Here is a 57,671-nt window from a genome sequence, read left to right as displayed (position 1 = left end):
CGCTACAGCGAAACAGACCTTTCCGATAACCCAGATTTTGTCTCTTTGGCTGCCGTATTTGGCATCCCAGGACAAACAATCACCCATGCAAACCAAGTAGATGACGCCGTTGACGCATTCGTTAATGCTACAGGGCCTTATATTTTACATGCATGCATAGACGACAAAGAAAACGTATGGCCGCTGGTTCCACCGGGTGCTGCCAATGATGAAATGATGATGGAGAGCCACTCATGAAACACCATTTAACCGTTGCAGTAAAACAACAAAGTATCGCGGTGGAGCGCTTCTTGCGAGTGGCTCGGCATCGAGGGTTTCGCCTCACCAATCTAGAGTTGCAGGGCCAAGATGACTTATTCCACGTCAAAATGACGGTAGATAGTGACAAACCTATCTATTTATTAACCTCACAACTGAGTAAGCTAGTAGAAGTGCAAGCAGTTGACTTGCATACACTACAACAACAGGCAATTTAAAAGAATTAAGGTAGTTAACAATGACACAAACATCAGAACTTATTTGGCACAACGGAGAAATGGTTCCTTATCATCAGGCAACCACGCATGTGCTTAGCCATGCCTTGCATTATGGCAGCTCAGTTTTTGAGGGGATCCGCGCTTATGATACGCCAAAGGGTCCCGCGGTGTTTCGTTTAACCGATCATATCCAGCGCTTATTTGATTCGGCGAAAATCTATCGTATGGAGATCCCTTATACACCTGAAGAAGTCATTGCAGCGTGTAAAGAAACCATCCGTGTGAATGAGTTTAGTAATGCCTACTTACGACCGTTTGCCTTTTTAGGTCATGTTGGTTTGGGCCTTAACCCCAAGTCTCACCGCGCAGAGATGACGGTGGCGGCAATGGAGTGGGGGGCTTATCTGGGTGAAGAAGGACTGGCACAGGGGGTTGATGTCTGTGTTTCTTCTTGGAGCCGTTTGGCACCAAATACCATGCCGACGGCTGCAAAAGCCGGGGGTAACTATTTATCTTCACAACTCATCTCCGGAGAGGCAAAGCGCAATGGTTACGTTGAGGGGATTGCCCTGGACGTTAATGGCTATCTCAGTGAAGGCGCCGGTGAAAACCTGTTTGTGGTGAAAAAAGGGGTGCTTTATACCCCACCGACGACCGCATGTATTTTACCTGGTTTAACTCGCGATACCATCATTCACTTAGCACGCCAACGCGGTTATGAAGTCCGCGAGGAGCCCATTGCTCGTGAAGCGCTCTACTTGGCTGATGAGTTCTTTATGGTAGGTACTGCGGCTGAGGTGGTACCAGTGAGAAGCGTCGATCAAATTGCGGTAGGCAATGGCGGTCGTGGCCCTATCACCGCAGAGCTACAGCAAGCCTATTTTGCCTTAGTGAAGGGTGAAGCGGAAGATGAAAACGGCTGGCTTGAGTACGTAAACGATTAATTAACTTAATATTTTTTGGGAATGAGGAACTCGGTTTACCGAGCAAAGGTGAAACATGGCTAAATTACGCAGCAAAACAACCACAGAGGGTAGACAACGAGCCGGTGCTCGTGCACTTTGGCGTGCCACAGGCATGACCGATGGCGATTTTCATAAACCGATTATTGCCGTGGTCAACTCTTTCACACAATTTGTGCCTGGCCATGTTCACCTTAATCAGTTGAGCTCACTGCTGGCTGATGCCATTACCGAAGCGGGTGGTGTGCCCCGTGAATTTAATACCATTGCCATTGATGATGGTATTGCTATGGGTCATGGCGGCATGCTGTATTCACTGCCATCACGGGATTTAATTGCGGATTCAGTGGAATACATGGTCAATGCTCACTGCGCTGATGCCATGGTGTGCATCTCTAACTGTGACAAGATCACCCCAGGCATGTTGCTGGCTGCATTACGACTGAATATTCCGGTTATCTTCGCCTCAGGCGGTCCCATGGAGGCAGGTAAAACTCGCCTGGCCGATATCGACCTGAAACTCGATCTCGTCGATGCCATGGTAAAAGGCGCCGATCCGAGCGTCAGTGATGAAGACTCGGAACAGGTTGAGCGCTCCGCCTGTCCAACCTGTGGTTCGTGTTCTGGCATGTTTACGGCAAATTCCATGAACTGCTTACTCGAAGCGCTGGGGTTGGCATTGCCCGGCAATGGTACGACCCTAGCTACTCACAAAGATCGTGAGCAGCTTTATCTTGGCGCGGCGAAACGTATTGTGGCTTTGTGTGATGAATATTATGGCAAAGACAATGAACAAGTGTTGCCTCGCAACATCGCCAATCAGGCGGCGTTTACCAATGCTATGACACTCGATATTGCCATGGGTGGGTCTTCCAATACGATTTTGCATTTGTTGGCAGCCGCTCAAGAAGGTGAGGTTGATTTTGATTTAAATGACATCGATCAGCTTTCGCGCAAGACGCCGTTTCTTTGTAAGGTAGCCCCAGCAACGCCACAATATCATATTGAAGATGTCCACCGCGCAGGAGGGATCATGGCTATCCTCAAAGAGTTAGCGCAAGGTGGTAAGCTGGATCTCAGTGTTGGGCACGTTGCAGGTGGTAGCTTAGGTGAGGTCATTGCTCGTTGGGATGCCAGCGACAGTAATAATGAACGTGCGCAAACGTTTTATCGAGCCGGTCCTGCCGGGATCCGAACTACGCAAGGCATGAGTCAAGATTATCGTTGGCAAGAGCTCGACCTTGACCGTGAAGGGGGCTGTATTCGTTCTATTGAGCATGCCTTTCGTCAAGATGGCGGCTTAGCCGTATTGAAAGGAAATTTGGCACCGGATGGCTGTGTTGTGAAAAGCGCGGGGGTAGAAGATGAAATGCTCCGCTTCACCGGTCCTGCGGTGGTTTTTGAATCACAAGATGATGCCGTAGAAGGCATTTTAGGTGGCAAAGTGAAAAAGGGCGACGTTGTTATCATTCGCTACGAAGGGCCCAAAGGTGGTCCAGGCATGCAAGAAATGCTTTACCCAACCAGCTACTTAAAATCGATGGGATTAGACAAAGACTGTGCCTTGTTAACCGATGGTCGCTTTTCCGGTGGTACTTCAGGGCTATCGATTGGCCATGCTTCCCCAGAGGCCGCTAGCGGCGGTGCTCTAGCCTTGGTTGAAGATGGCGACATTGTGGCTATCGACATTTATCAGCGCAGCATTGACGTTAAATTAGATGACACGGAACTTGCCCTGCGCCGTGCCAAACAAGATGCTCGAGGCAAAGAGGCTTACAAGCCGGTTAACCGAGAGCGCTATGTCAGCCCGGCATTAAAAGCCTACGCCTTATTGGCCACCAGTGCGGATAAGGGAGCAGTTCGAGACCTGCAAAAATTAGAGGAGCTGAGTTAGCGATGGTTGCTCAAGAGTTAGATTATTTTCGTGCCATCATCCAAGCCAATGTCGACCCTTTGGTGCAGGTGACGCAGGTCAATCAGCTGGAACAAATGTCGGCACGACTGGGCAACGATATCTGGCTAAAAAGAGAAGATCAACAACCGGTATACTCATTTAAGTTACGGGGGGCCTTTAACAAGCTGCGTCAGCTGCCAAAAGGGGCGCGTGTATATACCGCGTCGGCAGGGAACCACGCTCAAGGTGTGGCATTAAGCGCCACGCACTTAGGGCAGCATGCCACCATAGTGATGCCACTCACTACCCCCGAGATCAAAGTTAATGCCGTGCGTAAGCTCGGAGCTGAGGTGATCTTACATGGTCACCACTTTGACGCCGCCAAACAGTATGCCTTGGCGTTGTGTGATGAGCATGACGGGGTGTTTGTACCCCCGTTCGATGATAAGGATGTGATTATTGGCCAAGGCACAGTAGCGCGAGAGTTGATGCAGCAACTTGAAAAGCTCGATGTGGTGTTTATCCCCGTGGGCGGCGGTGGCTTATTGGCGGGCATGGCGGTGTATTTGAAGTCATTGCGCCCGGATATTCGCGTTATCGGTGTCGAAGCCGAAGACAGCGCCTGCTTAAAAGCGGCGATGGCTGCCGGCGAGCCGGTGGAGCTGTCGCAAGTAGGTAGCTTTGCAGATGGTGTGGCAGTCAAGTTAATTGGTTCTGAAACCTTTCGTTTAGCACAAAAGTTTTGTGATGAGGTGGTCACTGTGTCGGCCGACGAGATTTGTGCCGCGGTACAGGATATTTTTGTCGAGACTCGGGCTACCGCAGAGCCCTCGGGAGCATTATCGACCGCAGGTCTGAAAAAGTGGCTAGCACAAAGCAACGAAAAAGGGCTTAGCGTGGCCGCGATTTTATCGGGCGCCAATTTAAACTTTGATCGCTTGCGTTACATTGCCGAGCGAACGGCGCTGGGTGCCAAGCATGAGGCGTTGTTTGGCGTCACTATCCCGGAACAAAAAGGCAGCTTTAAACGCTTTTGTCAGTCACTGGGTGGACGCGCGATCACCGAGTTCAATTACCGTTATGCTGACAGTGCAGAGGCGCAGATCTTTGTGGGAGTGGGGCTCAGAAATGGTCAGCAAGAGCTCGATGAGCTCAGTGCGGCATTGGCAGAGGGCGGTTACCAATTTGATGATTTGTCTGATAATGAATTAGCCAAGTTGCATGTGCGTTACATGGTCGGAGGCAAACCGCCGCAAGTGATGGCTGAGCGACTGTTGCGATTTGAGTTTCCCGAATACCCTGGTGCCTTGGCACGCTTTTTAGAAATGTTAGGCAGTAATTGGAATATTACCTTGTTTCATTATCGAAATCATGGTGCTGCGCAGGGCAATGTTTTGGCGGCGTTTGAGGTGGCGGCTCATGACTATGAGCGTTTTGATCAGCATTTGGCAAAATTAGGCTACCATTTTCAAGAAGAAACCCAGAATCCTTGCTTTGCGCGCTTTCTCCATGGTGAGGCGCTGAAACAGCAAAAAGCTGGATAATGAAAAAGCTATCGGATAGTCTAGGGTGGCTTTGCTTATAAGGACATCCTCTATGCTGAATTTAAAAATTAAACCGCAACAGACATGGCCAGAAAAGAGTTTAGTGTTACTGCAGCGGTTATTGTTATTAGCCGGCTTCATCTTGGCATTTCAGCACTTTTCGTCGCACGACCTAGCGCTGAAAACCATCATCCTTTTAGTTTGTGCAGTGATAACAATGACGCTATTGGTTGAGGGAGGTGGCCTATATGGTAGCCAGACTGTTGAGCAGGCAATCAAACGAGAGGGCGATGAGTTAGTGCTGCAATATCCAGGTAAAACTGGCAAGCGCATTGCCATAGACAAAATTGGCCAAATCAGTGTCGCTGATGACTACATTAGTATTATTGAGGTCAATAATGGCAATGGCTATGATATTCATTGCCGCAATAGTGCTGCACAGAGCCAACAGTATTTGTTGCAGCAGTTAGGGCCGCAGTGGCAACAACAGATCACCGTACTGTGACCAGGCTTGCACACCTTAGCGACTTAATGTGGTATGGCAGAGCGTGCTATTTCAGCTATAGTTAGCCAATATTTGCATAAATACATAAGGATATGATGTCTCGCCTTTTTATAACCGCCGCGTTACTCCTGCTGTCATTCAGTATCAAAGCCACTGAGCGGGTGGTGTTGCAACTCAAGTGGACCCATCAGTTTCAATTTGCCGGTTATTATTTAGCCAAGGAAAAGGGCTTTTATGCCGACGAAGGTATTGAGGTTGAGATTGTTGCCGCGGATCCCAACAACCCCGACGTCGATTTTAAAGTGTTGTATGGCCAAGCTCAGTTTGGTGTCTTTCATTCTGGGCTATTAAAACAGCGCCTGGCAGGCGAGCCGTATGTTGCTCTGGCCGCTATTTTACAGTCTTCACCTTATTGCTGGATGGTTCGAGCCGACAGCGATATCTACGCGCCGAGTGATTTAAAAGGGAAGAAACTCAGCCATCTCGGTCATTCCGAAAATGGCGAGTTGATGATGATGTTGCGTCGAGCGGGAATTAATCCTGATGCTATTCAGCTTTATGCCAGTGCCGATCCACTGCAAGATTTTATCAATGGCAAGTACGATGCGATGCAAGTATATAGTACCAACGAGCCTTATCAGGCGCAGCAGTTAGGCATTAAAACCCGTGAAATTTGCCCTATGCAACATGGCCTTAACGTTTATGCTGATGTGCTGTTTACTACTGAACGCATGGTGGCGCAAAAACCCGACTTGGTGAAGCGCTTTCGTCGCGCAAGCCTTAAAGGCTGGCGTTATGCCCTTAACCACCTTGAAGAGGCGGTATTAATAACGCAACAACATTATGCTCAGCATAAAAGTGTCGCTCAGCTGGCTTATGAAGCGGAAAAACTTCGCAACTACATTAAAGTGGGTAATATCCCCATAGGTCGGATGTCGGCAGCTAAGTGGCAGTGGATTGCTCAGCTTTATCATCTAGACCTTGCTTTATTTCAACAACATAAAGCAGAATTTATTTACACTGATGAAAATGAAGCCACGCTCGAATTGTCTTGGGTGTTAATCATTGCCGCGATTTTGACGGTGATTTGTATACCAATGTATGTACATTTGATATTTTCTCGCAAATATCGGCAAAAATTACGTTAAACTAGGCCATTATTTTCTCCATCTGTGGCCACTGTGAACTATAAAGCGCGCTTTAAACACCTCGATGAACTGCTTTTTTCTACTCGTCAGTATTGGCAAGTGGTCGCTTTCGAGCATCACACCATTCCTTGGCCGGAGCTGGCTGCCGCTCTGTTAGCACTGGATGATGAGCAAGTAACGGCGCTTGATAACGACAGTAAGGCGCTCAACGCTTTCTTTATGCCGAGTATTACCGCACTTAGCCAGCTGCCGCCGCTGCTACAGTTACCTATGCATGATAAGCCCCGTGATACCCTCCCTTTTTGGCTCAGCAATGGCATTAAAGGGCGTAAGTTAGCGCAGTTACAAGACTTTGTCGCCGCCATCGGTGAAACCAATAGTGCGGTACTAGAATGGTGTGCGGGAAAAGGGCACTTAGGTCGAATGCTGGCGTATCATGGCGCACCTGAGGTGAACAGTATTGAACTGCAAGCTGACTTGTGTCGTCAGGGAGAGCAAAGCGCTAAGCGCCAAGGACTAAACTTACACTTTCATTGTGCTGATGTGCTCAGTGATGACATTGGCCATCATTTTGCTGACAATCGTCATGGTGTGGCACTGCATGCTTGTGGGCAATTACACCGTGTTTTTATGCAGCAAGCGGTTGCCAATGACATGCCCAAGCTGTCGTTATCGCCTTGTTGTTATCACCTTTTCACGCCTCCAGGTTATCAAGCCATGAGTGTTGAGGCGCAGCAAAGTCAGCTAAGCTTATCACACCACGACATGAAGCTGGCGCTACAAGAAACGGTTACGGCCCCAGGGCGGGTGGCTCAGGTGCGTAAAAAAGAGGTCAGCTGGCGGCTGGGCTTTGATGCCCTGCGCAGAGACATTACCGGTGAGCAGGGTTACGTGAGTGTGCCTTCAGTGAATAAGGCCATTTTCTCACAAAGCTTTGCCGACTTTTGTCACTGGGCGGCAGAGCAAAAGCAAATCAGTCTCCCTACAGGGATCGACTTTGCACGTTATGAAAGCCTCGGCCAAGCGCGTAAACAGGTAACCGATAGAATCGAGCTGGTTAGGCACTTATTCCGCCGCGCCATCGAGATGTGGTTAGTACTAGACCGAGTGCTTTACCTTGAAGCGGCGGGTTACCAAGTGCAATTAACCACCTTTTGCCAGAAGTCACTGACGCCAAGAAATATTTTAATCCAAGCGGAGCTGCCATAATGTGTCAATCGAAAGCGTTACAACATTTACTGGAAAGTAATCAAAAGTGGGCCGCTCGCACCCATGCCAACGATCCAGGCTTCTTTGATAAGTTATCGCAGCAACAACAACCGGAATACCTCTGGATTGGTTGTTCTGATTCAAGGGTTCCCGCTAACGAAATTGTTGATTTAATGCCGGGTGAACTATTTGTACATCGTAACGTTGCAAACGTAGTCGTGCACACCGATCATAATTGTTTATCGGTCATGCAATACGCCGTGGAAGTGCTTAAAGTGAAGCACATAATGGTGGTGGGTCATTATGGCTGTGGTGGTGTGCAGGCGGTATTAGACAATGCCAAATATGGCCTTATTGACAACTGGCTGCGTCATGTAACCGATGTCAAAGAAAAACATCGTGCGCTAGTGGAGCGCACCGCAGCTGCACAACAGGGGAATGTGCTATGCGAGTTAAACGTGATTGAGCAAGTTAGAAATGTCTGCTTTAGCAATATCGTGCAAGGTGCGTGGCAGCGTGGCCAGGCCTTAAGCATTCATGGTTGGGTGTATGGCCTAACAGATGGTCTACTTAACGAAGTCGTCGGCTCGGTAGCGGGAAGTGAGGCATTGGCACTGAACTATGAGCAGGCGTTATTGGATATTAGTCAAAAATACACCTGATAGCGGCCTAGGCGTGCACGCACGCCCATTCGGCTGTTACTCTTTTGAGTCGCTGGCGTTATCCGCTAATTGCGCCTCGAGCTGTGCCACTTTTTGCTCTAATTCAGTAAGCTTTTCGCGGGTGCGAATAAGCACTTTACTTTGAATATCAAATTCTTCGCGGCTAACAAAATCCATTTCCGCGAGCTTCGCTTGGATAGCCTGCTTGGTTCTTGCCTCAAAGGTATCCGCAAGGTTCTTCACCCCTTGTGGCATATTGCTGGAAATTTGTTTGGCAATTTCTTCAATTTTGGCTGGATTAATCATCTTATTACCTTAACTTACATGAGTCGGTGATTACCTTCATCTTACCTTATGCACGGCAACCGTCAAAGGTTCGCTTCATAGTTTTGTACTGATACGGTAAACTAGGCTGCTTAGTTTAAAGCGACACCCTCAGCCCATGTTTTAGGGCGCCTATTACCACTGTGAACAACCGGATAGAAAGATGAAGCTCAACCCCAAACAAAATGAAGCCGTAAAATACATCAGCGGTCCATGCTTAGTCCTTGCCGGGGCCGGCTCAGGTAAAACTCGGGTGATCACCAACAAAATTGCTCACTTAGTGCAAAACTGCCAATACCAAGCGCGCAACATTGCCGCGGTGACGTTCACTAACAAAGCGGCAAAAGAAATGCGTGAGCGTGTAGCGCAAACCTTAGGTAAGCAAGAGGCCAAGGGCTTATGGGTGTCGACTTTTCATACACTGGGGTTAGAGATCATTAAAAAAGAGGTGAAAACCCTGGGTTTCAAGCCTGGCTTTTCGCTATTTGATGATCAAGACACAGGCCAGCTGTTAAGTGAGCTCACAGAAAAAGAGCTGGATAAAGATAAAGACTTACTCAACCTGTTAAAAATGCAGATTGGCAGCTGGAAGAATGAGTTAATATTGCCTGAAAGGGCAATCCGAGAAGCGAAAGAGCCGCAAAAAGCGCTTTTTGCTCAGCTATATGCGCGCTACCAAAATCAGCTGCGTGCTTACAATGCTCTCGACTTTGATGACTTGATCATGATCCCCACGTTGTTGTTGAATCAATCGCCTGAAGTACGTGAAAAGTGGCAAAATCGCTTCCGATATTTGCTCGTGGATGAGTATCAAGACACCAACACCAGTCAGTACCAATTGGTTAAACTGTTAGTAGGGGAGCGGGCGCGCTTTACGGTGGTGGGAGACGACGATCAGTCTATCTATTCTTGGCGCGGTGCCAAACCACAAAATTTGGTGTTATTGAGTAAAGACTTTCCCGGACTTCGGCTGATCAAGCTAGAGCAAAATTACCGTAGTGCAGGGCGTATTCTTAAAGCGGCCAATATCCTCATTGCCAATAACCCCCATGAGTTTGACAAGCAGCTGTTTAGTGAGCTGGGCTATGGCGATCCTATTCGCGTTATCGGCACTCGTGATGAAGAGCATGAGGCAGAGCGAGTGGTGGCGGAGATTATTTCGCACAAGTTTATGAAGCGCACCAGTTATCGTGATTATGCCTTGCTGTATCGTGGCAACCACCAAGCTCGAGTATTTGAAAAAGCGCTGATGACCAACCGTATCCCATATAAAATTAGTGGCGGGATGTCGTTTTTTGCTCGCAGCGAGATCAAAGACATCATGGCTTATTTACGTTTTTTGGTTAACCAAGATGATGACAACGCCTTTTTGCGCATCGTCAATACACCACGACGTGAGATTGGTCCTGTGACGCTAGAAAAACTGGGAAGTTTTGCCAACGAGCGCCATATTAGTTTGTTCGCTGCCTGTTTTGAAACTGAGCTTACGCAACGTCTAAGTGGACGAGGCTTGAATGCACTGATGGGCTTTGCCCGCTGGGTGGTGGAGTTATCTGACAGGGCAACACGAGGCGATACCCTCGAAGCAGTGAAAGACATGATCCGTGAAATTAACTATGAAGCGTATTTATACGAGTCCTCGCCAAGCGCAAAAGCCGCTGAAATGCGAATGAAAAATGTCTCTGAGCTGTACCGTTGGATCAGCGATATGCTCACTGGCGATGCCGATAATCCAGCCATGACATTACCTGAAGTGGTCAGTAAGCTGACCTTGCGCGATATGCTAGAGCGTAATGAAGAGGAAGATGATTCCGATGCGGTGCAGCTATTAACTTTACATGCCTCAAAAGGGCTCGAGTATCCTCATGTGTTTATGGTGGGCATGGAAGAAGGTTTATTACCCCACCAAAGCAGCATTGATGAGGACAACGTTGAGGAAGAGCGGCGTTTGGCTTATGTTGGTATTACTCGGGCGCAGCAGAGTTTAACACTGACTTATACCAAAAGTCGGCGTCAGTTTGGTGAGCAAATCACTCCAGAGTTAAGTCGCTTTGTGCAGGAGTTACCACAAGATGATTTACAAATAGAAGGGAAAAAGAAGGTGGCGACACAGCAAGAACGAATGGCAAAAGGGCAGTCCAATGTTGCCAATCTTCGCGCCATGTTAAGACGGCAGTGATCCGCTATCTAAACTCGGTATATAGCTGCTCAGTCCGTTTTGATAATTGTGTCCCAGCATCTGTTGTTTGCCAAAGAATAAGCTCAGGCCGTGCTTTTCGAGTAAACTTCTGAAGTTCAAGATGGCAGGGCCTCGGGCAATGACCTTAATGCCTTTTACTTTGGTCACCGCTAAGATCCCTTGCAACTGCACCTCATAGCTGCTCTGTTGCAATACGCGTTTACTAAATGTGGAGCTTAACAGCACAAAGTCGAAGTCTACCTGACTAATTAAGGTTAAATCACAGCGGTCTTTACCAAAGTTATTTAAACCAATGGAAATGCCCTCAGCGGCTAATAGTTTCAGGTTTTGAATTTGCTGACTGGAGGCAAAACGCAGCTCATTTTCTTCAAATAACAGGCACAATGAAGATTCTTGTTGCTTAAGCTGTTGCTGTAAGGCACTAAAGTGACTGCTTTCGAGTAACATGGTTGAGCAGCCGAAGAGCATTTCACCTTGCTGCTGCGCCCCAAGTTGTTGTGCCAGTTTAAGTAGGTGCAACTCCACCTCTAAATGTTGTGCTTTTTCAGCAGCGAACTTTTTCAAAATATCAAAGTTGGTGCTCCCCAGCACAGGGTGCTCTCCAAACGCTTCTAAGAACGAAATGGCGGCTACTTTATCTTCCCAGGCTACGATTTGTGTTGCTCTAAAATGAGTTGGCAGTTTATCTAAGTGATGGTGCTCTTGCTGTTTATGGCTACTATTGCCTGCGGTTAGAAGAGGATGGTAAAACTCATAGCGTCCTCGGCCAGCATTCTTGGCATAATACATGGCGGCATCGGCATCGCGAATGATTTCATCGGTATTGCGATAAGACTTACTGCTGTAGGTAATGCCAATACTGGCGCCGCTTTGCATACAGACCCCTTTTAAGCAAAACGGCTGTTGCATGACTTTGATAATTCGTTTGGCGACGTCTTCTGCTTGCTGGCGGTCGGTGAGGTGGTCAAGCAGGACCACAAACTCATCTCCTGCGAGTCGTGCCAATAAGTCGTGTTCACGAATGCATTCTTCAAACGACTGAGCAACCCAAACTAAAAACTGATCGCCCGCTTGGTGACCCAGTTCATCATTAATGTCTTTGAATTTATCGAGATCAATAAACAGCACCGCAAAGTTATTCTCTGGGTAGCGGTGATGCTTTTTCAGTGTTTTTTCCAACTGCGTAAGGAACAAGCTGCGGTTAGGCAAACCGGTTAAACTGTCGTGGTGGGCGTCATGATACAGTTGTTGTTCGATCTTTTTGCGCTCTTCAATTTGCATTTGTAAATGCAAGTTGGTTTGTTGTAGCTCTTTGGTTTTTTCTGCGACTCGATGCTCTAATTGTTGGTGACTGGTTTTCAGCGCCTGATTAGCTAAGTGGGTTTGTAGTACTTGAGCAATTTGATTCGAGACAAAGGAGATCAGTTCAACATCTTCATAATCGAATTCGTATTTATGGTGGTAAGCCTGACAAGCGATCAGACCCATAACCCCAGTCGCTGTTTTAAGTGGGGCACCGAGCCAGCTGGTGGCGGCTAAACGACGGTCGTAACTCTTAGGGCGCTTTACGGTACCGTTAGCCACTAACTCCTTCGCGCGGTCGCTATCAATGAGCTGGCTCTGCTCTGTACGCAGCACCAACTCGCTGTAACCATTGGCAAAAGGGCGGGGATGATAACTGGTTTGTTCATCGACGCTGTAAGGAAAAGTCAGCCAGTTGTTTTCTTTGTCATAGAGGGCAATATAGAGATTGTCAGCGAAGGTGATGGAACGAATAATGTCATGAACTTGCTGATAAACGTCATCAATATCGGAAAACTGGGTGGCAAGTTCTGAAATTTTAAATAGAATTTGCTGGCGTTCTAGTGCTCGCTTCCGTGATTCTATTTCTTTATTCAGTGCCTCATTACTTTGCATTAAGGCGCGAGTGCGAATTTTTACCTCGGACTCTAATAGCTCACGTTTTTTAACTCGCTCAATGGCCGTAGCCAGATACAACGACATGACCTCAAGCAACTCGACTTGATGCTCGCTATATGACTGCGACTCTTGATAACTTTGCGATACCATCACACCAATAATAGTGCCATCGCGGTAAATTGGTACACCTACCCAGTGCTCGGCTTGGCTACCCATAATGGTAAAGTCACCGGCGGCAGCCTGGTCGAGCATTTGCTGTTTGGTTAGGTAAACGGTTTTCCCAGTTTTAAATACGTAGCCAGTGACACCCTGATTAAAGTGATGCGATTCATGCAGTGGCACAGAGATGCCGTCTTTTTCATCGACAAAATAGGATAATTCTAATGCTTGGGTATAACGATTTTGCAGCACCACATAAAAGCTTTCACTGGGCAGGTATTGTGACAGAATATTGTGAATGGCGGGATACAACAGGGTTAACTCAGCAACAGTACTGGCCTGTTCCGATAACTGAATTAAAGCGTATTGCAGTTGAGACTTTCTCTTATACTTTTTAAGTAAAGACTCTAATCTAGCATTTCGTCGAGCTAGACCCTGCTCCTGTTGTCGTGGCTCTGGCAATGATGAAACCGGTATTTTTTTGTTTAATTATTATACTTTATAGTTTCACTTTTAGCTGGGGTGGTCAAGTGCTAATTAGTGAATAAGTGCGGCTAAGACAGCCGCACCGAAAGAGAAAAGTCTTGCTTTTGGGTAAAGTGACTTACTGCTCGAGCATAAAGTCGATGGCTGCAGCTATTTCTTCGTCTGAGCAATCTGTACAGGTACCGCGTGGAGGCATGGCATTGAAACCATTAATGGCATGATCGAGTAATACATCTTTGCCTTTTTCTAAGCGCGCAGCCCAGTCATCCGCTGATTTTGGTGCACCAAGTGCTCCTGTGCCATGACAAGCGAAACACGCGGCTTGATAAACCTGTTCACCTGAACGTGGGCCTGTTGGTGCTGCATCGGCTTCGCTTTCAGCACCAGCCAAGTACACTGAGCCAATAGGTTGAAGGCGCTCTTTGATCGCTTCTTCAGTTAATGAATTGTCGTATGGTTGCGCAACTGCGGCTGTTGATAGCAATAAAAGTGCTGCTGAAAGTTTTTTCATTTACCTTGCTCACTTCGTTTGAACGTGTTCATTCACGATATTAGATGACGGAATTATCGGGATTATAACGCCACCTGTTCATTTATAAAACGGAAACTTAATTATAAATGCGCAAAACTTTAATTTTATTGCGATAGGGCAAGTTTTGTTGCCCTATTTCAGTGGTCACCCTAAGCAAACTCAAGGCTAAGCGAAAACGTAACCCTAAGCTCACTAATTATTACGGTTATCACCTTCATTGAGTTTACATTAAGACATGGCGACTAATTTATTTACCGCTTTTTCGATACCTGTTGCCGCTTCTAATACCGAGTTGGCCAGCATATAAGCTGGGGTGCTGATGACTTTTTCATTGTCATCAACGACGATATCACTTACCTCACATTGTTGATGTTTGGCACCTAAGGTGTCTATGGCGGCTGCCGTTTCAACATCGTTGCCAATCGACGCTAGCGTACCTGGTGGATGAATATGGCCAATAAGCGCTGGCGCAATACACAGATAAGCAATGGGCTTTTGTTGGCGACTGAATTCAGTGCAGGCTACCTTGACGCTTTCGAGCACAGTGGATTTCGCCCCTTTTATAGCAAAGTCGCAGAGGTTTTTCGCCACACCAAAGCCGCCAGGTAAAATTAGGGCATCGAAATCATCGGCATTAAGTGTTTCCAAGTCTTTGACTTCACCGCGAGCAATACGAGCCGACTCCACCAAGACATTACGGCGCTCATCCATTTCTTCACCGGTAAGGTGATTGATAACGTGAAACTGCTCAATATTAGGGGCGAAGCATTGATACTGTGCATCCGCTTTTTCTAAATAGAGCATAGTAAGTACTGCTTCATTTACTTCGGCACCATCAAAAACACCACAGCCACTTAAAATTACGGCAACTTTTTTCATTGGTCTCTCCTTTAATAGCGCATCATTGCGCTCTTATGCATAAAAACGATCACCATAGGATGAAAAAATTATAAAGGATCATCTATGATCTTTGATCAATTATGGTAGTATACTCCTCCGCTTGAAAAAATCAGGCTACTTTTTACTCACCTAGTTCGTACAGAGTAACGCAAAAAATTCTTTATCCACAAACCGGTAAAGATAATAACAATAAAAACGGGTTTAAAAGCGCAAGCAAATCAACCACCTACGCAGCACTCTAACTTTTTAATCATAAGTTCAGAGCGATTTCTCGTGTTTGTCTACAAAGTTATCCACAGGCCGTTATTAAAAATATCAACGGATAGTTATCCTTAGCAACTCGTTTTATTAGCCACCTTGTGGCATCCTTATATCCTACTCTATTAAAAGATGAATTTAGGATCCAATATATATGTCTCAGATCCCTGAAAACCCCTTGATCTTGGTTGACGGCTCTTCTTATTTATTCCGTGCATACCATGCTCCACCACACTTAACAAACTCAAAAGGTGAAGCAACAGGGGCTATCTATGGTGTGATCAACATGCTGAAAAGCTTGTTAAAGCAATATCAGCCAAGCCATATGGTAGTGGTATTCGATGCCAAAGGGCCAACGTTTAGAAATGAGATGTACAGTGAGTACAAAGCACACCGGCCGCCCATGCCAGATGATCTTAGAAGCCAAATAGAGCCTATCCATGAGATCATCAAAGCCATGGGTTTGCCCTTGGTGAGCATCAGTGGCGTTGAAGCTGATGATGTGATCGGAACCTTTTCTCGGATCGCTGCGGAGCAAAACCGCCATGTGTTGATCAGCACCGGTGATAAAGACATGGCCCAGTTGGTTAATGAGCATGTGACGCTGATTAATACTATGACCAACACCATTTTAGATCCTCAAGGGGTCGTGGATAAATTTGGCATTGGCCCTGAATTGATCATTGACTACCTTGCACTGATGGGTGACAAGGTGGACAACATCCCAGGCGTCCCTGGAGTTGGAGAGAAAACGGCTCTGGCCATGCTGCAAGGGTTAGGATCGATTGATTCTTTGTATGAAAACCTGGATAAGATCGCCGATCTTGGCTTTCGCGGTTCGAAAACAATGGCGAAAAAGCTGGCAGAGCACGAGTCACAGTTACGCTTATCTTACGAATTAGCCACCATTAAACTCGATTGTGAGGTGGAACAAGATCTTGAGCAATTTCAAATTGCAGAGATGGATAAAGACCGCTTAATTAAGCTTTATGGTGAGTGTGAGTTTAAACGCTGGTTAGCTGAATTATTAGACGGTCAACCACAGCAGGATATTGTTGATGTTGAAGCGGAAGGCTCGGCCCCAGCTGCTGCAAAGGTGGAGGCCAATTATGAAACCATTCTCACTACTGAGCAGCTGGATGCATGGATAACAAAGCTACAACAGGCTGAGCTCATTGCTTTTGACACCGAAACCACCAGTGTAAACTATATGGAAGCCGAACTGGTGGGTATGAGCTTTGCGGTTGCCCCTGGTGAAGCAGCTTATCTACCCATTGCCCACGACTACGTGGGTGCCCCAGAGCAGCTCTCTCGAGAGCTTGTATTTGAGCGCATGGCGCCGCTGTTGGCGGATCCCAAGCTGGCGAAGGTGGGACAAAACCTAAAATACGATCAAAGTGTCTTAGCCAAAGCAGGGCTAGAGTTAAAGGGGATTGCCTTTGATACCATGCTGGAGTCCTATGTCTTTAATAGTGTTGGCACCCGCCATGACATGGACTCGTTGGCATTAAAGTACCTCGGTCATAAAGCCATTAGTTTTGAAGAGGTAGCAGGTAAAGGTAAAAACCAGCTGACCTTCAATCAAATTGAATTAGAAAAAGCAGCACCTTATGCGGCGGAAGACGCCGATATTACCTTGCGCCTACACCAGCACCTTTGGCCTCTGATCGAAAAAGAGCCGAGTTTGAAGCAAGTATTTACCGACATTGAACTGCCACTCTTGAGTGTTTTATCGCGCATAGAACGCACTGGTGTGCACATTGATGGTGATATGCTAGGCAAGCAAAGTGTTGAATTAGAAAAGCGTTTACAAGAGCTAGAGCAAGAAGCGTTTGCCATTGCCGGCGAAGAGTTTAATCTGGGTTCGCCAAAACAGTTACAAGCTATTTTATTTGACAAGCTGGAGCTGCCGGTGATTAAGAAAACGCCAAAGGGCGCACCGTCAACTGCAGAAGAAGTATTGCAAGAGCTGGCTCATGATTACCCATTGCCGAAACTCATTATTGAACACCGCGGGTTGGCAAAACTGAAGTCGACCTACACCGATAAATTACCCAAATTGGTGAATCCTGATACGGGGCGGGTTCATACCTCTTATCATCAAGCGGTTACCGCCACAGGCAGATTAAGTTCAAGCGATCCAAACCTGCAGAACATTCCCATTCGTAATGAAGCGGGTCGTCGTATTCGACAAGCATTTGTGGCGGATAGCAACAAGCAAATTGTCGCTGCCGACTACAGCCAAATTGAGCTTAGGATCATGGCGCATTTATCTCAAGATAAAGGCTTACTGAGCGCCTTTGCTGAAGGGAAGGACGTCCATAGTGCCACGGCTTCTGAAGTGTTCTCTGTGGCACTTGAAGAAGTGACCTCAGATATGCGTCGTAAAGCCAAAGCCGTCAATTTTGGCTTGATTTACGGTATGAGTGCATTTGGTTTAGCAAGACAGCTAGACATTCCGCGTCACGAGGCGCAGCACTATATGGATAAGTACTTTGAGCGCTTCCCTGGGGTACTGGAATACATGGAACGCACTCGTGAAGAAGCGGCAGAAAAAGGTTACGTCGAAACCTTATTTGGTCGCCGCTTATATTTACCGGATATTAAAGCCCGTAATGGCGCACGCAGAAAGGCGGCTGAACGTGCCGCCATTAATGCGCCGATGCAGGGCACCGCAGCAGATATTATTAAAAAGGCGATGATCACGGTCGATGAGTGGTTGCAAAGCTGTGATAGCAACGATATTCAGCTCCTTATGCAAGTACACGATGAACTGGTGTTTGAAGTGGCAAGCGATAAAGTGGATGAATACAGTGCTAAAATCTGTCAGTTAATGAGTGCAGCGGCAAGCCTTGATGTTCCTTTATTGGTCGAAGCTGACAGTGGTGAAAATTGGGAACAAGCACATTAACGTTGACTTGCCCATTTGCTTAACTCCATAGCAATAAGAAGCACCGCTACTGCGGTGCTTTTTTGTTGCCAAAATGCGCTTATTACATTGCATACGCAGTGATTTGGATTGCGATTAGAAAGACAGGTAATGACATCGAAGCACTCGCTACCACCACCTATTTACTTAAAACCACATAACTAATGCGAGTATTCACTTGCGCTATAGCATCTTTAAATTGTAGCCTCTGTTAATCTTGGGTAACAAATAAAAAAAATACGTTGAAAGTTTATCAAATTGGCTTGTGTTTTGCTTTAAGGTATTTATTTCTTTTAATCCATTTGATAGAGTCCGCTCCGTCCTCATCCTGTAGGACATCCTGTTGATGATGTATCTCTCGCAAGAGGATACAGTGTATTGATAGCTTCTCCCCAGATTGCTATAACGGCTCGTAGTTTTTACGAGCCGTGTTTTTCTTTTCTTACTGCAAACTTTTCCTTTTTTCATAGCGTAACAACATCAGGCTAATTTAAGGTTTATTTAATTTATACTAGGCCTTACACTGAATAGCATAAATGCAATTAACTCTCATTTTAAAGGAAGTCGTCATGCTTAAACCTTTTCTGGTAGCAAGTGCGCTGTTTTGTAGTCAAGCCTTCGCTGCTTGGCAATTAGACTCACAATTGAGCGATGTTAGCTTTGTTTCGGTGAAGCAATCTAGCGTTGCCGAAGTTCACCACTTTACTCAGCTTGATGGCACTATCTCTGAGCAGGGGCAACTGCAATTGCAGATTGACCTTAGCAGTGTGGAATCAATGATCCCAATTCGTAACGAGCGCATGCGTAAAATGCTATTTAATGTTACGCAATACCCCAGTGCTACCGTGACTGCCGACGTCTCGGCGCAACTGGCAAAGTTACCAACCGGGACCACAAAAGTGTCTGATGTGAGCGCGAACTTATCATTGCATGGTCAAATTGAGCAGCTAAGCCTGGATTTATTGGTCACCAAAAGTGCCGATGGTTTAGTGGTGACACCGGTGAAAGCGGTGATTATCAATGCCCCTGCGTTTGGTTTAGGAAAAGGCATTGAGGCGCTCAGAGAAATAGCTGGGCTTAAGTCGATCGCAACCAGTGTGCCTGTTAGTTTCAACTTGGTTTTTAATGGACAAGATTAATACTCTGATTGACAAGTACGTGGCAACTCACGCGCCGACACAACAATGGTCGGCGCCGTCATGTGGCTGGTCAGAGATAAAAATTGCCCGCGATGGTCGCTGGTATCATCAAGGTGCAGAAATAAAGCGGCAATCTTTAGTCGCTTTGTTTGCCAGCGTGCTAATCTATGAATCTGGTCGCTATTGGTTGAAAACGCCCGCAGAAACCTGCGAAGTGGAGGTTGAATCTCACCCGTTTGTGATCCAACAATGGCATTACTGTGACGAGGCTGAGGCGTTGGGGTTGGCACCCTGTATTTTGGCTGAAGATAACCTCAACCGGCTGTGGCCGATTTGCGATGCTTTTCCGTTAAAGGTGCAATCTCAAGGGCAAAGCCAAATACCCTACCTTGAATTGAACTACGGCCTCAGTGCTGTGATTGCAAGGAACGTGTATTATCAATGGGCAGAGCTGTTACAGCAAGATGACCAGGGCTTTTATCTAGACTCTGCCAAAGCGCGTTTCTATTTGGGCTAAACGCGCTTTTGTGGGCTTTATTAATTGCTGTCGCCTTGTTCTTCTGGGTTAAAGGGGCCTAAGAACCACTCATCTAGCTTCCACGCGAGTTGATTCAGACCGATCCCCTTTAATGATGAAAAAGGGTGAACGGTGATGTCGCCATCAATTTCACTGAGTGCACGGCGCACTTGTAACACTTCCGCTTTTCGTTTGCCCTGCTTTAATTTATCGGCCTTAGTAAGTAGCGCCAATACGGGAATATTACTACTGGTAGCCCAGTGAATTAAATCCATATCAAGATCTTTTAGCGGGTGGCGAATATCCATTAACACCACGATGCCTTTTAAGCATTGCCTTCTTTGCAAGTATTCACCGAGCGCCTTTTGCCACTTTTTCTTCATCTCCAATGGCACCTTGGCATAACCATAACCTGGAAGGTCGATTAAGCGCTGATCTTCTCCCAAGGAAAAGGTATTGATTAATTGGGTGCGGCCTGGTGTTTTACTGGTTCGGGCCAGCTTTTGATCCGTGAGGGCATTGAGGGCACTGGACTTTCCGGCATTGGAGCGGCCCGCAAAAGCAACTTCGATCCCTGAGTCTGGTGGCAGTTTGCTGATATCTGGGGCACTGGTAATAAACTGTGCTGAGTTATATTGAACGCGAGATTTAAGCACGCTGACTCCTAACTGATTAAACTTTTGCGGATTGAACTGCGTATTTTATAACAGTATTAAGCTTAGCAAAAGAAATACTGTACAGTGGTTAAGCTTGCCAAGGTGCAATTTTTAGCGAAATTCAGCTTAGATAGGTGGTTTACGCTTTAATCTAGGTCAAACCCCTATAAATTATAAGTTTAATATGAGCAGAAAACGTGCCAGAGAAAGTAATATCGTGTAGAATGTAGGAATTGCAATGTCAGTCTAAAGTTTATACCAATCAGTAGTGACTACTGAGCAAATATTTTTTAGGTGGAGCAATGTTTTCGCTTTTGGTAATAGAAAACATTGCATGTAGAATTCATCTGATTAACATAACAACCTAATTAGTACTGATTGGTATTATCAGCCCAAGCAATAAAGAAAGCGACTTTTTCGCCTGGGTGTAAATTACAGGGTCGGAAACAGAGAATTTACCATGAAAAAAATAGCATTAACTTTAACAATGTTGCTTGGTACGTTGTCAGCAAGCAACGCATCGGCATTCGATGGTGACGCAGAGGCGGGTAAAGCGAAATCTGCAACATGCGCAGCATGTCACGGTCCAGATGGCAATGCCCCTGTGACCATGTATCCAAAAATTGCAGGTCAGCACGCTGATTATATCTATAAGCAACTAAAAGAGTTCAAGTTAGGTATGACTTCAGGTGGTGAAGAAGGTCGTATGGACCCTGTAATGAGCGGTATGGCGATGCCACTGTCAGATCAGGATATGAAAGACCTGGCGGCTTACTTCTCTTCATTAACCATGACAGCGGGTACTACGCCAGAAGACGTAGTAGCAACGGGTCAAAAGTTATTTAAAGCAGGTGATGCAGAACGCGGTATTCCGGCTTGTGCAGCATGTCACGGCCCGCGTGGTAATGGTACTTCATTGGCAAACTTCCCGAAGATTTCTTTCCAGCACCCAGAGTACATCAAGTCTCAGCTTGAAAAGTTCCGCGATGGTACGCGTAACAATGACATGAACGGTATGATGCAAGACATCGCACAGAAGCTAACAGACAAAGACATCGAAGTATTATCGAAATACTTAGGTGGCCTACACTAAAGTCGTATAGCAGAGTTATACACCTCAGTGTAAACTCTTAACTGTTGAAAAAAGGGCAGCATCAGCTGCCTTTTTTTGTGCCTGACGTGTAAGAAATATCTCACTTTTAATGTAAGACAGTAGCTATTGGCTAATGTAAGTTTTGGCTTATTTTTCGACTATTGTTCATTGTAAGTTTATGTAATTATGAAAAAAACTATAGAATAAAAAATATTTAGGTAATAAATTTGTTATTAAACAGTTGTAACTCGAGCTCAAGAGCGTAGATTATTGGTTGTCGCCAAGCAATACAAAAACAGGGACAATTCGATACGGAAGCGTAGGTGGCAAAATTAAGTATCAGTTAGATACAAAGGATTAAAAACAAAGCGTTAGGAAGACCGAGAAAAAGAAAATCCATGGAAGTCTAATAATAAAAACAATATGGATAGCATCACGGAAGTCTAAAATAAAAACAAAACGGAAGATACAAGATAACAAAAACAACAATAAGACTTAAAAAGTCGAAGGGAGAAGTGTCCAGTTGTGACGCTCAGATTAGCAGGCGGTAGAGAGCAATCTCTGCCGCCTTTTTATTTGGTTGCCCTAAGCATTGCTGCTACAATAGCCACTTCATTAAGCAATTACTAACGACCATTGCAAAGCGAAACTTCACTATCTTGTGGCCTATGTCATGGCACTCAGTTAACACACTATTATCGCGATAAGCATAGGCTTTATTGGCAATGCGAGCGTTGCCATCTGGTTATGGTGGAGCCTATGGACCGGTTGTCGGCGGCTGCTGAGAAAGCCATCTATGATAGTCATGAAAATGATTTGCAAGATGCCGGTTACAGGCGCTTTTTATCTCGCCTAGCCGATCCGTTGTTGCAACGAGTTGCACCACAAAGCTATGGCTTAGACTTTGGTTGTGGGCCGGGGCCTTTGCTAGCACACATGCTCCGTGAAGCCGGACACACGGTAGAGTTATACGATCTCTATTATGCTAATCGACCAGAGGTCCTAAATCATCGCTACGACTTTGTTGTAAGTACTGAGGTGGTGGAGCACTTAGCTGCGCCAGGTAAAGTGCTGCAAAAACTATTGAGCATGCTTAAGCCAGGCTGTCCGTTGGCACTCATGACAAAGTTGGTAATCGATAAGACACGATTTCAATCGTGGCATTACAAAAATGATTTAACGCACATTAGCTTTTTTAGCCGTGCGACATTTGAGTATTTTGCCAGACAGTTAGATTGTGATTTAGAATTCATTGGGAATGATGTCATCATTCTTACTAAGCGTGATCCGCGCAGATGTTAGGTATTAAGTTATGACCAGAAAGAAAAAGACACGTAAAGTGGCCGCCAATGGCACGCCAAGATTAAGCAAAGAAAAGTTACAAGAGTTGCGCGCCATGAAAGAGCAGCGTAACAAAAAAACCAAGGGCAAAAAGCCAGGTTCAAGAAACGCACCAGAAACCGTGAGCAAAGAGCAATCGTCAGGGTCGAGTAAAAAAGATCCCAGAGTGGGCAGTAAGAAGCCGGTAGCGCTTAAGCCTGAGCCGCAGCAGCAAGCTGAAAATAGCCAACCTGAGCTGAAGCGCCACTTGCAGCCACAGGTACAGCTGAGCAATGCCAAAGAGGTGTTATCGCCTGAGCAAGAGCTGGAGCAGCTAGAAAATGACGAACGCCTAATGGCCCTGCTTGAGCGCCATGAGCGTGGTGAGTTATTAACCGGCAAAGACGCTAAATACTTCAACCGCGGTATTGCACGTCACCAAGAGTTGTGCGAAATCTTGGGTATTGACGAAGAGTTCGAAGAAAGTGACATGCAAGAAGATGATCCCTTAGAGCAGTTTGTTAGTAATGATCTAGCAAACGAATGGTTAGACGATGATTTCGAGGAAGGCGATAAATAATGAATAGCGCGTGGATTGTTGCTCTCATTGTTGGTGCACTGATCATTGCCGGGTTGGCATTTTATGCCGGCAAGTTGCTCTGGCAATTAAAAGTGCAAAAAGAAGTGATTGCTAAGTATCGCGAAAAAAAAGCCCAAGAGCTGGAAGAGTCCAGGCAAGCGCGCAATGGCAAAATTGCCGACAGCGTTAACTTAATCGCACGAGCGATGAAAGAAAAGCAATGTGAGTATTCAGAAGGCTGCTTGCGCGTATGGGTGCTAATATCTCAATACAGTTTTGATGAAGAGGTAGACTTGCAGCAGGCCTACCCTGGGGTATTCAAAATGTATGAAGAGGTGAAAGAAATGCCGACCCATGAAGCCCGTAAAAAGTACTCGAAAAAAGAAATCTTTAAAATGGACAGCCAACGTTGGCGCGCTGAGGAACGCTTAGAGCAAGAGATTTTAGCCGATTGTGAAAATCTAATCGTGCGCTTTAAAGCGGCTCCCGGCAGTGAAAACGTGGTATTCCAATAACCCAACACAAAAAAGCGCTCAGCTGAGCGCTTTAGCTACTTGCCCCGATACTCGCACTCTGTTAGTACCAAGCCCTCAACACACTGATAATAGACCGTTAAACTTGTTCCAGGCTGAATGCTTTGGTGCAAAGGAGTCATCACAGTAAACTGCAGCTGATGGTCATTAAAGTCGATGAGCTTCACTGCATCAAAACCAAAAAAACATTGCACCGTTGAATATAGCGCCTTATAGATGCTTTCTTTGGCAGAAAAAATTAAGGTCAAAGGGTTGTGATGGTGCTTACCTAAACGTGCAAACAAGTCATATTCTTGCGGGTGTAATAGCTGTCGCTGCAGCTCGCGTTCTTGTTTTTCCGCCATATCGCGCTCGATATCAATGCCCACTCCCTTAATCGCCTTGTCTGTGGTGGCAGTAGCCGCCGCAATCCCCCGAGTGTGAGTAATGCTGGCGCGAACTGTTGGCGGCCAAATAGGGGCACGATCTTCACCGCTGTGTACGGTAAAGTCAGAGTAGCCAAGTTGTGCTAAACAGTGTTGCGCGCAGATCCGCCCGGCGAGGTATTCGGCTTTTCTTTTGCCCACCGCGCGTTGCAGATGGTTTGGTTGTGCGATGCCATAATCTTGAAAAGAGCTCTCATTATAACTTTCTGGGGCAAATTGAATGCAGTAAAAAGGCAAGTTTAATTGTGCTGTAAACAGTGTGGATTTGGTACTTTGCAAAGTTGACTCCCAACAACCATCCTCAGTAATAAAGGCCCAAGGTATTCCTTTATTGGTTTTGAGCGCTTAGTTTGCAATAGCTAAGCGCTCATAGCAAGAAGTTGTCAGTGTTTAGCGATTACTTTAATTTGCTAGCTACTGACACCAGCTGTAGGGCTAAACCGGAGACTTTTTCTGCCAGCGCAGGGTCTTTTATTTTGCCCTGCTCATCAAAGACTTCAAACGCACTCGGTACGGCAAGCTGATCGGCCAGCACTAAGCTACCAATGCCGGAAAGGACATCGCGTACGTGATTGAGGCCGCGCAAGCCACCTAAGCCACCAGGTGAAGCGGCATAAAGCGCCACCACCTTGTTTCTGAAAGCAGGCACTGCGCCTTGCTCGGTTCTTGAAGCCCAATCGATGGCATTTTTTAGTACCGCGGTAAACGAGCCATTATATTCTGGGCTGGCGAGTAAAATACCACCGGCATCACGTAACTTGTCTTTCAGTATTTGCGCCCCTTTCGGCGTACCTTGGGCTTCCAAGTCCTCATCAAACATGGGGATATCTAAATCCTGTAGCTTCACGACTTCTACTTCAGCGCCCGCTTCTAGAGCAAAGTTGGCAGCTGCTTGAATAAGTTGCTGGTTATAGCTGTCTTTTCTAAGACTGCCTGCTAAGGCGATAATTTTGGCTGTGGTCATCTTGTTGAATCCTTATTGGCTTATGTTGGTAAAATAGTAGCAAAGTTTTCCTTGCATGAAACCGAAATAAGCGCAAAGCTTATGTGCATAAATGCACAGGAGTAGCGATGGATAAGTTTACTGATTGGCAAGATCTTAAGGTCGCCTACAATGTGGCTAAGTGTGGTACTTTATCGGCGGCAGCTGAGCGCTTGGAGATCCACCATAGTACTGTGTTGCGACGCATAAATGCGCTGGAAGAAGCGTTGGGGACACGACTGTTTCACCGTCATGCCAGAGGTTATCAGGTGACCCAAGCCGGAGAGAAGCTGTTGCTGACCGCCAGCCAAATAGATGAGCAACTAATGCAACTAAGCACCTCTATTGCTGCTGTAGACAGCCAGTTACGAGGCAAGTTGCTGTTAACCACCGTCAGCGGTTTTATGGATATGCTGTCGGAACCCTGTTTGAGCTTTCAGCAGCTGCATCCGCAAGTGCAGCTTGAGGTGATCCTAGATCAGAAGCGTTTAAGGCTAGACCATGGCCAAGCCCATGTGGCGGTGCGTGCTGGTCCAAAACCGGATGAACCCGATTATATTGTGCAGCACCTTAATACGTTAAAAGCAGGACTATACGCTTCCTCGAGTTATATTAATCGAATGGGGCTACCCACTTCGCAAACCGCACTTCAGTCACATTACTTTGTCTCTGGGGTGGCGGGGTTTAATGCTCGTGTGCCTTACTTTGCGTGGGTGGATGAGCAGATCCCTGAAAGCCAAGTGATGCTGCGGGTGTCGGAAACATCCGATGCCACCAGAGCGATTGTTAATGGCCTTGGCATCGGTGGCCTACAGCACGATGTCGCGAAACTCTACCCGGAGCTAAAACCGGTATTGGCAAACGAGCTTGAATGGCTTAGCCCAGTTTGGTTAGTCACTCATATGTTGGTGCATCGTACCGCCAAAGTGCAAGCCTTATGCGACATCTTAAAACGTCACTTCGCTAGTTTGTAGTGGCTTCACAGCTAAGCTGTTGCAGCGGTACAAAGGTTTGCTTTTTAGGATAATACAATACGCAAAGCGTGCCACGCAGTTGTAGTGTAAAACTATCGTAATCCAGCTCATGATTGCCTAGCATTGGTGCGCCATCAGCTTGTTTGCTGTTGCCATGCTCTAAAATTAAATGTGGACTGCGTTGAAACACTGTGGTGGCAAGCTTAGGGGGCATCCCCCCTGTCAATGTAACGATTGCTTGTTTTAGCTGCTTGATGGTGGCGGCAGAGCTAGTTGTTAGCACCGCATTATGTACCTCACCATGTTGCTCAGGCTTTGTTTGGCAGCCAAGTAGCAGGGTTGCAAGTAGCAACAAAGAGACAGTGAATGTTATTTTCATCACTGGTTGCGCTCCTCTGGGAACATCCAAATAGCGCCATCTCGAGCAGGGTGCTGCGGTACGGTTACCGCTCCGCCTTGCTGATTTAGACGTTGAGTGTTAGCTGCTGGGGCAAATTGCGCTTGTGCAGGACAGGTTCCCGTCTCAATATGCTGAAGTGCTGCAGCGAATAAAGCCTCTTGTTGGCTCCCCAGTGGCTGAGAAAAGTCATCGCTGACCTGACAGCCAGGCACGTTGGCTGTTAAGCCTATTTCACCGCTGCTGGATGCGCCGCTGGGCATAAAACCATCAGCATAATCACCAAAGCCTTTGGCGTTCTCAGAAGCAAACTGAATGGTGTAATACACTGTGCCACAGTTTTGCGCGGGCACAAAACCATAGGGCTTACCTCGGGTGGCATCACCAATTAACACCACCTCGACATCAATGCCGCGCAGGCCATTGATAACGTTTTCACTGGCTGAAGCAGTACCGCGAGTGGTGAGAATATATACCCGAGGCAGCGAGACGGAAGGGAGTAGTTGCTCGGTAAAGGCATTATTAGGCCAGTCAATTACCCGAGATTCGAACTCGGTAGAACGCTCTTCGGCTTGGCGTTTATCGTTCAAAGTGTTGGTGGTAAATACACGTTCCAAGCTCTGGTTTCCGGCTACCATAAACCCTAACTGAGCCGCCATAATCACCCGACCACCGCCGTTATAGCGCATATCTAACACCAGATCATCAATTTGCTGTTGACGAAATAGGCTAAAGGCATCTATTAAGCCTTGTTGAGCAGTAGGGATAAACTGGTTATATTGCACATACCCCACTTTGCGGTTATTGCTTTCGAGTACTTGCGCTCGACGCACGGGGGTTGTTTCAATATCCATAGAGGTTAACGTCACCTCTTTTTGTTCCCCTGCCACGGACTCAAACACAAACGCATGAGGCTCACTTTCACTTGGAGAAAGGCCGGCGTTTAAGGTGTCAGTGTCAGGGCTTGCAATAAAATCCACCCCGTCAATTGCGGTGATTTTATCCCCACGAACAATACCGGCGTTTGCCGCTGGGGAGTTGGGTTCGACAAAGGCCACTGTAAAGTTGCGTGGAGGTGTTGTAGAAATTACTGCCCAGCCAATCCCATAACCTGTACTTACGCCGGATTGCGCCTGCTTTTGAAAGCTTTCGTACGACTCATAAAAGTGGAATTGATCTTTATCGGCGCCATTGGGGGTTTGCTCGTTGGTCTTCAATTGCTCAAAATAAGCAGTAACACTGTCAAATTGCTTAGGGTCGTTGTCCTCAACCTCGTCATACCAAAGGTAAGTCTCGTTGGTAAATGAACGTAACCACATCTTTTCATGCATTGCAGTACCCGCTTTATCCGGGTAAGGCTGGTAATTATTATAAGGGTCGCCGCCGCTGCGAGGATCAGCGCAAAAGTTGATAAACTGATCAGAGGGCGGATAAACATTAAACGTCCACGTCGGGGCCGGTGGTGGCTCGCTGCTATTATTGTTAGGCGTAGGGCTGCTAGTTAGATTATTATCGCTGCCCCCTCCGCCACCGCATGCGACCAGTAATAAGCTTAGAAGAATACCAGTTGAAAACGAAAAAAAACGCTGCATTGGTTGTTCCCAATAAGAGTGGATTGCTTAAAAATTAGCATCCACAACGGTATCGTGCAATCACTGTTGTTGCCAAGCCTGAAAAAGTTTGCGTTGCTGCTGAGAAATTTTTAAGCCATAGGTTTTTTCCATATAAAAATAAGCTTGGGCAATACGGGCTCTGGCATACTCTGGAGGTTCAATACGTCTTAATTTAAAATCAATCTTAACCGGGCAGGCGCCATGTTGACGTTCGGTATCGGGCAGCATGCCAAAGCGATAATTCGATCTATCGCCATTTATTTCACCGATGGCTGGCGCTAAGTTATGTATGTCGGCTTCCATGCGCCGAAATGTGGCGCTGGTTTTACGGCAATGCTTACGGCCGCCTTCTTGCCAGCACTGTAACTGATGACCAAATTCCCACGCCGAAACAATATGCTCCCATTCAATTCGTTGTGCACGCTTATTTACTTTGCCACTGCGAGTATAAGGAAGGCGTGGAGAGTAGCCACAACTGGCCGCGTCTGGCACTAACTTCTTGCCATGCTTTTTAATCGAACAGTTGCAGTATAACGTCCGAGTATTGTTATTAACTTGTTGAGATAAATGTTTTTTTGCCTGATAAAAAGAACTGAAGTTGTTCGCGCTGGATGGCAGTGCCAATACCAGTAAGAGTAATAAAGGCAATAGGGTGCGGTGTGGCATTTCCTCTCACCGAGGGTGGAATTCAGGAGCTGCCACTATAGCAAAAAGCACATTAATAAGAACGCTTTATTAATCAGATTTATGCTTTTAAAGTGGGTTTTTTGCTTTTGCGTCGCCCGAGGCGAGGAGGAGATTGCAATAGTAATAACACCCCACTTAGGGCAAATAACACACTAGTGGCAGCAAAACTAATCAGCAGTGGGTTATTAAAGTCTTCTCTTTCTTGGTAATCCATAATGTGCAGCATCCAGAAAAAGTCAAAAATTCGCCATAGGCTACTGCGCACCGTAATCACTTCGCCACTGCTGGCGTCAAGATAGAGTGTGGTGCTAAGCATATCGTCATAGGTTACCTGCCAGACATGGGTTCGGTGTCCAACTTCTCGTGCCCCTTGCTGCAGTTGCACGGCAGCAGCTACCTGGGCGTCAATGAGCAAGTGCGCATTGGCCTGTTGAATTATTTCGCTGCGCGTAGGAGGTTGCAACACCGTGCCGGTTAAACCATTAAAAACCTTTGTCTGTTGGCCATTTAATTTGATGATTGGAGTGTCTAAAAAGTGGCTAAAAGACAGACTAGTAGGGCGGTCGGCGTTACTGACGATGCCATTAAGATCCGCTTTATAGTCGCTCATGATAAAGGGGTTGCTGAGCGTTCGTTTGGCTAAATGGTTACCGTGCACCTTGTCCAAAGGGATGGCACTCATGACTAGACCCCCTAAAAGCCAAGCCAAAATTTGCAGAAACAGTAGGTAACCGAGGTATTTATGCAGCTTTCGTGCTGGCTTTAGAAGTTTTTTAATCATCACAATATGTTATTCTTGTTGTCAGTGAAGTCACTAACCATAGTCTAAGCTGATTGCTTTTTTAAAACGGTTTGCGATGGTTTACTTTGCTGTACCCAGTATCACACCTATTTCGTAGAAGATAGGTTAATTTAACTTTTCGCTTTAACAAGGTAGCTTTTAGCCCATGTCTGAAATTCAATTTTTAAATGTCGATTTGGAACTAGAGTCAAAACAAGATATTAGTGCTTTGGTTTCGGATTTGAAGAAAAATGCTATCGTGCTGCATTACGACCAAGATGATTATCGCCAACTGGCAAGAATAGAAGCAAATACCTCTGAGCTAACGCCAGATAAGGCCATCAATCAGTTGTGTGAGCTAATTGAGTCGTGCTCAAAAGCGGCCCTTAAACAGTGGTTAAGCTGTACTAAGCGTACCTTTGATATTGGATTTCAGTCAGGTACGTCGCCAAAGTGTTTTTCTCAAGCGCTTAATGCCGAAACCTTGTTGCGGATTTCTGCCATTGGTGCTGGCATTGAGTTAACACTTTACCCGATTGAGGAAAAGTGGTTATCTGCAGAGGTTTTATAAAAAATTAGTGTTAATTTTGTTAATTTATTGAAAATTTAAAACGGTTGTTTTATCTTGATAATTCGTCAACACGGATTATTTCTAGGAACGCAAGATGAAACAACAAGTCACTCTATCTGCATTAACTCTGTCACTTTTAACCGCCTCTTTTCTTACGTCAGCATCTCAGCAAGGCGCCACAGCTCAGTTTCAAGCGCTGTCGGGCGTCGATAAGTTCAATGCTGCACCGCTGCAAGTGGTCGATATCAAAAAGCAAGTAGCAAAAAATGTTGCACTGTCGCTATCTGGAGTAAATACTCAATTACAACTGCAGCTCAATCAATATCAAGACACCGTATCACTGGAGCAGGTTGCAGTTAGCACTCAAACCAAGCGTTTGGTTGCAGAAGCAAATCAGTATACACGGCAGCTCAAGGGGCTGAGTGATAACAACAGCAACTTGTACCAGCTTCGTCTTGCCGATAATGAGATGTTAACAGCCTGGCAGCAAGGGCAAATGCCATTGATTGCTTTTGCACCTAAAGGGGATGACAAAGATTGGCAATACGTTGAGGCATATGACCATCAGGGTCAGTTGCACTTGCTCGATGCCCATACATTGCCACAGCGCCCAGTGCTGATCGTCGAGCTAGACAGTGCTCAGGTAAAGCGAGAAGGGTTAGCCGTAATGCGTCGTGTGTTTGCAGAGCACGGCATGACCATGGCCAGTCAAGATGTCACTGCAGGCGATGAGGCTCAGCCACTGTCTACCAGCGTGCTGAAGCGGATCCGTTTAAATGATGATGAGGAGCCTTGGATCTCCGGTGCGGCAGAGGTCTATGGCGTGGTTACAGGCGTCAATCCATCTCGTGACGAGCCGGTATTAGACATTGTTGATATGCCTTATTTGGATCACGATGGCCGTGATTACACGCCAAATCAGATTCTTATTCATTGGCAGCGCTACCGCTGGCAAGCGGCAGACGTCTTGCTAATGGAGCAAGACGACAATACCAACTATCAGGAATTAGCAACCACCTTCCTTGATATTGTCACCCAGGTAATGAGAACAATCCCAGATCCCAATGTACAGGGCTATGCCATTATTCCGCAGCTAACCAATCAGTTGATTAAAGCAATGCCAAGTCACTGGTTTAGCAATGACGATGATTATGTCGACGTCTTTTATACTCTGTTCGAAGGACAAACTTATCAAGGTCATATGGGCGCCAGTGGTAATGCCAAGATCACCTTAGAGCCACTGACGATTAACCCCAGATAACCAGCAAAGCAAATGCAAAAAGGCCGGATAATCCGGCCTTTTTAGGTTGTGTCGCAAAATAGTGTTACCAAATGGCTTCGACAAACTCAGGATGATCGATAAACGGGTTACGGTTACCTTGGAAGCTAAACGCGGCATCATTGCGCGCTTTTTCTATGCCATCAACGGGATCTTCGTTATGCCAACGTTTTAGCATGGCAATAACCCAACTTTCGAAGACTTGATCTTGACTGCCATTGAGTACTGCGTCGCTGTAGCTGGTATTGTTTTGCCAGTTGGCGATAACATCTTGATAGCGGGTTGCCATATAAAAATACGCCCGAGCAAAATCCCCTTTAAAGGCATCAATAGGCTCGAAAACCGTACCGCTATAGCCAATCCCAGTGGCATTGCCAACTTGGCTGCCATTCGAAGAAACATAGCTGGCACTGCCCACTTCGCCAAAGGGGAAGTTACTGCGCTGAGCATTAACGTAGCCATCGGTGGCAAAAATATGGTGAATATCTGAGTTCATCGGTTCCACTTTGCCGCCAAACCAAGATTTTGGAAACGAGTGCTCGCGATTATAACAATCTCCTTCACCACTGTAGTTGCCACACTGTGAGGTGGTCGATGGGTAGACAATGGTGTCGGCACTGGTGGGCTTTTCAGAATAACGGTCTAGGATGGTATTATCATTATCGAAGTAGTTATCGCGCTCGTATTGATCGATAAAACTCCATATTGCCGAATAACCTTGCGACTGATGGCTTTTGATGATTTGGTGGAGCTGCGTTTTTAAGGCATACCCAGACAGTCCTGAAGTACCAGCATAATAGCCGTCACCAGAAGGAGGCGTAGAGCTACCTAACTGAAATGTATGCGACTCAGTGGCACTAAATTCTCCCCCTGAGGCCAGTGTATTACCACTGGCGGTTAAGCTGTATTCACCGTTACCGTAACTGCAACAGATACCATCGCCATAACTGTCATAAATGGTAAAGGTGTAATCACCATCAGCTAAGCATAGCGACTCATTCACCGTGCTGTTATTATTGTAGCCACTGCCACTGGCCACCACAGTGTTACTGGCGTCTAGCAACTGCCAGCTGGTTTCACTGGCATAACTGTCCGTGGTTAAGGAGAAGTCGACATTATTGTTTTGGCAACTTGAAGGTGGCTGAGGTGAGCTATTAGCGGGTTGGAAGTCATCAACGTAGACCACTTCACTGCCATCAAAGCTACTGGTGTCGTAAAATCGTAAACCAACATCAATGGTGGTGTTGGCTGTGGCGCTATAAGTCTGAGTAAGCTGTTGCCATTGTCCCAGCATGTAAGGGTCGGAATAGTTATGATAACCATCCACCACCAAACGTGCTTTTATTCCGCCTTCGGTATGATAAACCCAGGTGCTGAATTGGTAGGTTTTTCCTGCTTCTACAGAGATCTGCTGACGCAAATCGGTGTTGCTTTGGGTTGCCGTGGTCACCGTAATAGCGGCGGCATGGCTCCCTTGCTTGGTCGGTGTTGAGACCATCGCAGTGTTAATACCTGAGTCTATGGTGCCCCAGCCAGTAGGCGTTTGGCCACTCCAGCTTTCAAAACCACCATTGTCGATATTAGCCACCACGGTGCTGCTAGCGCTAAGCGCTAAGGATGCAGCAACGAGTTTGGTTATATTCCCGTGTTTCATAGTTAACTCACTATCTATTTGATTATTTGTATTATTGTCATATTTTTTACTGACAGCTCGATTATGCATCAGAACTGTTGCAGCAATGTTAATATTTTTATTCAATTAGTGCTGATGTTCTTTTAAGTTATTTTCTTTGGACTTTTTGAAAATTAATAACCAAATGGAATATAAAAGCAGATTCTATTCTTTTTGATCTCACTCTTGGCCACGTATGCTTCAGGCTAATCAAAATCGGCTTTGCCATGAGCAGGCCAGTTAAGCAATGAGCAAGCAAACCTTTTGGTACGGGGATCCACAATGTTGTTAAGTCAACTTAATGCTGCAGCAAGTCCGCTGACACAAGAACAACTGCAGAAACTTCAAGGGCTGGCCACTGAGCTAAACCCAATTCAACAGGCTTGGGTAAGTGGCTATTTAGCAGCAAGTGCAAATGCCGCAGCATTATCAGGTGATGCTGGGCAAAGCGTAGCGGCATCCGAGGTGGCACCACTGACTATTTTATATGGATCGCAAACGGGCAACGCCAAAGGGGTGGCGGTACAGCTCAAAGAGCAAGCTGAAGCTCGTGGTTTAACCACCAAGCTGGTGAATATGGCCGATTACAAACCCGCGAACCTAAAAAAAGAGAAGTTCTTAGTGATTGCGGTATCTACTTACGGTGAAGGTGAGCCGCCAGAAGACGCAGAAACACTCCATGAATTCTTAGTGTCGAAAAAGGCCCCGAAATTAACTGGAGTAAAGCAGGCGGTGATTGGTCTAGGCGACTCCAGTTATGAGTTTTTCTGCCAAACAGCACAAGATTTTGAGGCCAGATTAACGGCATTGGGTGCTGAGGTGGTGGTGCCTCGCGCCGATCTTGATGTCGATTACGAAGAGCAAGCCGGTGCTTGGATCAATCAAGCCCTGGATGCTCTAGAGCCAGAACTAAAAGCGCAGCAACAAGCCGCTGGTAATAATGTGGTGGCTATGCCATTTGCTGGCGCACCGGCTGCGGTAAGCCAGTACACTAAGCAAAATCCGTTCGCTGCGGAGTTATCGGTAGTACAAAAAATTACCGGCCGTAATTCCAGTAAAGATGTCCGCCATATTGAGATTTCTTTAGAAGGGTCTGATATCACCTATCAACCAGGTGACTCATTGGGCGTGTATTTTCTTAATGACCCACAGCAAGTCGCTGCCGTCATCGAGCTACTCAAGCTGGATAAAAATGCCAGTGTGAAAGTAGGCGATGCTGAGGTGAGTTTAGAACAGGTACTGACTGAACATTTGGAATTAACGCAGTCGTACCCAGGGTTTGTTGAGAAGTATGCATTGGCAACCAATAACACCCAGCTCAGTGAGCTGGCCAATGATAAGCCGGCGCTAAGAGCCTACCTTGAAGAGCGGCAAATATACGATGTCATTAAACAAAACCCAGGTGACATTGATGCCCAAGGGCTGGTGGATTGTTGTCGTAAGCTGCAAGCAAGATTGTACTCTATTGCCTCAAGCCAGGCTGAAGTGGAAGAGGAAGTACACCTTACCGTGGCTGTGGTGGAGTTTGATGCTTTTGGTGAGCAACACTTGGGCGGTTGCTCTGGGTATCTTGGCAAGCGTGCCGAAGAAGGTTGCCAAGTGAAAGTGTTCAGCGAGCACAATGATAACTTCCGACTGCCAGCGGATAACAATACTCCTATTATTATGGTTGGCCCAGGTACTGGGATTGCGCCTTTTCGGGCCTTTTTGCAAGAGCGTGAGGCACGAGAGGCACAGGGTGAAAACTGGTTGTTCTTTGGTAACCCCCACTTTACAGAAGACTTCTTGTATCAAGTGGAAATCCAGAAATACGTTAAATCAGGCTTGCTAACGAACGTTGACTTAGCCTTCAGTCGCGATCAACAGCAGAAGATTTATGTCCAAGACCGACTGCGTGAAAAAGGCGCCGAAGTGTATGCGTGGCTTGAAAAAGGCGCCCACTTTTATGTTTGTGGCGATGCCAGCAGAATGGCCAAAGACGTTCACCAAGCACTGATAGATATCGTTAAGACGCATGGCGGTAAAGACGCCGAGCAAGCAGAGCAGTATCTTAAAATATTGCGCAGTGACAACCGTTATCAGAAAGACGTTTATTAAGGCGTCTGATTTTACCGTTACCCAATTTTTATGTAGGAAAAGTAATGAGCAACTCTGAAATCAAACCCAATAGTAGGCTCGACTCAAGCGCCAAGCTTTCTGATAATGAGCGACTAAAGGCGGAAAGTGGCCATTTACGTGGCACCATTACCACCGACTTAACGGATCCGCTGACCGGTGGTTTTACTGCTGATAACTTTCAGTTGATCCGCTTCCATGGCATGTATCAACAAGATGACCGTGATATTCGCCCTGAGCGCACCAAGCAAAAGCTTGAGCCGTTACACAACGTCATGCTGCGGGCACGTATGCCAGGTGGCATTATCAAGCCACAACAGTGGTTGGCGATTGATGAGTTTGCCGCTGAAAAGACCATGTACGGCAGTATTCGTCTCACTACGCGACAAACGTTTCAGTTTCATGGCGTGTTAAAGCCCAATATTAAAGGTATGCACCAACTGCTTAACAGTGTGGGCATTGATTCCATTGCCACCGCTGGCGACGTAAACCGTAACGTGCTGTGCACTACCAACCCGGTTGAGTCAGAGCTGCATCAAGAAGCGTATGAGTGGGCGGCAAAAATATCTGAGCACTTGCTGCCGAAAACCAAAGCCTATGCTGAGATTTGGCTAAATGGTGAGAAAACAGAAACCACGCAAGAGCCAATTTTAGGTGATACCTACCTGCCGCGTAAATTTAAAACCACAGTGACCATTCCGCCGAATAATGAGGTGGATGTCCACGCTAACGACCTTAACTTTGTCGCTATTGCTGAGCAAGGTAAGCTGGTGGGCTTTAATGTTCTAGTGGGTGGGGGCTTGGCCATGACCCATGGTGACGTGAATACTTATCCGCGTAAGGCCGATGATTTTGGCTTTATTCCCTTAGAGCATACTTTGGCGATTGCAGAGCACGTGGTATCGGTGCAGCGTGATTGGGGTAACCGCGTTAATCGTAAAAATGCTAAAACCAAATACACCCTAGATACCTTTGGTGCCGACGCCTTTAAAGCCGAAGTAGAAAAACGCGCTGGGGTGCAATTTCAAGCGAGCCGTCCGTACGAATTTACCCATCGCGGCGACCGTTTTGGTTGGGTGGAGGGCATTGATGGGAAGCATCACTTAACGGTGTTTATTGAAAATGGCCGTATTTTAGATTTTCCAGACAAAGCGCTGAAAACCGGCTGTCGTAAAATTGCCGAGATCCACAAAGGGGATTTCCGCATGACGGCAAACCAAAACCTCATTATTGCCGGTGTTGCGAGCGAAGATAAAGCCGAAATTGAGCGCATTGCTGTTGAGCATGGCTTAATTGATGCAGCGCACTCTGAACAACGTAAGAACTCCATGGCGTGTGTGTCATTACCGACTTGTCCACTGGCGATGGCAGAAGCGGAACGCTATCTCCCTGAGTTAGTAACTAAAGTCGAAGCACTACTGACTAAGCATGAGGTGGCGGAAGAAAATATCATTCTGCGTGTGGTGGGCTGCCCGAATGGCTGTGGTCGTGCCATGCTGGCGGAAGTCGGCTTTGTTGGTAAGGGGCCAGGAAAATACAACATGTATTTAGGGGGCAACCGTGCTGGTACGCGCATTCCTAAGTTGTATTTAGAGAACGTTGGTGAAGACGTATTCTTACCTGCCCTAGACGAGCTTATTGCGCAGTGGGTGCGTGAGCGCCATGCTGACGAGTGCTTTGGTGATTTCGTTATTCGCAAAGAGATTGTTGCCGAAGTGAAGGTCTCTAAAACCGACTTTCATGCATGATATCAACTAGGCAGCTTGGCTGCCTAATGGATTAGAAAATGAGTGATTTTAAGCAAATATTATCTCAAGACAGTGCCACACAACAGCGATTACTGGCAGAGGTGAACGCCATACTCAGTGAGCAAAGCGCTGAGCAACGAGTGGCATGGGCATTAGAGCACTTGCCAGAAAACCACTTTCTGTCATCGAGTTTTGGTATTCAGGCGGCGGTGATGTTGCACATGATGACGCAGCAGCGTGCGGATATTCCGGTAGTACTGACCGACACTGGTTACTTGTTCCCTGAGACTTATCAGTTTATTGAACAGCTCACTGAGCGATTATCACTTAATCTCAAGGTGTACCGTGCAGAGCAAAGCCCAGCGTGGCAAGAAGCGCTGTACGGTAAACTGTGGGAGCAAGGTGAAGCAGGTATCAAGCAATATAATACCTTAAACAAAGTCGAGCCGATGAATCGCGCATTGCAAGAGCTTGACGCAGGTACTTGGTTTAGTGGTTTGCGCCGCCAACAATCGTCCACTCGGGCCGACAAACCGATTGTCGAGCTGAGCCGTGGGACGGTTAAAGTGTACCCGATCATTGATTGGCACAACCGCGATGTCTACCAATATTTAAGTAAGTTTGATTTGCCTTACCACCCACTGTGGGAGCAAGGTTATGTGTCTATGGGTGATGTTCACACCACGCGCAAACTCGAGCCTGGAATGACGGAAGAAGAAACCCGCTTCTTTGGTCTCAATCGAGAATGTGGATTACATATCGACGGTGATGGCATCTAGGTTGGTTTATGCGGAATTTCGACCATACTTAAGGCTGAGTAAGTAAACTAGACAGGCTGAGGAGGAGTTATGCTTTATCGTGTATTGTTTTGCAGTATGGCTCTCCTTGGTTGTCATTGTTTCGCCCTAGCTGATACCCGCGAGCAACCTCAGCAGCAAGTCAATTTCGCAGTACAATACTATCCACCATTTACCATTGAAAATGACGCTAACAAAGGCATGCTCATAGAGCTGCTAGAGCACTTCGCTTCGCGCTCCCCCTACCAAGTGAATTATCATGGCTCTGCAGAGCGACGCTCTACTGCCGAGATAGAAAAGGGCACTGCCGACATCCGCATGGAATCAAAAAAGTGGTATCGGGGTAATAAGGAAATGTGTTGGTGTTCACCGCTTTATCACATCAAAGACGTGTATGTTTTTCACCACAGCGTCACCGAGATAGAACACGATAAACTTAACCAACAATTATTCTTAGCGCGGTTTGGCTACACCTACCCAGATCTTGAGCCGCAATTGTTAAGCGGTTCGCTGGAACGCAAAAACTACTACTCGGAACTCGATATTTTATCGGTGTTAAGTCATGGTCGCAGCGCTGCGGCGATGTTTTCGGTGATCGGTTTGCCAACCTTAACTTGGTATCAAAGCCAACAGCCTAAACTCACAGAAAGCATCAAAGTACATTCTGTCTCAGACACCGCACCGTTGCAGCTGCAGTTTGGCCATAGCGCCATTGCAAAGCAAGTATGTCGTGACTTTAACGCGTTTTTTGCCGAGTTTAAAAAGACTGCGCAATTTCAGCAAATATTGCTAAAGTATGGCCTCAGCATTAAAGGAGTAGGCCAATGAAAGCAGTAAGCTATTTTATGATTATGGTAATGTTGATTGCGGTGGCTGCCTTGTTTGTACTCAAACGGCCCGATGGTGGTACATGGTTGAGCGCTGCAGGCATAACCAGCACAGCTCAGCAGCAAGTAAGTGAGTTACAGCAATCTGGCAAAGCGGCATTACAACGCGCCAAAGCGTACGGTGATACACTTCTCACCTCAGAGTCACACCAACAAGATGCGAGCAAGTCGGTCAAAGTGTACCGTTGGCAAGATGAAAACGGCCAGTGGCACTATTCCGATAGCCCTAGCGAGCAGGCCAGTGTGTATGAGCTGGATAGCAGTAAAATAACCGTTATCGCCGCCGAAGACACCAGTATCTTAGCGCCGCCAGCTAAATCGGAGAAAAAGCCGGCCACTACTGCTTTAACAACCGCCTTAAATCCCCAAGCGGTGCAGCAAGTGATGCAGGATGCCAAGCATGTTCAGCAATTAATGGATGAACGTAAAAAGCGCTTAGATGAAGCTTTAGAAGAAAACCAATAGGCTTTCATTAGTGTCATTACAGGCGAGCGTCAATGTACTCTGCAATAGCCAGGCTCGCCGTAAGACCCGGTGACTCAATGGCCATCAGGTTCACCAGCCCCGCTATGCCATGCTGCGCAGCAAATTCGATAACAAAATCACTGCTTTGTTGAGCGCTGAGCTTGGGTCTAATGCCAGTGTAGTCTGGTACTAAGCGGCTGGGGTCTAGCCCTGGCCAATAACCTTGGATAGCCGCGGCAAATTGCGCTTTATTGCTGTCGTCAAAATGGTAGTCAATGCCATCAATATACTGGGTGTCTGGGCCAAATTTGAGTTGTCCAGCTAGGTCTAAGGTTGCATGTACGCCCAAGCCATGCTCGTTAGGCAGTGGATATACTAAGCTGGTAAATGGGTGTTTACCTTGGTAGCGATAGTAGCGGCCGCGACAATAAAATGCCTTGGCATTGCTGGAGCTGCCGCCCGCAATCCGCTTAAGCACATTGGGCGCTTCCAGCCCCGCGGCATTAATCAGGGTGTCACAGCGGATGTGGTAGTCTTCATCATGACAGCGCAGCTGCAAGCTGTGCTCAGCGGCTTGACGGGTGGTGGCAACCAACTCGGTGTGGCTTGCAAACACGCCGCCATTTCCTTCTATTTGTGATAACAATGACAGCATAAATTGGTGGCTATCAAGGATCCCGGTGGATGGCGAGTAAAGCCCTGCGGTCATGTTTAAATAGTCCAGCTGTTGCTGCTCTGTTAGGCTTAGGTAGCGAATATCCGTTACGCCATTTTGTTGTGCTTGGCGATAAACATTGTCCAGTTGCTCGGCCTCCGCTGGACTGCTAGCGATAATGTATTTGCCTATGGGTTGCGCTGCAATGTGGTGGCGCCGACAATGCTCGTATAACAGTGCTTTGCCGCGTATGCATAGCTGATGTTTAAGGCTTGCGGTAGGGTAATAGATGCCGGCATGGATCACTTCACTGTTGCGGCTGCTACTGTGCTCGCCAAAACGTGCTTCTTTGTCGATGACGATGACCTGTTGCCGAGCGCTGAGTTTAGCTGCAATAGCAAGCCCAACCACGCCACCACCGATGATAATGGTATCTACTTTGTCCACATCAGCCCTGTTTGACTATTTTCGATGACCCTAAAGATACCCTGAAACATTGAGTAATCATACCGCAAAGTGGCGAGCGTATTATTTTTTCGGCTTTTCTCGCTGCATCAGTAAGATGGTCAGGTATATCTTGGTCGGCAACGAACAAATGAGACCAACGGCGATGCAGCCAGCACCTAAAATAAAGCCATTGGGTCCCAGCTGCTTCAGCCATTCGGTGGTTAAAATGGTGTGGCCGGTAAAAATTAATACTAAACCGACGATGATAACCAAGTGTAAAGGCCATAACTTATGTGGTCGCTGCAGCATTGAGTTAACCTCAATATTATTTGGCATAACTCAATAATCGCGTATTTGTTAAGGCAATGGTTTGCTGTGGATCAAACGTTAACGCGAAACCACCGCGGCCGTCATTCTTGAAATACAGCAGAGCTCGTTAGCACTATTGGTGATCCGCACCTCCCATACCGAGGAGCGCTTGCCTAGGTGAACCGGTTTGGCAACAGCGGTTAACACTCCGCTGCGAGAGGCCTTCAAGTGATTGGCATTAATCTCTTGACCAACGCAATAATACTGGCGGGTATCAACCACAAAATTGGCGGCATAACTGGCCACTGTTTCAGCCAGTGCCACATTCGCCCCACCATGAACCATTCCTATTGGGTTATGGTGCTGTGGGATCGCAGGCATCGTTGCCACAAGGTAATCATCACCTATTTCACTTATTTCTATGCCCAGTGTTTGCATCAAAGAGCCTTTACCATTAAGCCCTTTATCCAACTGCTTACACATATCTAAGGTAATAGGCGCAAACCAAATCGACATTGTACTTCCTTTATTTTACTGATTATTGTGGTTGCTACTTTGCCTGTTTTTAATCTGGGATACCAGTAGGTAGGATGGTCGGTGGTTAGGGTGGCAGTGCTATGGCAATAAGGGGCGACAACGTCGCCCCCATCCTGCTACAGCATTTGTCGTAAGACATACTGTAATATACCGCCATGCTGGTAATACTCCCACTCTTTGGGGGTATCAATACGAATGTCCGCGGCAAACTCAATTTCTTCACCATCGGGCTTGGTGGCCGTTACCACTACCTCTGTTGCGGTATCGTAAATGCCCTCAATGGTAAACTCTTCTTCACCATTGAGACCTAGCTCCTCGTGGCCTTGCTCGGGTTTGAACTGCAATGGCAAGACGCCCATGCCAATGAGGTTGGAGCGGTGAATTCGTTCGTAGCTTTTCGCTAACACCGCTTTAATGCCCAGCAGCAATGAGCCTTTTGCTGCCCAGTCACGGGAAGAGCCTGTACCATACTCACTGCCAGCCAGCACCACTAACGGTGTATTGCGCTGTTTATAGTGCTCCGCGGCGTCAAAAATACTCATTAGTTCACCTTCTGGCAGCAATCGTGTAATACCACCCTCAGTACCAGGTGCTAACTGGTTACGCAAGCGCACATTGGCAAAAGTGCCGCGCATCATTACCTCATGGTTACCACGACGAGAGCCATAGGAGTTAAAGTCGGACTGCTTAACACCCTGTTCTTGCAGGTATTCACCCGCTGGTGCGGTGGCTTTAATATTACCTGCAGGCGAAATGTGATCGGTGGTCACAGAGTCACCTAGCTTGGCTAAGCAGCGAGCACCACGAATACTAGGAATGCCTGGCGGCTCTTTGGTCATATCATCGAAGAAAGGTGCTTTGCGAATGTAGGTGGAGTTATCCTGCCATTCATACTGTTCGCTTTCATTGACCGCGATTTGTTGCCAGTGCTTATCACCCTGATAGACATCAGCATAGTTTTTCTGGAACATTTCTTTGGTTACGGTTTTTGATACTAGCTCACTGACCTCACTGACCGATGGCCAAATGTCTTTTAGGTAAACGGCTTTGCCCTCTGCGGTTTCACATAAAGGTTCGTTATAAACATCGATGTCAGTGCGCCCCGCTAGTGCATAGGCAACAACCAAAGGTGGTGAAGCCAAGAAGTTCATTTTTACGTCTTGGTGGATCCGGCCTTCAAAGTTACGGTTGCCAGACAGTACTGAACTCACCACCAGTTGATGTTTCACAATGGCATCGTTGATTTCTTTCGGTAACGGCCCTGAGTTACCAATACACGTAGTACAACCGTAGCCCACTAGGTCAAAGCCAAGTTCGGCTAAGGGTGATAGCAGTCCAGACTTTTCTAAGTAGTCTGTTACCACCTTAGAACCCGGTGCTAATGAGGTTTTAACCCAAGGCTTAGGTTTTAGCCCAAGTTCTTTGGCTTTTTGTGCCACCAGACCTGCCGCTAAAATTACGCTGGGATTAGAGGTGTTGGTGCAACTGGTAATGGCGGCAATTACGCAGGCGCCGTCTACGAGTTCGAATTGTTGGCCTTTATAATTTACTTTACCAACTCCTAAGGTCGCGGGCTCTTGTTGATCCACTTTCGACGCGCCGCCTTCTGCGACCGTTCGACTTTCATCTTGATCGGCTTCAGCTTCGGTCTTTTTCTCACTGCGTTCATGTTGGAACTCGCCCATGTGTGCACTAATCACACTGCCGGCATCGTCCAATGGAATGCGGTCTTGGGGCCGTTTAGGGCCAGCTAGGCTGGGCACGACAGTACTTAAATCAAGGGTTAGAACGTCAGTGTACAACGGCTCATCACCGGGGTTACGCCATAGGCCTTGGTGTTTCGCATAGCCCTCAATTAAATCGATTTTTTCATCATCGCGATTGGTTAAACGCAGATACTCTAGGGTTTCTTCATCGATAGGGAAGATACCGCAAGTGGCACCGTATTCTGGTGCCATGTTGGCAATGGTGGCGCGATCGGCCAGTGGCAGTTCTGCAAGACCGTCACCGAAAAACTCAACAAACTTGCCTACCACACCATGTTTGCGCAGCATCTCGGTGACGGTTAAGACTAAATCGGTGGCGGTGGTGCCCTCAGGAAGCTGACCTTCAAGTTTAAAGCCGACGACCTGTGGGATCAGTAAAGAAATAGGCTGACCGAGCATGGCTGCTTCGGCTTCAATGCCACCCACGCCCCAGCCGAGGATCCCTAAACCATTGATCATGGTGGTATGAGAGTCTGTTCCCACTAGGGTATCTGGATAAGCGAACGGCATGCCATCGATGTCTTTTTCAAACACCACTCGAGCAAGGTATTCCAAGTTAACTTGGTGGACAATCCCAGTAGCAGGTGGCACCACTTTTAAATTATCAAAAGCACCTTGCCCCCAGCGTAAAAATTCATAACGTTCTTTATTGCGTTGGTATTCTAATTTGGCATTGAGATCAAATGCGCCATCATGACCATATTCATCCACTTGCACCGAGTGGTCGATAACCATTTCAGCAGGTGAAAGTGGGTTAATCTTGTTGGGATCACCGCCCAGCTTGGCCATGGCGTCACGCATGGCGGCTAAGTCAACAATTGCTGGCACACCGGTAAAGTCCTGCATCACCACTCGAGAAGGGGTAAATGCCACTTCTTTGCTGGGTTTTTCTTCCGGCTTCCAGTTGAGTAAGGCGTCAATGTCTTCTGCTTTGACGTTTTTGCCGTCTTCATGACGGAGTAAGTTTTCTAACAGAATTTTTAATGAGAAGGGGAGACGGGCTGCTCTGTCGCTCAGCGCCGGTAATGAATGGATATGAACTTGACGGTCACCTACCGTGAGCTGCGTCAAGGTGTTATACGTATTACTCATGATTAACCCTTTCCTTTGTTATAATGCAGGGACGGCTGCATGGACTGTACCAACTTAGTTGTTGATGTTTTTTTGTACTTAATTAGTCCTAGTGGCGAAAGGGCTATTTTTCAAGCTATCAGTGCACATTTGTAGGCCAGATGTGCACTTTTTTTTGTAATAAAGCGTTTTCTTGAGGAGGGTGTTAACCGAATGAGATGGGCTTACGGCCTGTATTTTTGTCAACCTGTGTGTAAGATTTACCTTGTTTATTACTTTTTTTCTTACTGCTTGCCTTTTTAGGCTGCGGAGTAGCAACCGCGCGCGGCTGGGGAGTGGCATCGGGGGACAGCGTTAAATGAAACTCGTCACCATCAAAATGAAGAATATCGCCAGAATAGATCTTTCTGCGCTTTTGCTGGCAAAGCTCGTGGTTCACCGCCACATATCCTTCGGTGATCAGCAACTTTGCATGGCCACCGGTCTCAGCTAAGTCGAGCACTTTGAGTAAATTACAAAGCTCAATGGGCTCTTCTTCTAACTCAATTTCAATAAAACCATCTTCCACTGTGTGCTCCAAACTTTTCTGTGTAACCGAAACTAAGGACTAGTATATAAAATTCCAGTACCAAGTGACGAACAATTTTTTGCAACGATCCCATCACCTATAGATAAGCTTATAGCATTGCAGGGGGCTTATATCCCTTTATTGTTACTTTATATGATACGCTACATGGAAAAATGTGGCTTTAATCAGCATAAGTTAAGGAAAACAAATGAGAAACTTATTCGCTCTTTCCCTATTCCTATTAAGTGGTTGCAGTAGTGCACCAACACTGCATATTTTTGAGGCTGGGCTAAAACAAAAAAACAAAGAACAACTATTAGAGCAACTCGAGCAGCATGAAATTAATTACCGCTTCACTCGTCTCCCTGTGCCGAAAAAATATCAGGGAGCACGCTTAAATATCTCTCCAATGGCTACAACTGAGCCTTGGATCCTAAAAGTAGAAAACATAGTGCGAAGCATCGGCTTTAATTCGGTTGTGATCTCTGAGTTTAACACTGAAGGACATCGCTATACGAGCAACAATGCTGGCCTCTATTTAGTACAGAGTAGGGAGCTGCAGGAACTGCCAAACTTATTATTTGCTCATCAGTGTCAGGATGATTCCATTCAACTGCGTCTGTTTCCCGATGGCAAATGGCAGCAGATTGGGACGAGTTATCATGGTCATTGGCGCTATGAAAAAAACCACTTAACACTGAAGTGGTTACCAGAGAAAGCAAGTTACCCAATGCAACAAGTGTATCGGGTGCGCGACCATACGATTCAGACCTTGCAAGGACCAAAACCGGCTAAAACGTTTTCAAGAATGACAAAAGACTCGTGGCCTATTCCCTTGTTTAATTGTGATTTGCAAGTGATATTGGCTGATTAAGAGGAGCAATGCGAAGTTTTTGTGGCGCTTCATGGCGCTAAGAGTAAGCCGGTGAGCAGGAACCAAACCGGCTAAACTGAGTGAGTATTAATCGCTGAGTCGTGATACCACAAAGTAAGGATTAAGGTATTCTGCTTTTTGGTTATAAAGCAGGGGGCTACCATCTAATTGTGTTACTGTGGCACCGGCAATAGCGGCCACGGCATGACCGGCTCCCGTATCCCACTCGGATGTTGGGCCTAGCCGTGGATAGACATCGGCTTGACCTTCTGCGACCAAGCATAACTTCAGTGAACTGCCTTTTGGCACCATATCCACTTGCTCAAACTGCTCTAAGTAAGCAGCCAAGTCTGGCGATGGATGAGAGCGAGAGCCAACCACCTTAATGAGCCCATTATTGGGCTTGTGCGTCACTTTTAATTCAATTCTGGCTTCGCCCATTTGTTTAAATGCGCCAATACTTTGCGCTGCTAAGTAACTTTCATTCAGTGCAGGGGCATGTACCACGCCTAGGATCGGCTTGCCATTGTCAATCAGGGCGATGTTAACGGTGAACTCACCATTTTTTTTGATAAACTCTTTGGTGCCATCAATTGGATCGACCAGCCAATATTGTTGCCATTGTTGGCGCTCTTGCCAATCAATGCTGGCGTTTTCTTCACTTAAAATCGGTAACTGTGGAGTCAGTTCAGATAAACCCGCAACGATGATTTTATGGGCTGCCAGATCGGCATTGGTCACCGGGCTTTCATCTTCTTTATACTCAACGGTAAAGTCTTTGGCATAAATTTCCATGATAGCATCGCCGGCGCGAATGCTGAGGTTGAGTACTTCTTCTAGCAGATCCGTATGGTTCATGTGACTTACCCTATGATTTTGCGTGACTGTAAATAGTTTATGAGTTGTTGCACAGACGTGTCTAACGAATGTTCAGCTGTATTTAAACATATTTCAGGGCGAATAGGGGGTTCATAGTCAGAATCAATGCCGGTAAAATGTTTAATTTCACCGGCCCGCGCTTTTTTATACAGACCTTTAGGATCACGTTGCTCACACACATCAAGTGGTGTATCGAGAAAAACTTCAATAAACTCAGCGTCGTCGACCAGAGCCCGGACCATGTCGCGCTCGGCTTGAAACGGCGAGATAAATGCCGTCAGCACCATCAGTCCAGCATCCACCATCAGCTTACTGAGTTCACCTACGCGGCGGATGTTTTCCACGCGGTCGGCATCGCTAAATCCTAAGTCTTTACATAAACCATGGCGAACGTTGTCGCCATCTAACAAGTAGGTATGCACACCTTGCTCATGAAGTGCATGCTCTAAGGCATTGGCAACCGTGCTTTTGCCTGAGCCTGAGTATCCGGTGAACCATAAAATACAAGGCTTATGACCCTTGAGCTCGGTGCGTTGCGCTTTATTTACGGCATAGTTATGCCAAACAATATTTTTGTCCATTATCTACTTCTCTAAAAAGGAAATACCCAAGGGATCACAATCAACACGGTGGCGGAGTATATCAGCGACAAGGGCACCCCCATGGTGACATAGTCACGAATACGATAGTTGCCGGCACTATACACCATAAGGTTGGTTTGATAGCCAAAGGGTGAGATAAAACTCGCCGATGCCCCAAACGCCACCGCCATAACAAACGGTAATGGGTCAACGTTAAACCCGGAGGCTAAGGCAAATGCCACCGGGAAAGAAAGTGCTGAGGCGGCATTATTGGTAATGAGCTCGGTAAACACCACGGTCATGACAAAGATGGCAATAAATGCGCCATAAGGGCCAAAGTCGCCCAATAGCCATAACAAACCCGAGGAAATTTCAGCGGCGAGGCCGGTGTCTATCATCAGCTTAGCCAGCCCGATGGCACTGCCGACAATAGCCACTAACTCGATGGGAAAACGTCGCTTCATTTCAGGGACTTTGATGGTGCCTAGTAACACTAGCGCCGCCAATAGCACCATTAGGCCTTTTACTAGCGGCACAATACTGAAGATGCTTAACCCCACTACCGTAGCAAAGCTAGCCAGCACGGTGTTCGATTTCGTGGTGGAGAGGTGGGTCTGTAGATCTAACCCTGAAATATAAACGAACTCCCGCTTTAAGTTGGGTAGGGCATAAAAGTCGCTGCTAGGGGCGAGGATCAACGAGTCTCCCGCTTGCAGTTGCACTTGCCCAATACCACCTTGGAGACGGTCATGGCCGCGGCGTACAGCGATAATAGCGGCATGGAACTGCTCACGGAAACGGATTTCCTTGATGGTTTTGCCTAAAAAGCGTGACGATTGACTGACCACCACTTCGACTAAGTGCTCGACATCTTTCTCGTGCTTATCGTGAACAATTTTAAGGCCATCAAAGCGCTGTAATAGTGGTACTGAGTTAATATCTCCGACAAATAACAAAAGATCGCCCGCTAGAATTTCTTGCTGAGGAGTAACGGCGCAAATGCGTCTATCACCGCGAATGATTTCAGCTAAGAAGATATCTTTGAGATCCCTCAAGCCATTCTCTTCTACGGTTCTACCCACCAATTTTGAGCTAGGTTCAACTCGGCCTTCTAAATAGAAAGGCACTACTTCATCGTCATTTTTACCATTATCTGGTAGGTACTTTAGCATCACCGTGATGGTGATAAGCCCGACAATTAATACCGCGGCACCCACTAAGGTAAAGTCAAAAAAGCCCAGTGGTGCCATGCCTGCCTCAACGGCAAAACCATTAACGATTAGGTTGGTGGAAGTGCCAATCAAGGTCAAAGTGCCGCCCAGTATCGCCGTATAAGAGAGCGGCAACAGTAGTTTCGAGGGGGCATGGGTTTTACTTTCTTTGACTGTGGTAATGAGCGATGCCACGACGGCAGTATTATTGGTAAAAGAGGATAAAAACGCCGTTGATAATCCCAATTTTAATACCGCTTTGGCAAGACTGCCTTGCGCCATAGACTGCGCGAGTTTTCTCACTAAGGTGGTCTTTTCAATCGCGATGGAGACTAAAATCAACAAGACTAGGGTGATCAAAGAGGGGTTGGCATAATTCACTAACATCGACTCAAGATCAATCAGCCCAGTTAGATAGCTCGTTGCAATGGCGCCAGAGAAAAGCCACGCGGCGTTAATCCGTGTGGCAAAAAGGCTGATCACCAAAGCGAGCATAATGCCTGTTAAAATGACTTGTTCCAAAATCATGTCAATCCTCAACTAACAGGCATTCGTGCACGTTAGAGTTTCGTAATATCAAGCGCTTGCCAGTGTGGGAAGTGCTTACGTACCAAAGCATTAAACTCAACCTCAAAATCGCTAAATTGCGTTTTTGCTGCGTCTGATTGCGCTTCGACTTGCTCTACCATGCCAGCCCCTATGGTCAGGTTTGATAGGCGGTCGATAAGTATAAATGCCCCCGTTTGTGGGTTATTGATGTACTCGTCGATAACCAAGCTTTCGCTTAGCTCAACAGTCACAATCGCAATTTCATTAAGCGCTAGGCTATCGGCACTGCCATGTTCAAGGGTATTAACATCAATGGTGTGTTTTATCTCCTTGATGGTGGCGGTGGTCTTTTTGCTACCTAGCTTAAAGTTATAGCTTTTGCCAAGCTCTAATGGTTGCTCATGCATCCAAACTAGTTTTGCCGTCAGGTGGTTGCTCACTTTAGCGCTCGAGTCGGCAGCGACAATGACATCACCGCGGCTGACATCCACCTCATCATATAAAGTAATGGTGAAAGCTTGACCGGTTTCTGCCGTGGTGAGGTTACCATCGAATGTCACTAATTCTTTGATGGTGGACGTTTTCCCAGAAGGGAGCACTTTCACTGCCTGTCCTACGGTTAAACTACCAGAGCTCAGCGTGCCTTGGAAGCCACGAAAATCAAGATTAGGTCGCACCACATATTGCACTGGGAAGCGCGCTTCAAAGCCATGGTTAGGCTCCGCTGCAGGAGAGTCTTCCAGTAACTCTAATAAGGGTTTATCCTGATAATAAGGAGTGTGCTCTGAAGCATTAACGACATTATCGCCTTTTAGCGCTGAGATGGGCACAAAGCGAATATCTGTTACGTTTAGCTGCTCGGCAAACTTTAGGTAGTCGGCTTTGATTTTCTCAAATACCTGCTCATCAAAGTCGACGATGTCCATTTTATTCACGGCAACAACAAACTGTTTAATCCCCAGTGAATCACAAATAAAACTGTGACGCTTAGTTTGCACTTGCACACCATAACGGGCATCGACCAAAATAATCGCGACATCGCTGGTCGAGGCACCGGTTACCATGTTGCGTGTGTACTGCTCGTGCCCTGGGGTATCAGCAATAATGAACTTACGTTTCGCGGTTGAAAAATAACGATAAGCCACATCAATGGTGATGCCTTGTTCACGCTCAGCTTGGAGGCCATCTACTAATAAGGCAAGATCCAGCTCTTCACCGGCATTACCGACCTTTTCGTTATCTTTGTGCAGCGCTGCTAGCTGATCTTCGTAGATCATGTGGCTGTCGTGGAGCAGGCGACCAATCAGAGTTGATTTACCATCATCAACACTACCACAGGTCATCATCCGCAATAGGCTTTTATCTTGTTGGCGAGCTAAATAGTTCTCTATGCCTAATTCTCTTACTTCATTTGCCGTTGACATTAGAAATACCCCTCACGTTTTTTCTTCTCCATGGACCCTGCTGAATCATGGTCGATAACTCGGCCTTCACGCTCTGATGACGTGGACAATAACATTTCTTCGATAATTCCAGTGAGACTATCCGCTTCTGACTCGACGGCGCCGGTAAGCGGGTAGCAGCCTAGCGTTCTAAAGCGCACCGACTTCATTTCTGGCACTTCACCTTCATGCAGAGGCATGCGGTCGTCATCTACCATGATCAGAGTACCGTTTCGCTCTACCACAGGGCGTGGTTTCGACAAATACAGGGGCACAATTTCGATGTTCTCTTGGTAAATGTATTGCCAAATATCTAATTCGGTCCAGTTAGAGAGTGGGAACACACGAATGCTTTCACCGGCATTAATTTGACCATTGTAATTATTCCACAGCTCTGGACGCTGGTTTTTCGGATCCCAGCGATGGTGTTTGTCGCGGAACGAATAGACCCGCTCTTTTGCTCGCGACTTTTCCTCGTCACGACGAGCACCGCCAAATGCGGCGTCAAATCCGTACTTGTCTAACGCCTGTTTAAGGCTTTGAGTTTTCATGATGTCAGTGTGAGTGGCTGAGCCATGAGTAAAGGGGCCAACACCCATCGCCAACCCCTCAGGGTTTTTATGTACGATAAGCTCAAAGTTGTACTCTTTTGCTAAACGGTCGCGAAACTCTATCATTTCACGAAACTTCCAGTCGGTATCGACATGCAGCAAAGGAAATGGGATTTTGGCAGGGTAAAATGCTTTACGCGCCAAATGCAGTAAAACCGATGAGTCTTTACCAATCGAGTACAACATCACCGGGTTTTCGAATTCTGCGGCAACCTCGCGAATGATCTTGATACTCTCCGCTTCTAATTGCTGGAGGTGAGTTAAAGCCATGTTTATGTCCTACTAATAAAATTAACTATCTTGTCCAAAGCTATGCGACTTGCGTCAGTGGCTGTGCAAAGCTACTCACTTGCTGTTCCTTATTAAACCAAGCCAGTTCTGCGTGCAATGACGCCACTTCACCAATAATAAGTAGCGCTGGAGACTGTACCTGATGCTCAGTGATGGTCTCTGCCAACTGCTCAAGCTGGGTGGTGATCACGCGTTGTGATTTTCGTGTGCCATTTTCCACAATTGCCACCGGAGTCGTTGCGGCGCGGCCATGGGTGATCAGCTGCTGCTGAATATGTGGCGACTTTATCACGCCCATGTAAATCGCTAGAGTTTGGTTGGGTTTTGCTAAGCTGGCCCAATCCAACTCTTGGCCTTCTTTTTTGCAATGCCCGGTAACAAATTGAATTGCTTGAGCATGATCGCGGTGCGTTAGTGGAATACCGGCGTAAGCACTGCATCCAGCAGCTGCTGTGATCCCCGGTACAATTTGATATTTTACGCCATGAGCGGCCAATACTTGCACTTCTTCACCACCGCGGCCATAAATAAACGGGTCGCCGCCTTTAATGCGACAGACTTTTTTACCCTGCTTAGCAAACTCAACCAACATCTGATTGGTTTGTTCTTGCTTGACACTGTGGTGGCCTGCTTTTTTACCCACACAAACTAAGTCGGCATCACGGCGCACCAATTCTAAAATTTCATCTGAAACTAAATAATCATACACTACAACATCGGCTTGCTGCATCAACTGCAGTGCCTTTAAGGTTAAGAGTTCAGGGTCGCCAGGTCCTGCACCAACAACGTACACTTCTCCTTCAGGTTCTGGCTGAGCTGAGAGCATCTCATTGAGCAAAGCTTGTGCTCGAGACCCGTTACCCGCCTGTACCTCACTGACTACACTTGAATCAAACACTGACTCCCAAAACTGACGGCGGTCAGAAAAATGGTTGAAACGGGCTTTCACTTTATCCCTAAAACTACCTACCAGTTGTGCCAGCGGGCCAATATGTTGTGGGATTAAGGTTTCCAGTTTTTCTCGTAACCTGCGTGCTAATACCGGAGCCGTGCCCGCGCTAGAGATAGCAATAGTGATGGGGTTACGGTCGACAATGGATGGAAAGATGAAACCACATTTGGGCTGGTCATCGACAACATTTACAAATAAGTTACGAGCTTCGGCCTGTGCAGCTACCTGTTCGTTCACCGCGTCGTTGTCGGTAGCGGCAATAACCAGCATGACGTTATCAAGATCTGAGTCGATAAACTTTTGCTGACGGAGGGTAACCTCACCTTGTTCTGCCATCGATTGCAGTTCTTGGCAAAAATCGGGCGCTACTAAGGTGACATTGGCCTCGGCTTTTAAAAAGGCACGACACTTACGCAGTGCAACATCTCCACCACCGACAACCAACACGGGTTTATTTTTTAAGCGGGTAAAAATTGGCAAATACTGCACAGTGACCTCTCACGCATTACGCTCATATATTAATATCGGCAACACTGACCGAAACGTTATTACTGCAGCATATAGAGGAGCATGAGTTTAAAAAAATAATTAAAACCGAACTTTTATAACTAAAAGTTATATTAACGGCGGGCGTGTTGCTTTTTGAGGCTACACAGTAGCTTAGTGACTAGCAATGTCACCAAAGCTTGATATAGTCTTTGGTTATGAGGTATGCAAATCCGCTAAACTGAAGCGATGAGTGCAAAACAGCTGCAAGTAACGCTAAGTGCGGACAATTGTCCTATTGCTTGCTGCTGGGATGATTTTAACTGAGGGCTGTAGCCATGGTAAAAGGAACACAATGAATGACTTTAGTTGCAGACGCCAAGCTGGCATTAAGTTTGATGGATCTGACGTCGCTGAACGACAATGATGATGAACACAGCATCACCGCATTAATAGACAGCATTGACCCTGAGGTTGGACTGCCTGCGGCAATTTGCGTCTACCCACAGTTTGTGGGCCTAGTAAAAGCGCAGTTGCAACAAAAAGGCTGGTCAACTATTAAAGTGGCGACAGTGGCCAACTTCCCCTCTGGAGCCGAGCCTTTAGCACAAGTTTTAGCACACACCGAGCAAGCCATTGCAGCAGGTGCCGATGAAATTGATTTAGTGTTGCCTTATCAGCAGTTTATTGCCGGCGACCCAGATACGCCATGGCAGTATGTGCATTCGAGTAAGGCCTGCTGTAACGGTCGCGCTAAGCTTAAAGTAATTATCGAAAGCGGAGTGCTGGGAAAGAGCAAAACTATCGAAGAAGCGACCACTTTGGCTATTGTTGCCGGCGCAGACTTTGTTAAAACCAGCACCGGTAAAGTCGCCACCAACGCCACACCAGAGGCCGCAAGCGCGATGCTTAAGGCGATAAAAGCCAGTGGTAAACCGGTGGGCTTTAAGGCGTCCGGTGGAGTAAAGTCAGTGGCGCAGGCACAAACTTATTTACAGCTTGCTGCCGACATCATGGGACCACAGTGGCTAACCCCAGCAAATTTCCGTTTTGGTGCTTCGAGTTTGCTGCAAGATATTACCGCGGTTGTGAATGCAAAGGTATAGTGAAGCTGAGAAGTTAAAGCTTGAGCATGAAGCAGCGAAGTTGTTTCTGCGCTGTTATGAAAGTCAATTTGGCGTGCACATGCGCCACATTTGGCATAACGAACCCAACAAGCCAGATGTCAGTTGTTATCAAGGTAAGCAGCAGTTAGACATCGAAGTGGCACACTTCTATGCCAGCGAAAAAGAAGCAATGGCGGTCCTTGGTCGGCCATTGTCCCTGCCTATTCAGCGTGAGCTGGCGAAAATGACTCAGGCGGCCAGTGAGGATCGTTTGTGCATCGGTTTGCAGAGGCTGCTCAACCAAAAAGCAAAAAAACGCTATGATTCTGAACGCGTCTGGTTGCTGATCCGTAACGCCAGTCCTATCTACCATTTTAGCGACTTTGAGAACTTAAAAGCGACTTGGGAAATACCGGATTGTCACCCCTTTGAGCAAGTCTGGGTGCTGTGTGACTTCTATAAAGGCGGCTTACTGAGACTTTTCTAGTAACACCTAAGCAAGAAGTTGGGATTAATTGCCACTTTGCATATCTTTTACACTTGTTTTCGTTTGCTTCGTCAGTATAATGGGCATCCACTTTGCAGGGGCGTAGTTCCAATTGGTAGAACAGCGGTCTCCAAAACCGATGGTTGCGGGTTCGAGTCCTGCCGCCCCTGCCAATTCAACAACAAGTCCACATTTAAAATAACGTGACCAAAATCAGGTAAGTCGCTTATTTGTAAATTTGGATTGAATGGATTTACCCTGTTTTATGCAGGGTTGTTGTGTCTGTATTTAAGGTAAAATTGATTATGAGCACTAATGTTGAAAACTCGTCAAGCTCGATGGACACGGTAAAGTGGCTGGTTGCTATTGCACTTCTAACTGGTGCTGTAGTTGGTAATTACCTATATGCCGATTTATCTGTTTTAGTACGCGCTGTTGGCGTCGTGGTAGCAATTGCTGCCGGACTTGGCATTTTGGCAACAACGGAAAAAGGCCGCACCTTTATCGCCTTTGCCAAAGAAGCAAGAATTGAAGTACGTAAGGTCATTTGGCCAACACGTCAGGAAGCAACTCACACCACGTTTATCGTGATTATTGCTACCGTTATCATGGCATTAATCCTATGGGGATTAGATGGCATTTTATTCCGTGCCGTTGGCTTTTTAACTGGATTGGAGATCTGATCCCATGTCGGATGAGAACAAAGAAAATAAATTACGTTGGTACGTGATTCAAGCGTTTTCAGGCTTCGAAAAACGCGTTGCTCAAACAATTATTGAACACATCAAAATCGAAGGCTTGGAAGACTACTTTGGTGAGGTATTAGTACCAACCGAAGAAGTGGTAGAGATGCGCGCTGGTCAAAAGCGTAAATCTGAGCGCAAGTTCTTCCCAGGCTATGTTCTGGTGGAAATGGTGATGAACGATGCTTCATGGCACTTAGTAAACAGCACGCCACGTGTTATGGGGTTTGTTGGTGGTACATCCGATCGCCCAGCTCCGATTAGCAAAAAAGAGGCAGATCGCATTCTTAACCGTCTAGAAGAGAACGCGGAAGCACCGAAACCAGCCACTCTATTCGAGCCTGGCGAAGTGGTTCGCGTAACTGACGGTCCATTTGCTGACTTTAACGGTGTGGTGGAAGAAGTAGACTACGAAAAGAGCCGCTTAAAAGTGTCAGTACTTATTTTTGGTCGTTCTACACCGGTCGATTTAGAATTTGGCCAAGTTGAGCAAGATAAATAAATTTTAACTTGAAAAAGTTGTCAAAGGCCGCTGATTAATCTATAATCAGCGGCCTTTTTGTTGCTCGCTAAAACGTGCGGCAAAAAGACTGAATTATTAACTGGGAAGCCGTTTGAGTACGCGTCCTCGCGCGCACGAGGCAAAGACCCACAATTGAGGTATTATCATGGCTAAAAAAGTTGAAGCTCTAATCAAGCTACAAGTTGCTGCTGGTATGGCTAACCCTAGTCCACCAGTAGGTCCTGCACTAGGTCAACACGGTGTCAACATCATGGAATTCTGTAAAGCGTTTAACGCGCGTACAGAGTCTATCGAGAAAGGTGCACCGGTTCCTGTAATCATTTCTGTTTACAATGACCGTTCATTCACTTTCGACATGAAGACTCCACCTGCTTCTTACCTTCTTAAGAAGGCGGCAGGCATCAAGTCTGGTTCTGGTCGTCCTAACACTGAGAAAGTTGGTACAGTAACACGTGCTCAACTGGAAGAGATCGTTGAGACTAAACGTCCAGATCTAACTGCTGCTGATATGGACGCAGCTGTACGCACGATTGCAGGTTCTGCACGTGCAATGGGCTTGAACGTAGAGGGGTAATAGAGAATGGCTAAATTAACTAAGCGTATGCGTACTATCCGCGAAAAAGTGGATGTCACTAAAGAGTACGAAATCAACGAAGCTGTTGCTCTTCTTAAAGAACTTGCTACTGCTAAGTTCGTTGAAAGTGTTGACGTTGCTGTAAACCTAGGTATCGATGCTCGTAAATCAGACCAAAACGTACGTGGTGCAACTGTACTACCACACGGTACTGGTCGTGAAGTTCGCGTAGCGGTATTTACACAAGGTGCTAACGCTGATGCTGCTAAAGAAGCTGGTGCTGATTTAGTTGGTATGGAAGACCTTGCTGAGCAAGTTAAAAAAGGCGAGATGGACTTTGACGTTGTTGTTGCTTCTCCAGATGCAATGCGCGTTGTTGGTCAACTAGGTCAAATCCTAGGTCCACGTGGCCTTATGCCTAACCCTAAAACAGGCACTGTAACACCTAACGTTGCAGAAGCTGTTAAGAACGCTAAAGCGGGTCAGGTTCGTTACCGTAACGACAAAAACGGCATCATCCACACTACAATTGGTAAAGTAGACTTCGAAGCTAACCAACTTCAAGAAAACCTTGAAGCGCTAATCATCGCGCTTAAGAAGGCTAAGCCTTCTACTGCAAAAGGTACTTTCGTGAAGAAAGTAAGCATCTCTACTACCATGGGTGCTGGTGTTGCTCTAGACCAAGCTACTCTAAATACTCAAGTAGTATAATTTAGAGATTAGCGTTTACATGGCGCAAAAATTAGACTATAATTTTGCGCCATTTTGTAGAGAATTAACTTTCTCACAAAGAAAGAATTCGGGTTGAAGCGCATAATTTCGAAAGTGACTGGACTTTTTAGTCTACAATCAATCGATAAATTGCGTTTCCGTCCAAGACCGTAGGTGCAAAGGCTTGCTTTTGCTTAATTAATTGCCTACGTAGACGGTGTGATCCCAGCTAGATTTTCCTAATCTTCTGGTTCTCGCCGTAAAAAGCAGCTCCACCTTGGTGGAGTAAAGTAGAACTGGGAAGTTTTTCCCAACAAACCAGGAGTAACACCCATGGCTTTAAACCTTCAAGACAAAAAGGCAATTGTTGCTGAAGTCAACGAAGCTGCCACAGGTGCTCTATCTGCAGTAGTTGCAGATTCTCGTGGTGTAACAGTTGACGCTATCACAGCCCTTCGTAAAGAAGCTCGTGAGTCTGGTGTATGGATGAAAGTTGTTCGTAACACTCTAGCTCGTCGCGCTATCGAAGGTACTGATTATGAGTGTCTTAACGAATCGCTTAAAGGCCCAAGCCTTATTGCGTTCTCTTCTGAGCACCCAGGTGCTGCAGCGCGTATCTTTGCTGATTTCGCGAAAAAGAACGAAGCATTCGAACTTAAGACGGCTGCATACGAAGGCAATATCGTTGATGTAGATATGCTTGCTAAGCTACCTACTTACGACGAAGCTGTTGCACGCTTAATGAGCGCTATGAAAGAAGCGTCTGCTGGCAAATTGTGTAAAACAATTGAAGCAGTACGTGTACAGAAAGAAGAGCAAGCTGCTTAATTTTAAGCTGTTTAACCTTTCTTTCGGTGTAAATTTATTTGGACCTAGAGTCCGTTAATTATTAGGAAATTTGTAATGTCTGTAACTAAAGACCAAATCCTTGACGCAATTGCTGAAATGTCAGTAATGGA

The 57,671-nt window shown here is 46.6% G+C and carries 56 protein-coding genes and 1 tRNA gene (1 of these 57 running past the window's edge); 34 read left to right on the top strand and 23 right to left on the bottom strand.

Annotated elements, in window-relative coordinates; translation table 11 throughout:
* The 9 genes from ilvG to can form a co-directional block, all read left to right on the top strand.
* On the top strand, nt 1-237 hold the 3' portion of the coding sequence (gene ilvG / locus ACNKW2_RS08435) for an acetolactate synthase 2 catalytic subunit (protein ID WP_419148158.1). The gene continues 1,425 nt to the left of window position 1, outside the view; only the last 237 of its 1,662 coding nucleotides appear in the window; the start codon falls outside the window, past its left edge; it ends in the stop codon at nt 235-237.
* A complete protein-coding gene (ilvM, locus tag ACNKW2_RS08430; RefSeq protein ID WP_336567865.1) occupies nt 234-476 on the top strand; it encodes an acetolactate synthase 2 small subunit in 243 nt (80 codons plus the stop codon). Before ilvG ends, ilvM begins: the two co-directional genes overlap by 4 nt.
* A 20-nt stretch (nt 477-496) precedes the next feature.
* A complete protein-coding gene (locus ACNKW2_RS08425; protein ID WP_419148157.1) occupies nt 497-1,420 on the top strand; it encodes a branched-chain amino acid transaminase in 924 nt (307 codons plus the stop codon).
* Between the two features lie 55 nt (nt 1,421-1,475).
* The gene (gene ilvD / locus ACNKW2_RS08420; RefSeq protein WP_419148156.1) at nt 1,476-3,332 is read left to right on the top strand and encodes a dihydroxy-acid dehydratase; all 1,857 of its coding nucleotides are present in this window, start codon (nt 1,476-1,478) and stop codon (nt 3,330-3,332) included.
* 2 nt (nt 3,333-3,334) lie between these two features.
* Nucleotides 3,335-4,876: a threonine ammonia-lyase, biosynthetic gene (gene ilvA, locus ACNKW2_RS08415; protein WP_419148155.1), complete on the top strand. Its 1,542-nt coding sequence runs from the start codon at nt 3,335-3,337 to the stop codon at nt 4,874-4,876.
* Nucleotides 4,877-4,928: 52 nt separating this feature from the next.
* Nucleotides 4,929-5,381 carry a hypothetical protein gene (locus tag ACNKW2_RS08410; protein ID WP_419148154.1) on the top strand — a complete coding sequence of 151 codons (453 nt, stop codon included), beginning with the start codon at nt 4,929-4,931 and terminating at the stop codon, nt 5,379-5,381.
* A gap of 95 nt (nt 5,382-5,476) precedes the next feature.
* Complete coding sequence (locus ACNKW2_RS08405) at nt 5,477-6,529, top strand: ABC transporter substrate-binding protein (protein ID WP_419148183.1); 1,053 nt, start codon at nt 5,477-5,479, stop codon at nt 6,527-6,529.
* Between the two features lie 33 nt (nt 6,530-6,562).
* Complete coding sequence (locus ACNKW2_RS08400; protein ID WP_419148153.1) at nt 6,563-7,738, top strand: methyltransferase; 1,176 nt, start codon at nt 6,563-6,565, stop codon at nt 7,736-7,738.
* Nucleotides 7,738-8,400 carry a carbonate dehydratase gene (gene can, locus ACNKW2_RS08395; RefSeq protein WP_419148152.1) on the top strand — a complete coding sequence of 221 codons (663 nt, stop codon included), beginning with the start codon at nt 7,738-7,740 and terminating at the stop codon, nt 8,398-8,400. Before ACNKW2_RS08400 ends, can begins: the two co-directional genes overlap by 1 nt.
* A gap of 36 nt (nt 8,401-8,436) precedes the next feature.
* Here the strand turns inward: can and ubiK are convergent, their stop codons facing one another.
* Complete coding sequence (ubiK, locus tag ACNKW2_RS08390; RefSeq protein ID WP_419148151.1) at nt 8,437-8,706, bottom strand: ubiquinone biosynthesis accessory factor UbiK; 270 nt, start codon at nt 8,704-8,706, stop codon at nt 8,437-8,439.
* Between the two features lie 181 nt (nt 8,707-8,887).
* On the opposite strand from ubiK, the gene rep reads away from it, so the two are divergent.
* The gene (gene rep / locus ACNKW2_RS08385) at nt 8,888-10,903 is read left to right on the top strand and encodes a DNA helicase Rep (protein WP_419148150.1); all 2,016 of its coding nucleotides are present in this window, start codon (nt 8,888-8,890) and stop codon (nt 10,901-10,903) included.
* Here the strand turns inward: rep and ACNKW2_RS08380 are convergent.
* The 3 genes from ACNKW2_RS08380 to elbB all read right to left on the bottom strand — a co-directional run bounded on the left by ACNKW2_RS08380 (nt 10,889) and on the right by elbB (nt 14,900).
* Nucleotides 10,889-13,465 (bottom strand): bifunctional diguanylate cyclase/phosphodiesterase, encoded by a 2,577-nt coding sequence (locus ACNKW2_RS08380; protein ID WP_419148149.1) that lies wholly within the window; start codon nt 13,463-13,465, stop codon nt 10,889-10,891. The two genes, rep and ACNKW2_RS08380, sit on opposite strands and share 15 nt — an antisense overlap.
* A gap of 142 nt (nt 13,466-13,607) precedes the next feature.
* Nucleotides 13,608-14,000, bottom strand: a complete 393-nt coding sequence (locus tag ACNKW2_RS08375) for a c-type cytochrome (protein WP_336567851.1) — start codon at nt 13,998-14,000, stop codon at nt 13,608-13,610.
* Between the two features lie 249 nt (nt 14,001-14,249).
* Nucleotides 14,250-14,900: an isoprenoid biosynthesis glyoxalase ElbB gene (gene elbB, locus ACNKW2_RS08370; protein WP_419148148.1), complete on the bottom strand. Its 651-nt coding sequence runs from the start codon at nt 14,898-14,900 to the stop codon at nt 14,250-14,252.
* A gap of 433 nt (nt 14,901-15,333) precedes the next feature.
* On the opposite strand from elbB, the gene polA reads away from it, so the two are divergent.
* The 3 genes from polA (at nt 15,334) to ACNKW2_RS08355 (ending at nt 19,764) form a co-directional block, all read left to right on the top strand.
* Nucleotides 15,334-18,090 (top strand): DNA polymerase I, encoded by a 2,757-nt coding sequence (polA, locus tag ACNKW2_RS08365; protein ID WP_419148147.1) that lies wholly within the window; start codon nt 15,334-15,336, stop codon nt 18,088-18,090.
* Between the two features lie 587 nt (nt 18,091-18,677).
* A complete protein-coding gene (locus ACNKW2_RS08360) occupies nt 18,678-19,247 on the top strand; it encodes a YceI family protein (protein WP_419148146.1) in 570 nt (189 codons plus the stop codon).
* Nucleotides 19,234-19,764, top strand: coding sequence for a DUF1285 domain-containing protein (locus tag ACNKW2_RS08355; RefSeq protein ID WP_419148145.1), 531 nt, complete (start codon nt 19,234-19,236; stop codon nt 19,762-19,764). The genes ACNKW2_RS08360 and ACNKW2_RS08355 overlap by 14 nt, the downstream gene beginning before the upstream one ends.
* A 20-nt stretch (nt 19,765-19,784) precedes the next feature.
* Here ACNKW2_RS08355 and yihA read toward each other — a convergent pair whose 3' ends face one another.
* Complete coding sequence (gene yihA, locus ACNKW2_RS08350) at nt 19,785-20,420, bottom strand: ribosome biogenesis GTP-binding protein YihA/YsxC (protein WP_419148144.1); 636 nt, start codon at nt 20,418-20,420, stop codon at nt 19,785-19,787.
* Nucleotides 20,421-20,880: 460 nt separating this feature from the next.
* On the opposite strand from yihA, the gene ACNKW2_RS08345 reads away from it, so the two are divergent.
* The 4 genes from ACNKW2_RS08345 (at nt 20,881) to ACNKW2_RS08330 (ending at nt 23,928) form a co-directional block, all read left to right on the top strand.
* Nucleotides 20,881-21,513 (top strand): c-type cytochrome, encoded by a 633-nt coding sequence (locus tag ACNKW2_RS08345; protein WP_336567844.1) that lies wholly within the window; start codon nt 20,881-20,883, stop codon nt 21,511-21,513.
* A 759-nt stretch (nt 21,514-22,272) separates the two neighbouring features.
* Entirely contained in the window at nt 22,273-22,815 is a 543-nt protein-coding gene (locus tag ACNKW2_RS08340; RefSeq protein ID WP_419148143.1) for a class I SAM-dependent methyltransferase, read from the top strand.
* A 10-nt stretch (nt 22,816-22,825) separates the two neighbouring features.
* Entirely contained in the window at nt 22,826-23,413 is a 588-nt protein-coding gene (gene yihI / locus ACNKW2_RS08335; RefSeq protein ID WP_419148142.1) for a Der GTPase-activating protein YihI, read from the top strand.
* A complete protein-coding gene (locus ACNKW2_RS08330) occupies nt 23,413-23,928 on the top strand; it encodes a DUF2489 domain-containing protein (protein ID WP_336567840.1) in 516 nt (171 codons plus the stop codon). The genes yihI and ACNKW2_RS08330 overlap by 1 nt, the downstream gene beginning before the upstream one ends.
* A 35-nt stretch (nt 23,929-23,963) precedes the next feature.
* Here ACNKW2_RS08330 and ACNKW2_RS08325 read toward each other — a convergent pair whose 3' ends face one another.
* Both ACNKW2_RS08325 and ACNKW2_RS08320 read right to left on the bottom strand, forming a co-directional pair.
* Nucleotides 23,964-24,650: a 4'-phosphopantetheinyl transferase family protein gene (locus tag ACNKW2_RS08325; protein ID WP_419148141.1), complete on the bottom strand. Its 687-nt coding sequence runs from the start codon at nt 24,648-24,650 to the stop codon at nt 23,964-23,966.
* A gap of 118 nt (nt 24,651-24,768) precedes the next feature.
* Nucleotides 24,769-25,335, bottom strand: coding sequence for an NADPH-dependent FMN reductase (locus ACNKW2_RS08320; RefSeq protein WP_419148140.1), 567 nt, complete (start codon nt 25,333-25,335; stop codon nt 24,769-24,771).
* Between the two features lie 107 nt (nt 25,336-25,442).
* Between ACNKW2_RS08320 and ACNKW2_RS08315 the strand changes: the two genes are divergently transcribed.
* Nucleotides 25,443-26,327, top strand: coding sequence for a LysR family transcriptional regulator (locus tag ACNKW2_RS08315; protein WP_419148139.1), 885 nt, complete (start codon nt 25,443-25,445; stop codon nt 26,325-26,327).
* On the opposite strand, the gene ACNKW2_RS08310 is transcribed toward ACNKW2_RS08315, so the two are convergent.
* From ACNKW2_RS08310 to ACNKW2_RS08295, 4 genes are all read right to left on the bottom strand, one after another.
* On the bottom strand, nt 26,317-26,706 hold the full coding sequence (locus ACNKW2_RS08310; protein WP_419148182.1) for a hypothetical protein: 390 nt from the start codon (nt 26,704-26,706) through the stop codon (nt 26,317-26,319). The genes ACNKW2_RS08315 and ACNKW2_RS08310 overlap by 11 nt on opposite strands.
* Nucleotides 26,706-28,316, bottom strand: a complete 1,611-nt coding sequence (locus ACNKW2_RS08305; RefSeq protein ID WP_419148138.1) for a S41 family peptidase — start codon at nt 28,314-28,316, stop codon at nt 26,706-26,708. The genes ACNKW2_RS08310 and ACNKW2_RS08305 overlap by 1 nt, the downstream gene beginning before the upstream one ends.
* A gap of 60 nt (nt 28,317-28,376) precedes the next feature.
* A complete protein-coding gene (locus ACNKW2_RS08300) occupies nt 28,377-29,003 on the bottom strand; it encodes an endonuclease (RefSeq protein WP_419148137.1) in 627 nt (208 codons plus the stop codon).
* Nucleotides 29,004-29,082: 79 nt separating this feature from the next.
* A complete protein-coding gene (locus ACNKW2_RS08295) occupies nt 29,083-29,805 on the bottom strand; it encodes a hypothetical protein (RefSeq protein ID WP_419148136.1) in 723 nt (240 codons plus the stop codon).
* Between the two features lie 166 nt (nt 29,806-29,971).
* On the opposite strand from ACNKW2_RS08295, the gene ACNKW2_RS08290 reads away from it, so the two are divergent.
* Nucleotides 29,972-30,376: a hypothetical protein gene (locus ACNKW2_RS08290; protein WP_419148135.1), complete on the top strand. Its 405-nt coding sequence runs from the start codon at nt 29,972-29,974 to the stop codon at nt 30,374-30,376.
* A gap of 94 nt (nt 30,377-30,470) precedes the next feature.
* A complete protein-coding gene (locus tag ACNKW2_RS08285; protein WP_419148134.1) occupies nt 30,471-31,637 on the top strand; it encodes a DUF3103 family protein in 1,167 nt (388 codons plus the stop codon).
* 64 nt (nt 31,638-31,701) lie between these two features.
* Here ACNKW2_RS08285 and ACNKW2_RS08280 read toward each other — a convergent pair whose 3' ends face one another.
* Nucleotides 31,702-33,309 (bottom strand): endonuclease, encoded by a 1,608-nt coding sequence (locus tag ACNKW2_RS08280; protein ID WP_419148133.1) that lies wholly within the window; start codon nt 33,307-33,309, stop codon nt 31,702-31,704.
* A 300-nt stretch (nt 33,310-33,609) separates the two neighbouring features.
* On the opposite strand from ACNKW2_RS08280, the gene ACNKW2_RS08275 reads away from it, so the two are divergent.
* From ACNKW2_RS08275 to ACNKW2_RS08255, 5 genes are all read left to right on the top strand, one after another.
* Entirely contained in the window at nt 33,610-35,424 is a 1,815-nt protein-coding gene (locus tag ACNKW2_RS08275) for an assimilatory sulfite reductase (NADPH) flavoprotein subunit (RefSeq protein ID WP_419148132.1), read from the top strand.
* A gap of 44 nt (nt 35,425-35,468) precedes the next feature.
* Nucleotides 35,469-37,190, top strand: coding sequence for an assimilatory sulfite reductase (NADPH) hemoprotein subunit (cysI, locus tag ACNKW2_RS08270; protein WP_419148131.1), 1,722 nt, complete (start codon nt 35,469-35,471; stop codon nt 37,188-37,190).
* Nucleotides 37,191-37,228: 38 nt separating this feature from the next.
* On the top strand, nt 37,229-37,969 hold the full coding sequence (locus ACNKW2_RS08265; RefSeq protein WP_419148130.1) for a phosphoadenylyl-sulfate reductase: 741 nt from the start codon (nt 37,229-37,231) through the stop codon (nt 37,967-37,969).
* Nucleotides 37,970-38,038: 69 nt separating this feature from the next.
* Nucleotides 38,039-38,815, top strand: coding sequence for an amino acid ABC transporter substrate-binding protein (locus ACNKW2_RS08260; RefSeq protein WP_419148129.1), 777 nt, complete (start codon nt 38,039-38,041; stop codon nt 38,813-38,815).
* Nucleotides 38,812-39,339: a DUF4124 domain-containing protein gene (locus tag ACNKW2_RS08255; protein ID WP_419148128.1), complete on the top strand. Its 528-nt coding sequence runs from the start codon at nt 38,812-38,814 to the stop codon at nt 39,337-39,339. The genes ACNKW2_RS08260 and ACNKW2_RS08255 overlap by 4 nt, the downstream gene beginning before the upstream one ends.
* Nucleotides 39,340-39,355: 16 nt before the next feature.
* On the opposite strand, the gene ACNKW2_RS08250 is transcribed toward ACNKW2_RS08255, so the two are convergent.
* The 5 genes from ACNKW2_RS08250 to ACNKW2_RS08230 all read right to left on the bottom strand — a co-directional run bounded on the left by ACNKW2_RS08250 (nt 39,356) and on the right by ACNKW2_RS08230 (nt 44,692).
* Complete coding sequence (locus ACNKW2_RS08250; protein ID WP_419148127.1) at nt 39,356-40,441, bottom strand: NAD(P)/FAD-dependent oxidoreductase; 1,086 nt, start codon at nt 40,439-40,441, stop codon at nt 39,356-39,358.
* Nucleotides 40,442-40,522: 81 nt separating this feature from the next.
* Nucleotides 40,523-40,750, bottom strand: coding sequence for a hypothetical protein (locus ACNKW2_RS08245; RefSeq protein WP_336567817.1), 228 nt, complete (start codon nt 40,748-40,750; stop codon nt 40,523-40,525).
* Nucleotides 40,751-40,828: 78 nt separating this feature from the next.
* Nucleotides 40,829-41,266 carry a PaaI family thioesterase gene (locus ACNKW2_RS08240; RefSeq protein ID WP_336567816.1) on the bottom strand — a complete coding sequence of 146 codons (438 nt, stop codon included), beginning with the start codon at nt 41,264-41,266 and terminating at the stop codon, nt 40,829-40,831.
* Between the two features lie 137 nt (nt 41,267-41,403).
* Nucleotides 41,404-44,145 carry an aconitate hydratase AcnA gene (gene acnA, locus ACNKW2_RS08235; RefSeq protein WP_419148126.1) on the bottom strand — a complete coding sequence of 914 codons (2,742 nt, stop codon included), beginning with the start codon at nt 44,143-44,145 and terminating at the stop codon, nt 41,404-41,406.
* A 184-nt stretch (nt 44,146-44,329) separates the two neighbouring features.
* Complete coding sequence (locus tag ACNKW2_RS08230) at nt 44,330-44,692, bottom strand: RNA-binding S4 domain-containing protein (RefSeq protein ID WP_419148125.1); 363 nt, start codon at nt 44,690-44,692, stop codon at nt 44,330-44,332.
* Nucleotides 44,693-44,900: 208 nt separating this feature from the next.
* Between ACNKW2_RS08230 and ACNKW2_RS08225 the strand changes: the two genes are divergently transcribed.
* Nucleotides 44,901-45,566: a hypothetical protein gene (locus ACNKW2_RS08225; RefSeq protein ID WP_419148124.1), complete on the top strand. Its 666-nt coding sequence runs from the start codon at nt 44,901-44,903 to the stop codon at nt 45,564-45,566.
* Nucleotides 45,567-45,653: 87 nt separating this feature from the next.
* Here the strand turns inward: ACNKW2_RS08225 and cysQ are convergent, their stop codons facing one another.
* From cysQ to cysG, 6 genes are read right to left on the bottom strand one after another with little or no spacing between them, the layout of a single operon-like run.
* Complete coding sequence (gene cysQ, locus ACNKW2_RS08220) at nt 45,654-46,424, bottom strand: 3'(2'),5'-bisphosphate nucleotidase CysQ (protein WP_419148123.1); 771 nt, start codon at nt 46,422-46,424, stop codon at nt 45,654-45,656.
* Nucleotides 46,425-46,429: 5 nt separating this feature from the next.
* Entirely contained in the window at nt 46,430-47,026 is a 597-nt protein-coding gene (cysC, locus tag ACNKW2_RS08215) for an adenylyl-sulfate kinase (protein ID WP_419148122.1), read from the bottom strand.
* A gap of 11 nt (nt 47,027-47,037) precedes the next feature.
* Complete coding sequence (locus ACNKW2_RS08210; RefSeq protein WP_419148181.1) at nt 47,038-48,762, bottom strand: SLC13 family permease; 1,725 nt, start codon at nt 48,760-48,762, stop codon at nt 47,038-47,040.
* Nucleotides 48,763-48,797: 35 nt separating this feature from the next.
* Nucleotides 48,798-50,210 (bottom strand): sulfate adenylyltransferase subunit CysN, encoded by a 1,413-nt coding sequence (gene cysN / locus ACNKW2_RS08205; RefSeq protein WP_419148121.1) that lies wholly within the window; start codon nt 50,208-50,210, stop codon nt 48,798-48,800.
* The gene (gene cysD / locus ACNKW2_RS08200; RefSeq protein WP_336567806.1) at nt 50,210-51,109 is read right to left on the bottom strand and encodes a sulfate adenylyltransferase subunit CysD; all 900 of its coding nucleotides are present in this window, start codon (nt 51,107-51,109) and stop codon (nt 50,210-50,212) included. Before cysD ends, cysN begins: the two co-directional genes overlap by 1 nt.
* Before the next feature lie 40 nt (nt 51,110-51,149).
* The gene (gene cysG, locus ACNKW2_RS08195; RefSeq protein WP_419148120.1) at nt 51,150-52,571 is read right to left on the bottom strand and encodes a siroheme synthase CysG; all 1,422 of its coding nucleotides are present in this window, start codon (nt 52,569-52,571) and stop codon (nt 51,150-51,152) included.
* A gap of 356 nt (nt 52,572-52,927) precedes the next feature.
* On the opposite strand from cysG, the gene deoC reads away from it, so the two are divergent.
* The 8 genes from deoC to rplJ all read left to right on the top strand — a co-directional run bounded on the left by deoC (nt 52,928) and on the right by rplJ (nt 57,540).
* Nucleotides 52,928-53,674, top strand: coding sequence for a deoxyribose-phosphate aldolase (gene deoC, locus ACNKW2_RS08190; RefSeq protein WP_419148119.1), 747 nt, complete (start codon nt 52,928-52,930; stop codon nt 53,672-53,674).
* Complete coding sequence (locus ACNKW2_RS08185; RefSeq protein ID WP_419148118.1) at nt 53,661-54,161, top strand: hypothetical protein; 501 nt, start codon at nt 53,661-53,663, stop codon at nt 54,159-54,161. Before deoC ends, ACNKW2_RS08185 begins: the two co-directional genes overlap by 14 nt.
* 96 nt (nt 54,162-54,257) lie before the next feature.
* A tRNA-Trp gene (locus ACNKW2_RS08180) sits at nt 54,258-54,334 on the top strand.
* 132 nt (nt 54,335-54,466) lie between these two features.
* Complete coding sequence (secE, locus tag ACNKW2_RS08175) at nt 54,467-54,844, top strand: preprotein translocase subunit SecE (protein WP_419148117.1); 378 nt, start codon at nt 54,467-54,469, stop codon at nt 54,842-54,844.
* A gap of 4 nt (nt 54,845-54,848) precedes the next feature.
* A complete protein-coding gene (nusG, locus tag ACNKW2_RS08170) occupies nt 54,849-55,406 on the top strand; it encodes a transcription termination/antitermination protein NusG (protein ID WP_419148116.1) in 558 nt (185 codons plus the stop codon).
* A gap of 166 nt (nt 55,407-55,572) precedes the next feature.
* On the top strand, nt 55,573-56,001 hold the full coding sequence (rplK, locus tag ACNKW2_RS08165) for a 50S ribosomal protein L11 (RefSeq protein WP_010387320.1): 429 nt from the start codon (nt 55,573-55,575) through the stop codon (nt 55,999-56,001).
* A gap of 6 nt (nt 56,002-56,007) precedes the next feature.
* Nucleotides 56,008-56,712 carry a 50S ribosomal protein L1 gene (gene rplA / locus ACNKW2_RS08160; protein ID WP_336567800.1) on the top strand — a complete coding sequence of 235 codons (705 nt, stop codon included), beginning with the start codon at nt 56,008-56,010 and terminating at the stop codon, nt 56,710-56,712.
* A 333-nt stretch (nt 56,713-57,045) separates the two neighbouring features.
* The gene (gene rplJ, locus ACNKW2_RS08155; RefSeq protein ID WP_419148115.1) at nt 57,046-57,540 is read left to right on the top strand and encodes a 50S ribosomal protein L10; all 495 of its coding nucleotides are present in this window, start codon (nt 57,046-57,048) and stop codon (nt 57,538-57,540) included.
* Nucleotides 57,541-57,671: the final 131 nt, after the last annotated feature.

Source organism: Pseudoalteromonas 'SMAR', from assembly GCF_048515945.1.
In the GTDB taxonomy this organism is placed as follows: Bacteria; Pseudomonadota; Gammaproteobacteria; order Enterobacterales; family Alteromonadaceae; genus Pseudoalteromonas.
The sequence above is the reverse complement of the archived record's forward strand: the minus strand, read 5'-3'. Positions and strand labels throughout refer to the sequence as shown.

Bases quoted from the DNA above. Each gene is read 5' to 3' on its own strand.
- cysN (WP_419148121.1), bottom strand. From the start codon at position 50,210: ATGTCAACGGCAAATGAAGTAAGAGAATTAGGCATAGAGAACTATTTA.
- ACNKW2_RS08280 (WP_419148133.1), bottom strand. From the start codon at position 33,309: ATGAAACACGGGAATATAACCAAACTCGTTGCTGCATCCTTAGCGCTT.
- ACNKW2_RS08355 (WP_419148145.1), top strand. From the start codon at position 19,234: ATGGACAAGATTAATACTCTGATTGACAAGTACGTGGCAACTCACGCG.
- secE (WP_419148117.1), top strand. From the start codon at position 54,467: ATGAGCACTAATGTTGAAAACTCGTCAAGCTCGATGGACACGGTAAAG.
- rplK (WP_010387320.1), top strand. From the start codon at position 55,573: ATGGCTAAAAAAGTTGAAGCTCTAATCAAGCTACAAGTTGCTGCTGGT.
- acnA (WP_419148126.1), bottom strand. From the start codon at position 44,145: ATGAGTAATACGTATAACACCTTGACGCAGCTCACGGTAGGTGACCGT.
- rep (WP_419148150.1), top strand. From the start codon at position 8,888: ATGAAGCTCAACCCCAAACAAAATGAAGCCGTAAAATACATCAGCGGT.
- ACNKW2_RS08315 (WP_419148139.1), top strand. From the start codon at position 25,443: ATGGATAAGTTTACTGATTGGCAAGATCTTAAGGTCGCCTACAATGTG.
- ACNKW2_RS08265 (WP_419148130.1), top strand. From the start codon at position 37,229: ATGAGTGATTTTAAGCAAATATTATCTCAAGACAGTGCCACACAACAG.
- ilvA (WP_419148155.1), top strand. From the start codon at position 3,335: ATGGTTGCTCAAGAGTTAGATTATTTTCGTGCCATCATCCAAGCCAAT.
- yihI (WP_419148142.1), top strand. From the start codon at position 22,826: ATGACCAGAAAGAAAAAGACACGTAAAGTGGCCGCCAATGGCACGCCA.
- ACNKW2_RS08360 (WP_419148146.1), top strand. From the start codon at position 18,678: ATGCTTAAACCTTTTCTGGTAGCAAGTGCGCTGTTTTGTAGTCAAGCC.
- ACNKW2_RS08240 (WP_336567816.1), bottom strand. From the start codon at position 41,266: ATGTCGATTTGGTTTGCGCCTATTACCTTAGATATGTGTAAGCAGTTG.
- ACNKW2_RS08305 (WP_419148138.1), bottom strand. From the start codon at position 28,316: ATGCAGCGTTTTTTTTCGTTTTCAACTGGTATTCTTCTAAGCTTATTA.
- ACNKW2_RS08290 (WP_419148135.1), top strand. From the start codon at position 29,972: ATGTCTGAAATTCAATTTTTAAATGTCGATTTGGAACTAGAGTCAAAA.
- ACNKW2_RS08410 (WP_419148154.1), top strand. From the start codon at position 4,929: ATGCTGAATTTAAAAATTAAACCGCAACAGACATGGCCAGAAAAGAGT.
- rplA (WP_336567800.1), top strand. From the start codon at position 56,008: ATGGCTAAATTAACTAAGCGTATGCGTACTATCCGCGAAAAAGTGGAT.
- ACNKW2_RS08340 (WP_419148143.1), top strand. From the start codon at position 22,273: ATGGACCGGTTGTCGGCGGCTGCTGAGAAAGCCATCTATGATAGTCAT.
- ACNKW2_RS08425 (WP_419148157.1), top strand. From the start codon at position 497: ATGACACAAACATCAGAACTTATTTGGCACAACGGAGAAATGGTTCCT.
- cysC (WP_419148122.1), bottom strand. From the start codon at position 47,026: ATGGACAAAAATATTGTTTGGCATAACTATGCCGTAAATAAAGCGCAA.
- ACNKW2_RS08185 (WP_419148118.1), top strand. From the start codon at position 53,661: ATGCAAAGGTATAGTGAAGCTGAGAAGTTAAAGCTTGAGCATGAAGCA.
- ACNKW2_RS08310 (WP_419148182.1), bottom strand. From the start codon at position 26,706: ATGAAAATAACATTCACTGTCTCTTTGTTGCTACTTGCAACCCTGCTA.
- cysD (WP_336567806.1), bottom strand. From the start codon at position 51,109: ATGGCTTTAACTCACCTCCAGCAATTAGAAGCGGAGAGTATCAAGATC.
- can (WP_419148152.1), top strand. From the start codon at position 7,738: ATGTGTCAATCGAAAGCGTTACAACATTTACTGGAAAGTAATCAAAAG.
- ubiK (WP_419148151.1), bottom strand. From the start codon at position 8,706: ATGATTAATCCAGCCAAAATTGAAGAAATTGCCAAACAAATTTCCAGC.
- rplJ (WP_419148115.1), top strand. From the start codon at position 57,046: ATGGCTTTAAACCTTCAAGACAAAAAGGCAATTGTTGCTGAAGTCAAC.
- ACNKW2_RS08300 (WP_419148137.1), bottom strand. From the start codon at position 29,003: ATGCCACACCGCACCCTATTGCCTTTATTACTCTTACTGGTATTGGCA.
- ACNKW2_RS08285 (WP_419148134.1), top strand. From the start codon at position 30,471: ATGAAACAACAAGTCACTCTATCTGCATTAACTCTGTCACTTTTAACC.
- ACNKW2_RS08255 (WP_419148128.1), top strand. From the start codon at position 38,812: ATGAAAGCAGTAAGCTATTTTATGATTATGGTAATGTTGATTGCGGTG.
- cysI (WP_419148131.1), top strand. From the start codon at position 35,469: ATGAGCAACTCTGAAATCAAACCCAATAGTAGGCTCGACTCAAGCGCC.
- ilvM (WP_336567865.1), top strand. From the start codon at position 234: ATGAAACACCATTTAACCGTTGCAGTAAAACAACAAAGTATCGCGGTG.
- ACNKW2_RS08375 (WP_336567851.1), bottom strand. From the start codon at position 14,000: ATGAAAAAACTTTCAGCAGCACTTTTATTGCTATCAACAGCCGCAGTT.
- ACNKW2_RS08295 (WP_419148136.1), bottom strand. From the start codon at position 29,805: ATGATTAAAAAACTTCTAAAGCCAGCACGAAAGCTGCATAAATACCTC.
- ACNKW2_RS08245 (WP_336567817.1), bottom strand. From the start codon at position 40,750: ATGCTGCAGCGACCACATAAGTTATGGCCTTTACACTTGGTTATCATC.
- nusG (WP_419148116.1), top strand. From the start codon at position 54,849: ATGTCGGATGAGAACAAAGAAAATAAATTACGTTGGTACGTGATTCAA.
- ACNKW2_RS08405 (WP_419148183.1), top strand. From the start codon at position 5,477: ATGTCTCGCCTTTTTATAACCGCCGCGTTACTCCTGCTGTCATTCAGT.
- ACNKW2_RS08330 (WP_336567840.1), top strand. From the start codon at position 23,413: ATGAATAGCGCGTGGATTGTTGCTCTCATTGTTGGTGCACTGATCATT.
- ACNKW2_RS08260 (WP_419148129.1), top strand. From the start codon at position 38,039: ATGCTTTATCGTGTATTGTTTTGCAGTATGGCTCTCCTTGGTTGTCAT.
- ilvD (WP_419148156.1), top strand. From the start codon at position 1,476: ATGGCTAAATTACGCAGCAAAACAACCACAGAGGGTAGACAACGAGCC.
- cysQ (WP_419148123.1), bottom strand. From the start codon at position 46,424: ATGAACCATACGGATCTGCTAGAAGAAGTACTCAACCTCAGCATTCGC.
- polA (WP_419148147.1), top strand. From the start codon at position 15,334: ATGTCTCAGATCCCTGAAAACCCCTTGATCTTGGTTGACGGCTCTTCT.
- deoC (WP_419148119.1), top strand. From the start codon at position 52,928: ATGACTTTAGTTGCAGACGCCAAGCTGGCATTAAGTTTGATGGATCTG.
- elbB (WP_419148148.1), bottom strand. From the start codon at position 14,900: ATGAAAAAAGTTGCCGTAATTTTAAGTGGCTGTGGTGTTTTTGATGGT.
- ACNKW2_RS08225 (WP_419148124.1), top strand. From the start codon at position 44,901: ATGAGAAACTTATTCGCTCTTTCCCTATTCCTATTAAGTGGTTGCAGT.
- ACNKW2_RS08320 (WP_419148140.1), bottom strand. From the start codon at position 25,335: ATGACCACAGCCAAAATTATCGCCTTAGCAGGCAGTCTTAGAAAAGAC.
- ACNKW2_RS08275 (WP_419148132.1), top strand. From the start codon at position 33,610: ATGTTGTTAAGTCAACTTAATGCTGCAGCAAGTCCGCTGACACAAGAA.
- ACNKW2_RS08345 (WP_336567844.1), top strand. From the start codon at position 20,881: ATGAAAAAAATAGCATTAACTTTAACAATGTTGCTTGGTACGTTGTCA.